The organism is Sporolactobacillus mangiferae, assembly GCF_023336505.1.
Classification (GTDB): Bacteria; Bacillota; Bacilli; order Bacillales; family Sporolactobacillaceae; genus Sporolactobacillus; species Sporolactobacillus mangiferae.
In genome coordinates this window covers 1-57,671 of record NZ_JAMAST010000007.1, presented here as the reverse complement: position 1 = coordinate 57,671, position 57,671 = coordinate 1, and the positions used below count along the sequence as shown (strand labels likewise).

The window sequence follows — 57,671 nt, the reverse complement described above, 5'->3', positions numbered from 1 at the left end:
TTTTGAAAGGCTAAAATAAAGACTACATGGAAGGATTCTAGCTTTTCTCAATATGAATTGCGGAAAATGATCAGAAAAATGATTAACAAAAACAGTTAGAGAATAAAAAAACAATGAAACTGTCCGGCATTCTCATAGGCAGATCATTGCTTTCTCTAATTTGTAAGAATCATTTAGTCAGCTATCGCAGTGTCCAAGGCAATTTTGATCATGTCATTAAATGTTGTCTGCCGTTCTGCTGCTGTTGTGTCCGGTTCATCAGAGAAGATATGGTCGCTGACTGTAAGAATGGTCAGCGCCTGAACACCATATTTGGCAGCTAATGTATAAAGTGCCGATGTTTCCATTTCAACTGCCAGAATACCGTATTCGCCGAGTTTTTTTACAATATCCATGCTGTCACGATAGAACACGTCTGCGGACAGAATCGACCCTGCATGTAAGGGGACCTTTAATTTGCTGCCAATTCGGTAAGCTTCATGTAGCAGCGCAAAATCAGCGGTAGGCGCATAATCAATATTCGGAAAAAGGCTGTGGTTTACAGCAGAATCTGTGGCGGATGACATGGCCAGGATGACGTCACGTACATGGACATCAGCCCGAACTCCGCCGCATGTGCCGACACGGATCAGCTTTTTCACGTCATAACTGCGAATCAGTTCATTGACGTAAATTGAAATAGATGGGATACCCATTCCGGTTCCCTGAACGGAAATTCGCTTTCCTTTGTATGTACCTGTGAATCCGAGCATGCCGCGAACGCTATTGTACTGAAAACTATTGTCCAGATAAGTTTCCGCAATATACCTGGCACGCAGCGGGTCGCCGGGAAGGAGAATTCGATCCGCGATTTCCCCATGCTTTGCTTCAATATGAATACTCACTGCATTTCCTCCTCCATAGAAAATCAATCTATTTTATTTTATCACGGGTATCACTTTCCTGATATATGGAAATCTAACATTCGTAAAGTTCAAGCGGCAGGTCATCCGGATCTCGGAAAAAGGTGAAACGCTTTCCGGTAATGGGGTCCACCCGAACAGGCTCAGTTTCTACGCCTTTATCTTTAAGTTCATTAACCGTGCTGGCAATATCTCTAACTGCGAAGGCAAGATGACGCAAACCGCAAGCTTCTGGCTGTGTCAGGCGCGCCGGAGGATTTGGAAAAGAAAAAAGCTCAATTTGGCCTCCGTCTCCAATGGAAAGATCGAGCTTATATGAGTTGCGTTCCTTACGAAATGTCTCCTGAATGACTGTGCATCCTAATACAGTGACATAAAAATGTCTGGCACGCGCATAGTTGGCTGTGATGATGGCGCAATGATGAATTCCGGAAAGTTTCACATGATACCTCCTCTTCTAATAGACAGGACTGAATCGGTTGTTTTTCATCACAAGCATTGACAGTTCAGATGAAAAAATAGATACTTAACATATGAACGAACGATCATATGTTGTGAAAATCACAATTAGCTTAACCTTAATAAATGAAGCACTGCATACAAACCTTAGCACAAAGCAGCTCATACGTATATAAAGAGGTGGTTCGGAAATGGCGCAGAAATCAAAGCTTAAGCACAATCATGAATCTGGCCTTAGTCATCATGCGGACAATCAAACAGTCATGTTGTTTAGTTTTCTGATTATTACCGGATTTATGATTGTTGAGATGATTGGCGGATTATTAAGCCACAGCCTTGCACTGATCTCAGATGCAGGGCATATGCTTAGCGATGCCGTCTCATTAGGATTTAGTTTGATTGCCATGCTTGTTGGGGCAAAAGTTCCGGTGAATAATCGCAAGACCTTTGGTTACAGACGATTTGAGATACTTGCTGCGCTGTTTAATGGCGTGTTGCTCCTGGTCATTTCATTCTGGATTGTCATTGAAGCCATTTTGAGGATCAGACGTCCGGTATCAGTTGCCGGCGGAGAGATGATGGTCATCGCCTTTTTGGGTATGCTTGTTAATATAGTTGTTGCGGTCATTCTTATGCGGAGCAGGGAAAAGGACAATTTAAATGTGCGAAGCGCCTTTCTTCATGTGATCGGCGATCTTCTTGGCTCCATCGGTGCTATTATTGCTTCAATGCTGATTATTTTTTTTGGATGGAATTTGGCAGATCCGATTGCCAGTATTGTTGTTTCCGTAATCATATTAAAGAGTGGGTGGGGCGTTGCTCGAGATGCGATTAATATATTGATGGAATCCAAGCCGGATCATATTGATATTGAAGATGTACGCCGCGCCATTCAGGCCCTTGAAGGGGTGGACGGTGTGCATGATCTGCATATATGGACGATCACATCCGGATTTTTCTCGCTCAGCTGCCATGTAACAGTTAAGGAAAATGTGAATCGTGATCAATTATTGGAAAAGATTGAGAGTCTGCTTGGTAATTATCACCTTGATCATTCAACCATACAAATTGAAAGCATACATTTTTTAAGCTGTCATTCGGATTGTGCACATCAGAAACATGGATAAAAGTCTGCTGAAAAAATCTGATTTACGGCGCCGGGTGGGTAGCAACGTCATTCATTAGATATGCGAATAATTAATAATGAGCAACTGAGAAGCTTGCGGGCATTCTGTGAAAAAAGTGCAGGATTTGGGGGATCACTATGGACAAAGAGGCACTTCTTATTATTGATATGAGCAATGATTTTGTGGACGATCACGGCAGTCTGACAGCAGGAGCACCTGCCCAGGCAATCGTGCCCTATATTGTGAACCTTGCGGAGCAGTTTCTGAAACACAGAAATCCGATTTTCTTCTGCATGGATGCGCATGAAGCAGATGATCCGCATTTTCAGCTTTGGCCGCCGCATAATGTGAAAGGGACGCACGGAGCGGAACTGTACGGAGCGCTTCACGAGTGGTATAAAAACCATCGGCAAAGTCCCAATGTGCAGTATATTCCTAAACCGGAATATGATGCGTTTGTACGTACAGATCTTGATGAACGTCTGAAAGCATTTGGTGTTCATGTCGTTCATCTGACAGGCGTTTGTACCGACATCTGCGATTTTCTGACAGCATATGGTGCCTATTCCAGAGGCTATCAGACAATTGCCCATCGAAAGGGAATGGCTACGTTTACGGATCAGCATGAACTTTTCTTGAAGCATATGAAGGCGATTTTCCAAACGAAAATTGTTGATTAATAAGCGAAGTGTCAATAACAGATGCAAACGATTTGCCCAAAATATTCTCTAGCTCTAATCAAAATGTCGAATGGCAGGAATGCTTAAACTGAGTGCAATGAACAGCAAGGTAAGCATGCTTAATAGAAGCATTGCGGTGATGCTGCCCACAGCGTCCGCGAACCAGCCGGTGAACATGTAACCGGCTGGAATCAATGCAAACGAACCGAGCATATCGATGCTTGCGACCCTACCGAATGCTTCAGGTTCGACAAGTTCCTGAAGACTTGTTTCCCATATCAGTCCGAAGGTCATGCTTCCATAGCCTTCCACCATCATGAGCAGCATGATCGCTGCTGAACTATGGATCAGCGGCATAATCAGGAATGCGCATCCTCCAGCTGCAATGCCCAGATAGGCAATCCAGCCGCGATGCCTCCAGACTTTGCGCATACCGAAAATAAATGCGGCCAGAGCGGCTCCGACTGCCTGAAAAGACATAACAAGCCCATATATATAAGACGGAAATTGATCATGAACATTCAGCAGCCATGGCAGGATAATCGCGGATATGCCTGTTGTGCAAATATTAATAAGACTGAAGGCTAAGATGGTGACCCACAGCCAGGTGTTTTTTTTAATCACTTCAAAGCCCCCAAAGCAGTCCTGAAGAAAAGAAGTGCTGTTCGTCCGAGCAGTGTCGGTCTGAATTTCCCCTTCTTTTGTCAGATACAGGAGGCAGACAAATGAGATCAGATAGGTTAACCCGTCAATGGCGAATCCGATTGGCGCTGACCAAACAGCAACAATCAGTCCACCAAGCGCCGGTCCGATCAGCCGCATCGATTGAACACTTAACTGATTTAATGCGTTGGCAGAGGTACGTATTTCAGATGTGAAAATGGTCGCTCTCATTGCTGAAAAAGCTGGCTGGAACAGACCATCCATAGTCCCAAGGATTGCTGCAATGAACATCATCATGTGAATGGTCAGCAAATGATTGAAAGCAAGTGTCATAATTGAGAATGCCATTGCGCATCGGATCAGATCGGTCAGGCGCATCAGTTTTGCGCGGTTTATTTTGTCGACGATAATTCCTGCAAACGGTAAAATAATCACATTAGGCAGCATATAGGCAGTCATGACGAAACCCATTGAGACCGTCGATTGTGTCAGTGAGTATACAAGGATGGGAACAATGATCCCGGTAATGGAAGAGCCGAATACGGAGAGTGTGTTTCCAATCCATAATGCGCGAAATGCCTTTGATTGATAAATCGGGCGAAATAAATGCGGTACTTTCTTTTCGGAAATGTGGTGGGCCTTCTCAGTCTGTTCATTCATTATTTTGATCTCCATCATCAGTATCATTGGTGTCAGTCTAATCAGTATACATCAATAAGAAAAACCGGGCATGCCTTTTTGTCACTTGAAAAAAGCAATCAGTTAAGATCAGGGAGAAGCAGTGCGTCATTTACGTGAATGACTCATTCATGTAAGCGAAAGCATGTGATAAAATTATAAGAGGTAGGTACATAGTAATCCCAGTTCCGAAAAACATCAAGTGTAATTTTAAGTAGCTGTCTGAAACTTTATGAATAAGGGAAGTGCAGAAAATGGACGGTTTGACAGAAACAAAGATCAGTTCAAAAGAAATCTTTAACGGACGTATTGTTCACTTGTATGTTGATCAAGTGAAGCTCCCGAATGGAGAAGAATCAACACGCGAAGTGGTCAAACACCCGGGAGCTGTCGCGGTGATTGCCGTAAATGATGAAGGAAAATTACTGCTTGTGCGACAGTATCGATATCCGCTAAACGGAATTATCTATGAAATTCCCGCAGGAAAACTGGAGCCTGGGGAAAATCCTGATGATTCAGCTATGCGTGAACTAGAGGAGGAAACCGGGTATCGATGTGAAAAAATGAAGAAGATTGCGTCCTTTTATTCATCACCGGGATTCTCAGATGAACTGCTCCATATTTATTACACAGACACGCTCATCAAAGGAAAGCAGAACCTGGATCAGGATGAATTTCTTGAAGTCTGTACGGTAAATACTAATGAAGCGGTTGAGATGGTGAAAAAATGCCAGATTTATGATGCAAAATCTGTTTATGCTGTTCAGTTCCTGCAATTACGTGCCCTGCAATAATGAATGTATCGTTCTCTCTCGACTTGATCATAGATTTGAAAATCTATCATAGAATGAAATTATAGATTTCAGTTGATTGACGTGTCGGGGGGCGGCAAAATGATTGCAGAACGATTTAAAAAATTGGCGCAGCAGCATATCCGTGAATACCTATCATTATATACGTTTGTTACCGGACTGCTGCTCATGGGCATCATTTTTGGAGCCATTGTCGTAAACTGTCTTCCTTATGAGGCGAAGAGCGATTTACTTCATTATGTACAGCAGTTCTTCGGTGAACTTGCAAAAAATCAGATCGCAAGTCCCAGATCTTTATTTAAGGAGAGCTTCTTTAATGATCTTCAGTTTCTTATCCTGATTTGGGTCCTTGGTCTTTCGGTGATTGGTCTTCCACTTATATTTCTGCTCATTTTTGTCAGAGGTTTGTTTCTCGGTTTTACTGTCGGTTTTCTTGTTAGCCAGATGGGAATCAATGGGTTAATGGCTGTACTCGTCAGCATTTTCCCACAAAATTTGTTGATGATCCCTAATAATTTGTTTCTGACTGTATTGTCAGTCGCTTTTTCTCTGAAAATGATTCGTCAGCTTTTAATGAGAACGAGAAAACAGCCCATGCTGCCTCAATTTATCAGTTATGCTCTGATTTTAGCAAGTACAAGTTTTATCGCGGCGGCGGCATCAGGATATGAAGCCTATGTATCGCCCGTATTAATCCGACTTTTTATATCATAAAAAATCACAAATGAAAATTACAAAATATAATGATTATAATTTTACAATAATTATATATAATTGACACTGTTATCAATAAGGATTATAATTTAGCTGTTACATGAAGTACCTATCATGTTTCAATTCTACGACACAGCATCATAATAATCGACAATTGATTTTTTTCCGTAAATTGCCGATTTGTTTGTGCCGTTCTCGCTGCAGAGGAGGGGCTTGCATGGAAGGCAGGATCAATCGGATTAAGAAACAGCTTCACGCGCAGAAGTATAAGCTGACGCCTCAGCGAGAAGCGACCGTCAGAGTCTTGCTGGAAAATGAGCAAGATCACCTCAGCGCTGAAGATGTATACCTTCTCGTTAAAGAGAAAGCACCTGAAATCGGTCTCGCTACTGTATATCGCACACTTGAACTGCTGGCCGAATTAAAAATCGTTGATAAAATCAACTTTGGCGATGGTGTTTCGCGCTATGATCTGCGCCGTGAAGGTGCCAGCCACTTCCATCATCACCTCGTATGCATTGAATGTGGATCCGTGGATGAGATACAGGAGGATCTGCTTGGTGAGGTTGAAAAAGTGGTTGAACGCAGATGGCATTTTAAGGTGAAGGACCACCGGCTGACTTTTCATGGTATTTGTCATCAATGTCTGGAAAAACATGAAGAAGAAAATCGTTTAAGCAAAGAAAAAGAATTTGAGCAGGAAACTGAAAAAGTATAGACGTTTTTCTTAGACAGCCTGAGGTTTGATCAGACTGTTTTTTCATTTTGACCATAAAACATCTCTTTTTGTGAAATGGATCGCCTCCATGATTCATATAATGGCAACGAGCCATTTTAATTGGGACAGGCGGGGAATCAATAATGAGATATTTTTATGGCATAATCGATCTAATGAAAATCTGTGCATGGTTTGTTTTGTTCACAGCAATATTCTATCTTGGCATGACATGGATGGATCAGCATCTGGAGAAGACACATCGCTACGATGAACCAGGATCAGGAGCTGTCAAAGTGGATCAGACACAAACGGGAAAAAATCCGGGGGCCTATGAGCGAGAAGAAGACTATGTTTTATCACGTTTTTTTGAATTTCTAAGAGACGGAGAATAAGCGATTGAAAAAAACGATTGACAATTTTTTAGATGCGATGCAGCATGAACGTGACTTGTCGAAAAACACGGTTGAGGCCTATCAAAGCGATCTGTTGCAATATGTCCGTTATCTGAGGGAAATAAAACAGTGCACAGACTGGGAGGATGTTACTGAGGTTCAATTGATGAACTACCTGTATCAGCTCAAAGATTCCGGTTGTGCACCCGCGACCTTGGCAAGAAAAGCTGCGGCGCTTCGAGGATTTCATCGTTTTCTGTTCCGCAGCCATTTAACATCTTCTGATCCTGCGTATGCGTTAAGCGTACCGAAAGCAGCGCATAGCCATTTTCCCGCTTTGCTTACAACAGAACAAATTTATTTGCTGCTCCGCGCGCCCAGTCCGCACACACGAATTGGGAAACGTGATCGGGCGCTGCTTGAAGTGCTTTATGCGACCGGCATGCGAGCTTCTGAATGCATCCGATTGGACCACGGTCATGTCAATTTGAGCTTGGAATTTATTCGATGTGTCGGGAAAAAAGGGACGGAGCGGATTCTTCCTCTGAACATTTCTGCGATTACTGCGTTACGCGAATACATAACTGAATGGGAGCAAAAAAATGCGGCACCGGATATTAATCAGCCGCTTTTTACCAATCGGTCAGGTAAGCGTCTGACAAGGCAGGGCCTCTGGAAAATTCTCAGAAATCATGCGGAATCAGCGGCACTTCCTGTTCCGATTTCGCCGGAAACGTTGCGCCAGTCACTCACTGCGCACCTGCTCCAAAATGGTGCACCGCTTGATTTTGTAGATGAATTAATGGGACGTGCACTTGTATCCTCAGCCTCCCGATATATGCACCTGAATCGTGTTCCGCTGAAGGAGCTTTATAATCGATATCATCCGCTTGCAAAAAGCTAAATGATCACAAAAATTGGAGCGATTGATTATGAAATCTATTGATGATGTAATGGAGCAATTAAGAAAAATGACGGTCAAAAAACCTGAAATTGGTTTAATTCTTGGTTCAGGATTGGGTGACCTTGCAGACGAAATAGAAGGCGGTGACCGAATCCCATATCAGAGCCTGCCCCATTTTCCAGAGCCGACAGTTAAAGGACATAAAGGCCAATTTGTCATTGGCAAGCTAGAAGGGAAAACAGTCGTTGCCATGCAGGGACGCTATCATCATTATGAAGGCTATTCACTTAATCAGGTAGCTTTTCCCGTTTACGTGATGCGTGCGATGGGCATTCATCAACTCATTGTCACAAATGCATGTGGCGGCATCAACACCGCATTTCGCCCCGGTGATTTAATGCTGATCACTGATCATATTAACATGCTCGGATCAAGCCCGCTGATTGGTCCGAATAATGATGAAATGGGACCTCGTTTTCCGGATATGTCCCATGCCTACAGTCAGCAACTGATCCTTCAGGCAAAAAATGCGGCCAAGCGTTTAGGCATACATATTCAAGAAGGCGTTTATCTGGCAACACACGGGCCACAGTATGAAACGCCTGCCGAGATACGCATGATGCGCGTGATCGGTGCAGATGCGGTCGGTATGTCAACAGTCCCGGAAGTGACAGCAGCCAGCCATCTCGGACTGGATGTGCTGGGTATTTCATGTATTACGAATATGGCTTCTGGTATTCTTAATCAGCCATTGTCACATCAGGAAGTCATTGAGACAGCTAACCGTGTCAAGGCAGATTTTACAGATCTGATTAAGTCGGTTATTCGTTCGATTTAATAGATGACATACAGTCAGGCACCTTATGCCTTATGCATAAAGTCGATTTTCAACTTTACTATTGATTTTTTGTCTCACTTTGTGCCGCTTTTAACCGCTTGATCCCTGGGTGCGGCCTTGCCAGTAAAGGAAAAATAAAGTTCATTAACCTAAAATCTCAATCTTCTCACTAGATTTCGTATAAAAGAGTCTTTCATGGACAGAATGATAACGATCATAGTGAGGAGGTTTTTTCATGAAGGCATTTATGGCTTGGCTGGTCTGTGCTACCCTTCTTTTGGCATCCTTGCTTCCGTCAGCATCAGCACTTGCTGAAAAGAAGGAAAATGCAGAAAGTGAGTCTGGCAAACTGAAATCGGCAATCGTTATCGAGCAGGATACAGGGAAAGTTTTATACAAAAAAAATGAAAATAAAAAACTCCCGCCTGCAAGCATGACCAAGGTGATGACGCTTCTGCTGATTTTTAAGGCGATTAAGAGTCATCAGATCTCATTAAACGATAAAGTCGAGGTCAGTGAGCATGCTGCATCGATGGGGGGCTCACAGGTCTTTCTTGAGCCTGGTGAGGCAATGACAGTCGACGAGATGCTTAAAGCAATCTGTATCGCGTCTGCCAATGACGCTTCGGTTGCCATGGCTGAACATCTTGCGGGCTCTGAGAAAGCTTTTGTTGCCAGAATGAATCAGGAAGCCCAAAAACTTGGCATGTCACAAACACATTTTGTCAATCCTACCGGACTGCCAACGAAAAATCATTACACAAGCGCACATGATATGGCAGTGATGGCACGCGCGCTCCTGAATTATCCCCAAGTTCTTCAATATACGTCAAAGTATGAAGACTATCTGAGAGAAAACACGGATAAAAAGTTTTGGCTTGTTAATACAAATAAGCTGATTAAGTCTTATCCCGGTGCAGACGGACTGAAGACCGGATTTACAAATGAAGCAAAATACTGCCTGACCGCGACAGCGAAAAGAAACGGGATGCGTGTCGTTGCCGTCGTGATGGGGGCCCCCACACCAAAAGAACGAAATAAAGAAATTTCCGGATTAATGAATCAGGCGTTCGCCTCGTATGAAACGAAAGCTTTGGTTAAAAAAAATAAAACAGTTGCAATCGCCAAAGTCAGAAAAGGGGATCATGATGAAGTGCCAATTGTGACAGAGAAGCCCGTTGTGGTGCTGCTTAAAAAGGGAGAACGTTCTTCGGGCCTGAAAAAATCCGTGAAATTAAATGGAACTTTGAAGGCGCCGATAAAATCAGGAACAGTGGTCGGCTATTATATCGTCAAAAAGAAAGGAAAGGTTGTTTCAAAAACTCCTTTAATGGTTAAAGAGAATGTTAAACGTGCATCATGGTGGCAACTATTTAAAAGAAGTGCAGGGACAATCCTCACCCATTAATCGATACGGGTGGTTTTTGGCAGTTGTTCACCTGTTTTGCCGAATGGGCACTAGTTCTGTCGCGCAGCAGGAATTGAAAAGAAAAGAGAGAAACTAGTATTAACGAGTATTGGCTTTGGCTAGTTATCCTGACTGAACAATCGGGGGTTTCATGACCAGGTATTATTTTCATTCTGGGAGGGGAGAGACTGCTATGAGTTTGAAAATGAATTTAGAAGTCAAATATGGTGTGCTGTGTATTCGTCTTGAAGGTGAACTCGACCACCACACCGCTGATGAACTTCGAGAAAACGTCAATCGTGTCATGGATGAAGAACCGGTTCACCACATTTTGCTCAATCTTGGCAAACTTACGTTTATGGACAGTTCAGGTCTTGGTGTCATTCTCGGCCGTTATAAAAGAATTTCCGGACTTGGGGGAGAAATGGTGGTCTGCTCAATTTCGCCATCTGTGCGCCGTTTATTTGAATTAAGCGGCATGTTTAAAATTATCCGTCTGGAAACAGATGAAGACTATGCGCTTCATACGCTGGGGGTGGCATGATGAGAAACGATATGACTTTAACATTCACTGCAGTCAGCGAAAATGAATCATTTGCGCGCGTGACGGTAGCAGCATTTGTTGCTCAGCTTGATCCTACTTTGGATGAGCTTACCGAAATTAAAACGGTTGTTTCAGAAGCAGTCACGAACTGTATCATTCATGGATACGAAAACAGTGGGGCTGGAAAAGTGACGATAAAAGCTTCAATTGAAAATGAAATGGTCACTTTGGAGGTCCATGATGACGGTGTGGGTATAAGTGACGTTGAACGCGCGAAACAGCCGCTTTTTACAACAAAGCCTGAACTGGAAAGGTCTGGTATGGGATTTACCATTATGGAGAACTTTATGGATCATGTCGTGATAGAGACGGAGGCAGGTAAAGGGACGACAATCATCATGACCAAAGAAATTGCCCGAAATCGAGCAGTATGCAAGTAGGGAGATATGCAAATGGAGCTTGATCGGAAAATGGTGTCTAAAGAGCCGCTGCTTGACGATAATGAAGTCAAACAATTGATTAAGCAGAGCCAGTCAGGCGATCATGAGGCACGCGACCGTCTTGTTCAGAAAAATATGCGTCTTGTCTGGTCCGTTGTTCAGCGCTTTATGAACAGAGGCTATGAACTGGATGATCTATTTCAGATTGGATGTATTGGGCTGCTTAAATCGGTGGATAAATTTGATCTTTCTTATGATGTTCGATTTTCGACCTATGCGGTCCCCATGATTATCGGAGAAATTCAGCGCTTCATTCGTGATGACGGTGCAGTCAAAGTTAGTCGCTCATTAAAAGAGACAGGCATTAAAGTCAGGAAAAAAAAGGATGAGCTTTCGAAGAAGTTCGGCAGAAATCCAACTGTTGGTGAGCTTGCCGAGGCGCTTGAGCTTTCGCCGGAAGATATCGTTCTTTCTCAGGAAGCGATACGTGCGCCTTCTTCAATTCACGAAACCGTCTTTGAGAACGACGGAGATCCGATCACAATCCTTGATCAGATTTCAGATCATGAAAGTACAAAATGGTTTGATCAAATGGTGGTACGCGAAGCGGTTGAACAGCTGAATGATCGAGAAAAACTGATTGTCTATTTACGATATTTTAAAGATCAGACACAAACAGAAGTCGCAGAGCGGCTGGGCATTTCGCAGGTCCAGGTATCCCGTCTTGAAAAGAAAATACTTGAAGAGATAAAAAGTCAGATGGCCGAATAGGCTGTCTGGCTTTTTGTAATATGAAAATGTAAGCTTTCGCCTTGCTGGTACAGCAAATTAGCCGCAGCCATGATGCAACCCAAGGGCATAAATCAATAAATCATGGTCGGAGATGGAGGACCGGGCGTTTTTGCCCGGTTTTTCTCATAAAGAAAGTATAAGATTTTGACCCATATGAAAACCCATAAACCAGTGTCTTGTCGAGAATCAAAGCGGAGGTGCGCTGGCGCCCGCGGCAAGCGAACAACTGGAGTGTCCGTCAAAACAAGATCGGCTGCAAAAGACTAGGTGTAACCTAGTCTTTCTAATACAATTTATTCATGCAAAAAAGTCTAAGCATAATTAACAGCGCTTGACAAATACTAAAATTCAGCTACAGATCTGAAGGGAGATAACAATCATGCTAAACGATCCCAAAAATTATAAGGAAAATGTCAAGGCATACCAGCCAAAGCTTCCCTATGTCACTAACTGCCTTAACGCTTTCTGGGTGGGTGGAAGCATCTGCTTAATCGGACAGGTCATTCAGACTTTTTATATGAATATCTTTCACTTCTCAAAACAGACGGCGGGAAATCCGACTGTTGCGACGCTTATTCTTATCTCTGCCTTGATGACCGGATTTGGCATCTATGACAAAATTGCAAAATTCGCCGGAGCGGGAACGATTGTTCCGGTGACTGGTTTTGCTAATTCAATCACAAGCAGTGCGCTCGAACATAAAAGTGAGGGGATTGTCCTCGGAATCGCGACAAACCTGTTTCAGCTGGCGGGAGAGGTCATCGTTTTCGGTGTCGTATCTGCGGCGGTTCTTGGCATCGTCCGGTTGTTTATTGAACAGGTCTTTTGAAAGGATGTGAAGTCGTGAGTAAAATTAACAGGCAAACCTGGCGTTTTAATCACTCTATATATTTAGGCGCTACGGGAACCGCAGTCGGGCCTTTAGAAGCACGCGGTCCGCTGTCAGGTAACTTTGATAAGGAATTCGAACATTTGGATTGCGGCGAAAAATCATGGGCTAAGGCTGAGCAGTCGCTGATGCGCCGGGCTATTTCTTTTTGTCTTGCAAAAGCAGGAAAGGCTGAGGGAGATATTGATCTATTTCTTGCAGGTGATCTGATGGACCAAACAGTGACCTCGAATTTTATCGCCCGTGAACATCGTGTTCCTTTTCTTGGCATGTTTGGCGCCTGCTCAACGTCGATGGAAACTCTTGCAGCAAGTGCTCAGCTGGTTGACAGCGGATTTGCCGATAATGTGCTTTGCGCAGTCAGCAGTCACAATGCCACTGCAGAACGGCAGTTTCGGTATCCGACCGAGTATGGAGGACCGACAAAACTGACACAGACCTTTACGGTCACAGGAGCAGGCGCTGCCATCGTTACTAAAGAACCAGGCAAGGTACGTGTCAGCGAGGCCACGATCGGTCGTGTGATTGACTGGGGGATTGATGATGCAAGCAATCTGGGCACGGCGATGGCGCCGGCAGCCGCAGATACAATTTGGACTCATTTTCAGGACACCGGCCGAAAACCGGAAGATTATGATTTAATTGTTACCGGTGATCTTTCAAGTGTTGGTGCGCCGATTCTTGATGAGCTATTGCTTGAGAAGGGTATGGATATAACCAATGTTCATCAGGATTGCGGGACCATGATCTATACACCGGATCAGCCAGTTAATGCAGGAGGAAGCGGCTGCGCATGTTCAGCCGTTGTTACTTATGGATACCTGTACAATCGGTTGGCGGAAAAGTCGCTGAACCGGGTGCTTGTCGTTGCAACAGGTGCACTTCTTAACAGTTCGACGCCCAAGGAGAAAGAAACTATTCCCTGCATCGCTCATGCAGTACTGCTGGAATCAGTAAAGGAGGGGGCGGAATCGTGATTTTTCTTTACGCTTTTCTTGTTGGCGGTGCGATTTGTGTTGTTGGTCAGTTACTGATCGACGTTTTTAAGCTCACGCCGGCTCACGTCGTTGCCTCATTTGTTGTGATTGGCGCCTTCCTGGATGTTTTTGGAATCTATGATCGACTGATTGATTTTGCCGGAGCGGGTGCGACTGTCCCCATTACCAGTTTCGGTCACTCACTGCTGCATGGGGCCATGTCAGAGGGACATGAACATGGATATCTGGGCATTGCCATGGGGATTTTTAAACTGACATCTTCAGGAATAACATCAGCGATCTTATTCGGTTTTTTAGTTGCGTTATTTTTTAAACCGAAAGGCTGAGTAAGCAGTTTTTAAAAGGGGCCGGATTTATGGAAAATCAATTTAAAAAAATACTGCTTAGTCAGGATATTGCAGAAAACGACAAAAAAATGCAGGAAATTCTTGACTTTGGACCTCATAATTTTGATATTGGGGTGCGGCAAATCAGTGTGCTTAGTCGGAAATGCAGTATCTATTATACAAACAGTTTAGTTGATTCAAGCATACTTGTTGTCATGATGCGCGAGTTTATGCGCCTTTCCAATGACCACAGCAAAATCGCCGATGTTTTTCAAGTGATTAAGCAGCATCTTGTTCATGAGCAGGTTGAGGAAATTGATACGATCAATGACACTGTTGACAAAATATTGACTGGGCGAATTGTTTTTCTGATTGACGGTGAGTCTAAAGGCTTATGTATTGATCTTCGCCATTATCCGGGCAGACAACCGCAGGAACCGGATGTGGAAAAAGTGGTTCGCGGTTCTAAGGATGGATTTACTGAAAATATTATTGAAAACTCAGGGTTAATCAGGAGAAGAATCCGCGATCCGCGTTTTCGCTGTGAACTTACGCAAATAGGTGTACGCTCTAAGACGGATGTCTGTCTCTGTTACTTGAAAGATGTTGCCAATCCCGGTCTGGTCAAAACCCTTCGCAAGGAATTAAGTGCAATCAATGTTGATGGCATCCCAATGGCAGATAATGCGATTGAAGAATTTATTTTAAAGCAGGGATGGAACCCCTTCCCGCTGGTTCGCTATACCGGTCGACCAGATGTGGCCGCAGCGCACTTGCTTGAAGGTCACGTGGTGATGATCACAGATACTTCGCCAAGTGTCATGATTATGCCGACCACACTTTTTCATCATGTTCAGCATGCGGAGGAGTATCGCCAAGTGACTGCATCGGGCGCGCTGCTTCGCTGGTTTCGCTTTTTGGCAATACTTTCATCACTATTTCTGGTCCCTCTGTGGCTCTTGCTCGTTCAGGATCACTTATTGCCGGATTATCTGAATTTCATCGGCCCTAATTCCAGAGATTACCATATACCGCTTCTTATACAAATTCTTATTGCAGAAGTAGGAATAGAGACACTTCGTCTGGCTGCCATACATACGCCGACCTCTTTATCAACCGCACTTGGACTCATTGCCGCAGTTTTAATCGGACAAATCGCGATTGAAGCTGGCATATTTGTAACTGAGGTCATTCTTTATACCTCGGTTGCTGCAATTGGCGGTTTTGCTACGCCAAGCTATGAACTGCAACTGGCAAATAAAATGACGCGTATTGTGCTGATTCTTGCTGTCGGGCTGTTTCATGTGCCCGGTTTTATGCTTGCATCCACACTATTCATTATTTATCTTGCACATGTACGCAATTTAAACACACCTTATCTGTGGCCGTTCATCCCGTTTAATCCCACCGGGCTGTATAACATTCTGATTCGCCGTGCATTGCCAACTTCGGTAACACGTCCCAGTATTGTTCGTCCTCTGGAAGAATACCGTCAGCCAAAATCAAAGAAAGCAAAAAGCTGACGCACTGCCTTGCCATTGCATGTAAATCATGATAAACTAGCACTAAAATTTTGCTTGTGACAGGTGCGAAAAAAGCAGCTGGGAATATTGGTATGTACAGGGGTTGTTTACCAAATGTCTGCTTTCGTAAAATCGTTTCTCTGTGCATTGGGGGAGGATTTAATTTGTTCGGCACGCAAATGATTAATGATCGTGGACATCTCAGTATCGGTGGTGTTGATACAACCGATTTAGCGGAAGAATTTGGTACGCCGTTGTACGTTTATGATACAGCGCTGATTAAAAATAAAATAGATGAATTCAAGCATGCCTTTCGCAGGCATGATGGCTTAAACTGGCAGATCGCATACGCCAGTAAGGCATTCTCAACGATTGCCATGATCCAGCTTATTGAAGAACAAGACTTGCTGCTTGATGTTGTCTCTGGCGGGGAACTGTATACAGCTTTAAAAGCGGGCATGGCTCCGAAGCGTATTCATTTTCATGGCAATAATAAATCGGACGCAGAACTTGCCATGGCTTTGGATGCGAAAATCGGTGCAGTGATTGTTGATAACTTTTTCGAACTCGAACGTCTGGAGAGCATGTGTGCAGCGCGCAAACAAACGGTTGCCGTTCTTCTTCGAGTTACGCCTGGAATAGAAGCACATACTCACGAGTTTATTATGACTGGTCAGGATGCATCCAAGTTTGGGTTTAACCTGGGAAACGGTATGGCAGATCGTGCGGTAAAACAGGCACTTCAGGCGCCTCATCTTGACTTGAAAGGAATCCACTCCCATATTGGATCGCAAATCTTCGAAAGAGACGGGTTTGCCGGAGCAATCAGGCTCATGATGGAGCATGCTTATAAGTGGACGCGGGATCTTGCGTTCCATCTGGAAGTTCTTAATGTAGGTGGCGGATTTGGCATTCGTTATACACAGGATGACCAACCGCTTGCCATAGAAGATTATATTGATACTATTGTAAACACGGCAGCGGAAGAATGCACACGCTACCGTTTGAAGATGCCTGCGATTTGGATTGAGCCGGGCAGGTCGCTTGTCGGCGAGGCGGGGACGACTTTATATACAGCAGGTGCTTCTAAAGACATAATCGGCGTTCGCAAATATCTTGCAGTGGATGGAGGTATGTCAGACAACATCAGGCCTTCACTTTATCAGGCGCAATATTGGGCAATTTGCGCAAATAAGGCAGCAGATCCGGCAGACACCCATGTTTCAATTGCGGGGAAATGCTGTGAATCCGGAGATATTTTAATCAAGGACGCTGTTCTGCCTAAAAACTGCGGCGCTGGAGACCTTATCGCCGTTTTTTCAACAGGCGCATATGGGTATTCGATGGCCAGTCACTATAATCGTCTGGTAAATCCCGCTGTCGTTTTTGTTGAATCCGGCAATGCGACGCTGGCTGTCCGAAGAGAAACGTATGAAGATCTGATCCGTCAGGATATACCTTTGAAAAATCTGTCCTGCTATAAATAAAATCAGCTGCATTAACCTTACTTCAGGAGGACACGGTTTTACGAATGGGTGCACAGGCCTGCACTTTTGGTTATAATATAGAAAGTGAACGATCGAAGGTTTCGTTATCTCATAGGTATGAGGGGTTCAAAATGCTGATTCACTATAAAAAGAGTTATGAAAAGATAGCCATGGGCTTGCTGTCTTTTGTCCCATCTTTGAAAGAACTTAAACCGCTTATGGAAACCATCAAGCGTTACGAAGAAGATGAGCGCTGGCAGTTGTTTTTATGGAAAGACGACGAAGATATAGTGGGTGTGATCGGAATTCAAATGACTTCTGATCATGAAGCCATTATTGAACATATCAGTGTCACCCCTTCTTATCGTGCTGAAGGAGTCGGGAAAAAAATGATCTTGGCACTGGGGGAAATAGTCGGGAAAAAAATCCGGGTACTTCCTTCTCAGACCATCAAACCTTACTTTGACAAGTGTTTTAATGAGGATCAGGAAAAGGAAACCAACGCTTAACGGTTTTCTTTTTTTTGACATGCAACGCATGCTTCCGTAAATTCCGCACGCAATGCAGAAATTCCGCTCTCGCAAAGGGGCCTTGTAAAACCAAGATACCCTAAAGGCGGATTCACTGATTTTCTGATCTATGCCTGATCGATCATGATTAAGTTTGAAATCCGGAGGATAAAGCATGGAATATAAAGTGAAGATCGATGCTTTTGAGGGTCCTCTTGATTTACTTCTGCATCTGATTAAGAAATTTGAGATTGATATTTATGATATTCCGGTTGCAGAGATTACGGACCAGTATCTTGATTTTATTCATCATATGCAAAAATTAGAATTAAATATTGCAAGCGAATATTTATTAATGGCTGCAACGCTGATTGCCATGAAAAGCAGAATGCTGCTTCCGAGACCTGAATTGTCGACCGGCGAGGAGAACGATACTTATGAAGATCCTGAGCAGGCGCGGGAAGCGTTAATGCAGCAGCTGATCGATTACCGTAAATTTAAAGATGCCGCTGCAACGTTAAAAAACAATGAGCAGGCGCGCCTGCAGCTGTTTGCCAAGCCAGCATCGGATCTCACTGCCTATGAACATAATGACCTGAAAAATATGCCGTTGTCAGGCCGTGCGACCGTTGGTGATATGGTAAGAGCATTTCAACGTTTACTTTTAAGAGTGAAACTGGAAAAACCGCTGAATACGAAAATTGATCGCCAGATATTGCCGATCGGTCAGCAGATGACGTCAGTTATGCAAAAGTTAAAAACCGCTGATCATGCTTTATCGTTCAAGAATATATGTCCTTATCCTGACCGAACACATCTGATCGTCACTTTTCTGGCACTGCTGGAGTTAATGAAAATGAATGCGATTGTCTGCCTGCAAAAGGATAATTTTGATGATATCCTGATCAATTTAGGGGAAGGAGCCGATCATTTTGAAGCCGGAGAAAATTCGTTCAATTATTGAAGGACTTCTTTATTTGACAGGTGAAGAAGGAGTACTGATTGAGCAGATTAATAAGGTACTCCCCGAATGTACACCTCAGGAAATCATCCATTCTGTTACACGCATGAAACAAGAATATGAAGCAAACGAATCAAGTGGGTTAATGATTGCCGATTTTCCCAACGGATATCGACTGACAACGAAACCATTCATCGCTAAGTATGCGGAACGGTTTGCTGTGATTCCGAAGGCAGCACCGCTTTCACAGGCGGCACTTGAAACAGTGGCTATCATTGCATATAAGCAGCCGGTGTCACGCATTGCTATCGAAGAAATACGCGGCGTTAAATCGGAACGTGCGCTTCAGACGTTAGTTGTCAAAGGACTGATTAAAGAGGTCGGAAGAGCTGAGGGCAGCGGCAGAGCAATTCTTTATGGTATAACGCCTGTTTTTTTTGACTACTTTGGTCTCCATGATCTAAGTGAACTTCCACCTCTTTCAGAAATAATGAGGGATCAGAACGAGCAGATCGATGCCTATGATCTGTTTTACGATCAATACAAAGAGACAATTAAAGACCTGTAAAATACCACTCAGTTAATCTGTAAATATCGGCATAGCGTGCAATAGTGGCCGATGAAACCCAGAAAGAGAGACGGATTGAGTTTATTATTCCACCGATTCCTGATCTAAATTCATATTCTGCTTGTCCCGGCATAACTTGTTATCAAGGGTGTCCAAAAATCCGGGAACTTGCAGCATGACTTATACATGAAAAAGCACCAACGCTCTTTGCCTGATTTCTTCCCGGCTCTTTTACCCCTTGCTAAATTCATCCGATTGGAGCAGAACAGGGGATGGAATTGTTGAAGAATAAGATGAAGGGTGTTTTCTTTTGCCTCTTATGCTCTGTACTGATTTTCACGTTTTATCCGTATAGGTCGCAAGCGGCGGCACCTAAAGTGTCTGCACAGGCTGCTGTGCTTATGGATCAAGCTTCAGGACGGGTGCTTTTTCGCCACAATGATAAAGAAAAATTATCGATCGCAAGTATTACAAAAGTGATGACAGCAATTCTGGCTATTGAGTCAGGAAAAATGGATCGAACGGTGACGGTTAGTCAAGAAGCCATTCAGACGGAAGGTTCATCCATTTACCTGAAAACCGGAGAAAAAATCAAGCTTCGCGATCTTGTCTACGGTCTGATGCTGCGATCGGGGAATGATGCATCACGGGCGATTGCCGAGGCTGTGGGTGGAAGTGTTTCAGGATTTGTCTTGTTGATGAATCAGCGTGCAAAAACGCTCGGTATGTCACGTACACATTTTGCGAATCCCAACGGACTGGAAGATCCGAATCATTACTCTACGGCATACGATATGGCGCTTCTCACACGCTATGCAATGGACAATGCTCAATTCAGAAAAATCGCGGGAACTAAATTGTACCGCGCACCTGCAACGAACAAAGAAAATGTGCGCGTCTGGAAAAATAAAAACAAAATGCTGCGCTTATATAAATACGCAACGGGCGGGAAAACCGGATTTACGAAAAAAGCAAGACGTACTCTGATTTCGACTGCTTCAAAAAATCATTTAAATCTTGTTGCTGTAACGTTAAATGACGGCGATGACTGGAAAGACCATCAGGATCTGTTCGAATGGGCATTTGCACGTTTCAGGCCGGTTCAAGTGGTGAAAAAAGGAAAATTAAAAGCACATGTTCATTCATTTTACCAGAACAGGCTTTATGTGCACCGATCCGTTGTATTGCCATTGACGGGTAAAGAACAGAAGAAATTAAAGAAAAATCTCTACCTGCTTAAACCAGAAAAAGCAAAAAATTGGCAGCCTGGATCACCGGCCGGTCGTATGAATGTGGTTATCGGCAAACAGACATTGACAGCATTACCAGTCTATTTTCAACCGAAAAAAAATCAGAAAGCACATCATTTCTGGTCTCGCTTCAGTATTTTCCTTCAGGCGATCATTTCCGGAGGAGGCAGTTAATCAATGATCAATATCATCTGGGTTGCGCTGTTTCTTATCGGAATGGGCTACGCTGCTCTAAATGGTACGATGGACGCAGTCAATAAAACGCTTTTTGTCTCAGCAAAGGATGCGGTAGAAATTTGCTTTGGTTTAATCAGCGTTTTGATTTTCTGGCTTGGATTAATGAAAATCGCCGAACAGGCGGGACTGCTTGGCAAACTGAGCGGCTTGATGCGACCGATTATGCGCAAAATATTTCCCGAGGTACCGCCTGATCATCCGGCGATGGGCTATATATTGTCCAATACGATCGCAAATATTTTTGGCCTCGGTAACGCAGCGACACCTATGGGCATTAAAGCCATGAAAGAGCTGAAACGTCTGAACGGTGGAAAAAAGACACCCAGCCGTTCAATGATCACCTTGCTTGCGCTGAACACTTCCGGACTCACCCTGATTCCGACGACGGTCATTGCCATTCGAATGCAATACGGTTCGCAGTCGCCGACAGATATTGTCGCGCCGACCTTAATTGCGACATGTTGCACCACTGTGGCGGCGCTGATCATTGACCGCTATTTTTATTACCGACGAAAGAGAAGAGGGAAAAAATAATGAGTCTGATCACAGCGCTTTCAAACTGGATCGTCCCGTGTTTAATCGTCATTATTCTGTTGTATGGCACCTTAAAAAAGGTGCCCGCTTACGATGCTTTTGTTGAAGGTGGCAAGGAGGGCTTTTCTCTCGCAGTCTCAGTAATGCCTTTTTTAGTAGGTATGCTCGTTGCTATCAGTGTCTTTCGTGCATCCGGCGCGATGAATGCACTCACCGATCTCCTCCGCCCACTATTAGCAGCAATCGGTATGCCTCCACAAGTGCTCCCTTTGGCACTTATGCGTCCACTGTCCGGAACGGGGGCATTAGGCTTGCTTGCCGACCTCCTTGGAAATTATCATCCAGATTCGTTTATTGGCCGACTTGCCTCAGTGATGCAGGGGAGTACAGATACGACATTTTATGTGATCACTGTATATTTTGGAGCGGTTGGCATTCATCACATTGGTGATGCTCTCAAAGTCGGCCTGCTTGCCGATCTGGTCGGCATTTTCTGTGCACTGTGGATTGTAACCATTGCATTTGGCTGATCCCGGCAAAATTTTTAAGGTCGAATAATGAATGGGAACTATGAATATATAATGAAACTTGAGAAAACAAATGCAGCGCGTTATGATATTTCCTGAGGTGAAAGGATGCAACGATTACAGAAAGTCATTGCTCAGGCAGGCATCGCTTCTCGTCGGAAAGCGGAGCAATTGATTATGGAAGGAAAAGTACAGGTTAACGGGAAAACGATTACAAGACTTGGCACTCAGGTCTCTGCAAATGATCAGGTTACGGTAAACGGTGTCCCCGTTGACAAGGAAAAACCCGTTTACTATCTTTTTTATAAACCGACCGGCGTCATTACGAGCGTGAAGGACGATCGTAATCGAACGACTGTTATCGATTTTTTTAAACATGTTCCCGAACGTATTTTTCCTGTCGGACGATTGGATTATGACACATCTGGCGCATTGCTGATGACTAATGATGGAGAACTGGCCAATCGGCTAATGCACCCAAGCTTCGCGTTTGATAAGACATACATAGCAACAGTCCATCCAATTCCTACTCATGATCAGCTGCGCAGGCTTGCAGCAGGGATTCATTTAGATGATGGATTGACTGCGCAGGCACGGGTCCAACTGCTTGCCTCGGATAAAGAAAAGGGAACGGCATCGGTACAGTTGGTGATACATGAGGGGAGGAATCGGCAAATTCGCCGAATGTTTTCCGCATTGCATCTTCATGTGCGAAAATTGAAACGAGAACGGTATGGGTTTCTGGGACTAAGCGGCTTACATCCAGGAGAAAGCCGTGCATTAAAACCGCACGAAATTAAAACACTGATGCACGAGATTCGTCATTCATAAATATTACTACTGTATTTTTTAAAGAAATTGTTTAAAATAAGACATAGGTTTGACACATATACAAATGTTGTCGACTTTTGTAAAGGCTTGATAGAAAGATACAAAGGTAATCGCACGGTTTATGTAATCCGGAACAGCCGAGTTGCATGAATGGTCAACGATCATTATTGATAAGGCTCTGTTAACGAATTCGGTGTTTCTCATTGCAGACTGGCACCAGCGTGAAAAGCGCAGACTGCTCTGCTTGCTGAGCAATGAAACAGTTGCCGAATTCAGGTGTGAAAACGAGTATTCACTTTGCATTTCTGCTTAAAGAGCGACAGTGATGTTTCACAGTGCCATTGATAAAGTGCGTGACGGATTTGTCGGAAAAGGGAGGATCTGGATGGAAGAGAAGAAAGCGGCGATACTGGTTGTGGATGATGAAGAGAGAATTCGCAACCTGCTGAAAATGTATTTAGAACGTGAGAATTATATCATCCACGAGGCCGGAGACGGTGAAAAGGCGCTTCAGATGGCACTTGATAAAGATTATGACTTAATTCTTCTTGATCTGATGTTGCCGGGGATGAGCGGTGAAGAAGTCTGCGCGAAACTGCGCGAAACGAAAGCAACGCCGGTGATAATGCTCACGGCGAAGGGAGAAGAGTCAAACAGAGTGCAGGGGTTTGAAGTCGGCACGGATGATTACATCGTGAAACCGTTCAGTCCCCGTGAAGTAGTGTTGCGTGTCAAAGCACTTTTGCGCCGCTCGTCAACCACCAAATTTCTGGAGACGGAAACTACGGCGAAAAATGTCATTGTGTTTCCCCATCTGATGATCGACCATGATGCGCACCGTGTCCGTGTTGATCAGCAGGAAGTGAATTTGACACCAAAGGAATATGAACTGCTTTATTATCTGGCGCAAAACCCGGATAAGGTTTTTTCAAGAGAGCAGCTGCTGAAAGACGTTTGGAACTATGAATTTTTCGGGGATCTGCGCACGGTCGACACACACGTGAAACGTCTGCGAGAAAAGCTAAATAAGGTTTCAGAAGCTGCGGCGGAGATGATTGTCACGGTTTGGGGTGTCGGTTATAAAATTGAGGTAGATTCTGCGCAATGATCTGGCGAAGTATTATTGGAAAACTCTGGGCAACAATCATTGGTATTGTTACGGTTGTTCTGCTGTTTCTGACCCTTTTTTTAATGCAATTTTTTGAGAATAGCAATATTCAGCAGGCCGAACGACAAATGATGCGCATCGGTGTAAAGTCGGCTGCAATGCTTGAACATGAAGACGGACAAACGTTTACTGCGAAACTCAGGTCAATCAGCGATATCACAGATGTATATAATGCCAGTTATACCGTAATTTTAAATAATCAGGTGCTAAGCGGCCCAAAGGGAAGTTCAGCACCCGATCTGTCACGACATTTTTTTGAACAGGACACTGAGTTAAAAGATGCCCTCAGCCAGCAGCGGAAAGTGAGTAGAATCAGCTTACTGCAAAACAAGAGATTCATTATTGTTGGGATACCTGTCCATGGTGTTAATGATTCGAGCGGTGCGGTATACATTATTCAACCTGTGCAAATCGCTCAGAATGCAATTGATCAGTCAAAAAAACTGATTCTTGTATGTGCCAGCTTTTCTATTTTACTGACAACTTTTTTCGCCTTTTTTTTATCGACGAGAATCAGTGCACCGCTGCGTAAAATGAGAACAGCAGCACTTCAGGTAGCGCTTGGCAATTTTGATATGACCGTTCCCGTAATTACGCATGATGAGATGGGCGACCTCGCGAATGCGTTTAATGATATGAGACAAAAGCTGAAGCAAAACATGAATGCACTGAACCAGGAAAAAGAGCAGTTAGCTGGGATTTTGCAAAATATGGCTGATGGTGTACTCATGATCGATAATCATGGGCGGATCGTGGCCAGCAATCCACCCGCGGATCACTTTATTTATTCATGGCGTTTTGAATATGACGCGCCTACGCAAGAGCGGCTGACTCCGGAACCGCTAAAGCAGCTGTTTGCAGAAGTTGCAGATATGCGTGTTCAAACCGTTCGCGAGATGAGTGTCCAGGGACGTATATGGGTTGTGATCATGAAGCCTCTCTATGACAAGGAAAAGATTAGAGGAGCGGTTGCCGTTTTACGTGATATGACTGAAGAACGTCATAATGATCAAATGATTAAAAGTTTTGTTGCCAATGTCAGCCACGAACTGAGGACACCAATTGCAATGATGCAAGGATACAGCGAAGCCATCATTGACGATGTTGCGGAAAATACACAGGAAAAGAAGGAAATGGCACAGATCATTCTGGATGAATCCAAACGGATGGGGCGTCTGGTCAATGAACTGCTGGATCTGGCGAAAATGGAGACGGGACACTTTCAGCTGGATCGAAAAAATGTTGCTTTAGACGCGTTTTTCCAACGTATTCTTGTGAAATTCAGCAAAGTAGCGAATGACGCAGGCATTCAAATACAACCTGATTTTCAGGCTATTGAGAAGAAAAGTTTTTTTATGGATCCTGATCGCGTGGAACAGGTGATGACGAATCTGATTGACAATGCCATTCGTCATACAAAGAAAAATGGTTTTGTCGCCATTACTGCACGTCTTGAAAATGAACAGCTCCATGTTTCCGTTCATGATTCAGGTGTCGGGATCGCAAAAGAAGACATTCCATTTGTATTTGAACGCTTTTATAAAGCAGATAAAGCGCGAACAAGGGGAAAAGCGGGTACGGGACTTGGTCTTGCGATTGCCAAGCACATTGTTGAAGCACATGGTGGCGAAATCAGTGCCAACAGTATAAAAGGGGAAGGAACTGCTTTTCAATTCGTGTTAAATCAGGATCCGGCAGGAAAATAAAAAAGGGAAGGATTCATTTTCCCTTCCTCATTAGCGTGATAAAGTTGCTTTATATTATTATTATTATTGATCGACTCACATGCCGACAGCGTGATCCGCTTTTCCATTAAAAGGCGTATCAGAAACGCAAATCGATTCGGATGGGCACCCTTCATATGCATCTGCAAGGTCTTCAATAAGCTCGTCCGGAATGGCGGTATTTCCTTTATTGCCATCGATTAATGCAAAAGCAATGCCTTCATCATCATAGTCAAATAGATCCGGAGCCGTAGCTGCACAGGCTCCACAAGCAATACATGTCTCTTTATCGACGATCGTAAACTTTGCCATTACTTTTCAATCCCCCTCATTAAAAAATGGTTTCTGACTGTGTTCTCTTTCTAATCAGGTCATGTTAAACGTTACTGTTGACTTTGCGGCGAGTGGCCCATTTGCTGTAAAGCACAACAGAATCTTTAACATAGCCTTATAACTAATAATATTTTAATGAAGCAGGCCGGTCATTTCAATAGAATGCTTTCCGGCGGTAGGGAATAATTGTCGAAAGTGTCTTTAAAAAAGGAAATATGGATACACAACAGAACGATATGAACGCCCGTCCTTATTAAGGAGGCAAGCTGCGATGTACAGCGAACGGCTCTTTTTATTTATCATATGGCAATTTGATGGAGAACGCACTGTATCCGGAATTTACCATCTGCTGAAGGGTAAAAAAACGTCGCAAAGCATTCAGGACAGTTATTTATATCATTTACATATGCTCTATCACTCCTGTGAAGATGTGGATCGGCAAGAAATATGGACGTTGATCAGACAAATCCATGCTAATGGATGGATACGGCCGATCGATGCGAACGGGACACGGTTTGTACTTTCCACAAGCGGAAATGAAAAGCTTCAGCAGATGAATGCACAGCTGCTTTTACCGGATGCGCTCTATATGACCAATGATCTCATGCACGAGGGGCAATTCTGGCTCAGATTGCAGTTGCTGATCCAAACCGTTTCTGCACTTAATGATCAGCAATCTTCGTTTTTACCAATCACCAAACAATCTTCAGTGACTGAATACGTTCGCCATGTCCTGTTAAGCAGCCATCTCAATCGTGCGCAACTAAAGAAGCGGCTGTATCAGGAGATGTACTGTTTATTGGCGGGCATACCGGTTGCAGAGGCCAATTGTCTCGCAGCTCAGCTTTCTGGTGCGCGTATGTCCGGGTTAACGTTGAAACAGATTGCAAATGAGACGGAGAAAGATCTTTTTGAATGCAGAATACTGTTTAAATCCGCATTGAGACGAATGATGAACAGGGTTTCAGAGCATGAACAGGATTTTCCAATCATTCGCAGCTTGTGGACGAGTTCGGAAAATGGACTGTCTTCCACTGCCCATGAAACACTTGAACTACTTCGCTCGGGACTAAGTATTCAGGAGGCCGCTGTTCATCGAAAGCTTGCGCCAGGCACAATTGAAGATCATCTGGTAGAAATTGTCTTGAAAAATCAAACATTCGATTTGTCTGATTTTATGGACCATGCATTGGAGCAGAGCATTTTAGATTGCGCAAGAGAGGCCAACACGAAAAAGCTTAAAGAAATTAAGCGAAGGCTTCATGACAAGGCTTCTTATTTGCAAATCCGATTAGTGCTTGCCAAGCATGCAGGCGAGGTGGTGGTACTTTGAAACAGAAAAAGACGGCCGCTGTAAATGATCAATGGATTCGCGCAAAGAAAGTGCTCCAGAAAAAATTTGGTTTTCGCTCCTTCAGAAACGGGCAGGAAGAGATCATCCGTAATGTTCTGGCAGGGAAAGATGTATTTGCAATGATGCCGACGGGTAGCGGGAAATCGCTTTGCTATCAGTTGCCCGGATATGTGTTGGGCGGCATTGTTTTAATCGTTTCGCCACTTCTGGCGCTCATGGATGATCAGATTCATGCTCTGCGCGCAATCGGAGAAGTGCACGTTCGAGCATTGAACAGCATGATGCATAGAGAGGAACGCGCGCGTGTTCTATCGCATTTAAGTGACTTACGCTTTCTTTATATTTCGCCGGAGATGCTGAATCAACCCTATATTTGCAGAAAATTGGCGCAACAGAATATTTCTCTTTTTGTTGTTGACGAAGCACATTGTGTGTCGCAATGGGGACATGAGTTCCGTCCTGATTATCTTCATCTTGCTGAAATTCGCGCGAAACTTGGCAATCCGTCCTGCCTTGCCGTTACAGCTACCGCAGATCATCGTGTTCGGCAGGATATTATAGAGTTGTTGGGACTTAGAGAGGCGCGACAGACGATTATGAGTGTTGATCGCAGTAATATCGCACTTGCTGTGCGGCATGCGGCAAATGATGAGGAGAAGATGACCCGTCTGGTGCATTTAATTAAAAAAGTTCGTTTACCTGGTATTATTTACTGTGCCAGCCGCGAGTGGACCGAGCGACTGGCGGACTATATCAGGGGCATGACAGGGAAGCGTATTGCCTTCTATCATGGAGGAATGGATACGGAAGACCGAAGAAAAATCCAAGGTCAATTTTTAAATCAGGAGCTTGAACTGTTATGCTGTACAAGCGCGTTCGGAATGGGACTTAATAAATCTGATATACGCCTGGTTGTGCATTTTCATTTTCCAGGATCAATGAATGCCTATCTTCAAGAAATTGGGCGGGCTGCAAGAGACGGCAATCCAGGACTTGCTGTTCTTTATTATACAAATGAAGATCATCATTATCCGGAAGGTTTTATTGACAGTAACTTTCCAGATGATCGGTTTCTTCAACTGGTTATGAATGAACTGGATCGGGGCCATTTAAAAGTTAAAAGCAAGGAGCAATTTATAAATGATTTAAAAGAACGCGGCGCAGGAGACACGGCAGCGCGATTTATCTTTGAACAGATTCAATCCCGGTTGCCTGCGAATACGTATCTGTCAATGACTAACAATCTTCGTGTCCTGGTCCGTAAACGCCGTTCCGTTTTGCTGCAGGAACTTGCTGTAATGGAAAAATACTTAAAGACCCACGAATGCAGGAGGGCCTTTTGCTTATCCACTTATCAGGAACAGCTCAGAACAAAGCCTGAACAATGCTGTGACCAATGCGGCATTGATCTGTCCGTGTTTGGCTCTGATCCTGAAACAAGTGAACATAAGTATTTTCCTGTACTGAACTGGAAAAAAAGACTGGCATGGATTTTCGATGAAGAGCCGCAATGATTGTCCTAATGTCATCTCCGCATTCATATGCATAAATCAGGAAGGTGATGGACACATGCTGCTTCAAAACTATCGTGATGATGGAATCATTTCAGGCACTGCATTGATTATCTTATCTGAACTGCTTGAAAGAAAGAAAAAAAGGGAGAAGTGGAGAAAAAGGGAAGCTTTATCAGCAAGCGGCCTGATTTTTTTCACCGGAACGACACTGATTTATATCTTTTTTCTTCATACCGAAAGTCTGGGCTCAATGCACCAGCTACGTTCATTAATTGGCAGTCCGGTTGTCTGGATGCTCCTGTCGCTCAGTATGGCAGGTTTGTTATTTTTTTCATATTGCCACAATGAACGTGAGGATGCCGAAGACGACTATGACGAGCTGCGGGAAGAAATTATCGAGCGTTCCGATGAATTGTGGCCGGCAGAACAACCGGATGCGAACGGCGATACCAAGCATTATCGTATTTTGCATCAATTAAAGAAGGAATTTGATATTAATTTATTTTATAAATAGTCATGTCGTCAGTGGTGAGAAAAAACGGCTGTTGAAGAGCAGCCGCAAATTTATTCTTTGTGAAACTGGTGATGTTAAACTTTTTCTGCTGATTGTCCATGAATAAACTGATCTGCGGTCAAGCACAAAGTGACGCTTTAACAAACCTGAATTAAAAGACTCTTTTTTGACCTTGCTCTTCTTTAAGCAGCTCGACTGCTTCGCGGAATCTTTGAGAATGGACATTTTCACGTTCACGGAGAAAGCCGAGCGCGTCATTAATTTGCGGATCATCTGAAAGATTAATGATCCATTGATAAGTTGAACGGGCTTTTTCCTCTGCAGCAATGTCTTCATATAAATCGGCAATAGGATCGCCTTTTGATTGGAGACCCATGTCAAACTTTTGACCGGCAGCATTGTGATAGTAAACTGATTTTCCATGATCGACGTAGTGGTCGCCCAGGCCGGCTTCCTTTAACTGCTCTGGTGTCGCGTCCTTGGTCAACTTATACACCATTGTGGCGATCATTTCCAAATGAGCAAATTCTTCAGTCCCGATGTCGTTTAATAAACCAATGACACGGCTTGGAATTGTATAACGTTGATTCAGATACCGAAGAGCAGCAGCAAGTTCACCATCAGTACCACCGTATTGTTCAATCAGAAATTTCGCCAGTTTCGGGCTACAGATGCCAACACGTACCGGATACTGCAATTTTTTTTCATAGTACCACACAAAGGTCCGCCTCCTTAGTCATTATGATCATACCTGCCATGGCCATGGCACATCTTTCCACTGCCACGGATAAGCGGAAAGGCTGTATCCAAATTGTCTGAGCGGGCCGTATCGTGCTTCAAAACCTTCACGAAGCTCGGCACTTTTTTTCGCTGTCGAATTGAATTGCTTCAGAGCCTCTAAATCTGTTGGATGTGTATCAAGATACAGAGTCAGTTCAACCAGTGTAAAATCGACGGCCTGCAACGCTTTTAAATCCGAATAATAACTGTCAGGAACTTGAGCTGGCGCATCCATGATTAAAATTCGCCTCTTTTCTTGGATTGGTACGGATTGGTGTACGGCGTGAACAGCGCCGGCCACAAGGTACCGTGAACAAGTGCATCAAACGGCGAGAACTGCTCCAGGCCCTGTGGTTGAAAACCAAGGTAGAGCTGTGCCGGTGTTTCATAAGCGATCGGGCTGAGCGGTGGACATGGATCCAGTGGGCTGATGTAGGGAGCGTACCATTTCCTTGATGTTGACACGGTGAATCCTCCTTTCGCATCTGTCGAACACATCATCTTTTTATATGCGTTGAATGCCTGTACATAGACCAGCCGGAAGAAGACTTTTCACGGACATTTCGTGATTACAGTATTTCAGATGAGCCTCAGGGTCATTCAGTGTTCACGCGGGATTAAAAAAACATCCGTTTGGGACACTAATATTGGGCGGGAATCGATGCTTCGCCCGCAAACCTGATCACGCCGGTGCTCTTATCAGCAAGACAGGACGTTAGAATAATCTCACTTTTTATCTGCAATAAAATGTAAAGTTCAAAACATACGGTAAAAGGGCGCTGAGAAGGCCTGTGATCATTTGTTTCTTGCTGTAATCTTTAAAAAGAGCAACTAACAAGTATAAGGCTTGTACATTTGATGGTAAGCGTTGTATACTACACTCAAGTCTCTGGTTTAAAATGGGTGAATGACTGCCTGATTGATCCTGGTCTGTTTGCCAGCCCTGTCATTCAGAGGCACCGAAATACACGGGTAACATATAAATAAAGTAAAAAGCTTGCGGCGGTACTGCAGAGATCAGACTGGACGGCAAGGAGGACATTTACAATGCGACTGGAACGTTTAAACGGCGACAGGATTAAAATATTCCTGACTTTTGACGATCTTAAAGAACGAGGCATAACAAAAGAAGACATGTGGCATGACTTGCCGAGAGTTGAAAAGCTGTTCCGGGATATGATGCTTGAAGCGGATGATGAGCTTGGATTTGAAGCATCCGGACCCATTGATGTTGAGGTATTTTCACTTCCAGCGCAGGGAATGGTTGTGATCGTGTCGAAGGGCAGGACAGCTCAGGAGAGCGATTCTGAAGAAGATCTCGGAGATGAAGATGACTTCATTCAGATGCAGGTCACGCTTGATGAGAGTCAGGATGTTCTCTATCAATTTGAACAGCTTGACGATGTTGTCGCTTTAACTGAAACGCTCTATCATTTAGGTGTTCGCACAGGCAGCTTATATCTATTTGAAAAAAAATATTATCTGCGATTTGATGAAGACCATTTAAACAGTACCATCGATTTAGATACACTCATAGCGATTCTTGCCGAATATGGAAATACGTCGACCATAACCATATACCGTCTGGAAGAATACGGCAAATGCCTGATGAAAAACAATGCAATCTCTGATCTTTATCAATATTTTATTGAAGCTCCGCATACTTAAATGACGCGGGGTTTTTCCTTGTTTTGCGTCTGTTCGTTTAATTAATATTTATGTCAGTGCGTAAAAGTTCATGACAAAAAGGAAACGGGTTCAGTTAAATCTTATTTTTGACGGATTTGAAAGGAAGATTCAGGTGTCAGTTTATCACCAGGATTATATCTTAAAGCAAGAGCAATTCCTGACTTCAGTTCATGGAATGATAAAAGAGGCATTAAATGAACTTGGTTATTCAGATGATGTTTTTGAACTTTTATTAGGCCCTAAGCAAATGCTGACCGTACGAATTCCTGTAAAAATGGATAACGGACAAGTGCGTGTTTTTACCGGCTACCGTGTTCAGCACAGCTTTTCAATCGGACCAACGAAGGGAGGCGTGCTGTTTCATCCCGAAGTTTCCGTTCCGCTGATGCAGGGACTCTCGATAATGAACAGTTTAAAAAACGGACTTCTCAATATTCCGTTTGGAGGAGCGAAAGGCGGAGTGATTTGTGAGCCGCGCGGACTCTCTTTTCATGAACTCGAACGCCTAAGCAGAGGGTACATACAGGCCATTCGCCCGGTGATCGGTCCCTATCAGGATATTCCGGCTCCTGATCTGTTCACGAATTCGCAGGTCATGGCGTGGATGATGGATGAATACAGTAAGCTTTGTCCGGATCAGTCTGCAGGATTTATAACCGGAAAGCCTGTGGTGCTCGGCGGACTAAAAAGCAGAGAAAATTCCGCAGGAAGAGGTATTGTTCTTTTTATATCTGAAGCTGCCAAAAAAAAGGGCATCGATTTAAACCAGGCGACTGCCATTATTCAAGGTTTTGGTTCGCTCGGCAGTTACGTCGCGAAATCATTAATGGAAGCTGGGGTGAACATTACCGGAATATCGGATGCATACGGAGCTATTTATCATTCGTCTGGTCTGGATATGGACATGCTGATTAAATGCAGGGACAGCTTCGGTACGATTACAAAACTGTATCAGCACACATTGACCAGCCAGGAATTATGGGAAAAGCCCTGTGACATCATGGTGCTTGCCGCAGTTTCCAATCCGATCAGCAAGAAAAATGTAACCAGCCTGCAGAGCAGACTGGTTATCGAGGCGGCTGACGGTGCGGTGACGGATGAAGCTGCAGAACAAATGAGTCAGAATGGAATATTGTTCATACCTGAGATTCTGACGAGTTCGGGAGATATGACTTCATCTTATATTGAATGGGCACAAAACAGGCAGGGACTTATTTGGAGCAAAGAAGAAGGCGAACAGAGAGTCAGGCATATTTTAGCTGATGCATTTACTCGTGTGCACCACATTGCCGAAGAGTACAATGTATCGATGAAAAAGGCTGCATGCTTTGCGGGCGTCTACAACCTGGCAGAATCCGCACGCATCAGAGGTTGGTTTTAAAAACAGGACATTATTGAACGGAGCAAACGTTTGCCATTGGCTGAACTGAATACTTTTGTGAAGCATGGCTGTGGTCTTAACCACAGCTTTTTTTATACTAACTATAAGAAAGTATATAAATTTTAAGGAAAATAGTATAAGTGCGACGGCGGCTTCGCCCGTGTCAAAGGCTTGGCAAAGCCAAGTTTTCTAACATGAGTAAAGAAAGGCTCAGACTTTGCTTAAATCAGATCAACAAAACAATGCCTTGGCTGTACATCAAGGCGGGGGAGCAAGATGCCTGCGGGATTTGGTGCCACGAGATTCTGCAGATTCCAGCTTTCGGAGGAGGCTTGGGGCACGCAGCCGCAGCGCCGGCAAGCATAAATCAATAAATTGTGGTCGGAAATTAAGGGCCGGCCGCTTTTTGCATAGTTTCTTAACTCTGATCAACGATACTAAGCAAGGCCCGTCCAAGTAATCCGAACCATAATTAAGTTCTCATTTCTCCCTGATTCTTTATTCTATTTAAAATGAATAAATTCTCTTTTTCTTGGAACGATAAACTTGATTTTAAGTTCATTTCAAGTTCCATTAAAATCACTTGAATTATTGAGCAGATTTATATGGGCTCCAGGGAGGATTACATCATTGGGTAAACGACTGATTCGAGGCATATGTGCCATTCTGATCGCAGCGATCATGTCAGCGCATACCGGTGAAGCAAATGCTTTTTCAAATCGGGTCATTATGCGCGGAGATACAGGAGACGATGTTGTCGAACTTCAGGCGCGCCTTCAGTACATTAGTTACTACAAAGGGAAAATTGACGGATCTTTTGGCTATGGAACCTATTGGGCATTGCGTAATTTTCAGTCTCAATACGGACTCACCATTGACGGCATGGCCGGAAACGATACGAAACAAAAACTGATCAAAGCGACGCATTATGATCAAGCCTTTGTTATGCGCAATATCAATGAAGGTAACGAGTTTACATATTATGGAGGTGTTCCGCTCGATCAGCAAGTGAAAAAGAAAACGCAGGGAAGCAGTGGAACGGAAAAGAATGCGAGTCAGTCGAAACCGGCACAGGGAAAATATACGATTGACAATTTACCCCAGGGATACTCCAGATCCGATGTCAATCTTATGGCAAATGCCGTGTACGGTGAGTCTCGTGGGGAGCCATACATCGGCCAGGTTGCCGTGTCGGCAGTGATCATTAATCGTGTTGCTGATCCGCGTTTTCCAAACAATATTTCTGACGTTATTTTTCAGCCAGGCGCATTTACTGCCGTTTCAGACGGACAAATCTGGCTTACGCCGAATGATACAGCCAAAAAGGCGGTCTTGGACGCGATCAATGGCTGGGATCCGACAAATGGCGCACTTTATTATTTTAATCCAGATACGGCAACTTCGGCATGGATTTGGTCGAGACCACAGGTCGGGAAAATAGGCAAACACATTTTTTGTAAATAGGAGGGCAATTTATGAAACGCCGTGATTGGATTGCGTTATTATCGGTTGCAGTAGCGGTACTGTTGATCGGAATAGGAACATGGGGCTATCGGGAATATCAATTAAGAAAAACGGTGATGATCGATGCGGAAAATCATTACCAGCAAGCTTATCATGAATTAACATACTATGTCGATTCACTGGAAGAATCGCTTGGTATGGCGCTTGCCATGCAGTCCCGTGAATCAATGCGTCCACAGCTTGTTGAAACCTGGCGGCTGAGTACACTTGCGCATGCGGCTGCAAATGAACTTCCACTTACGCTGCTCCCATTTAACCGAACCAATGAATTTCTTGCTCACGTTGGTGAATTTACTTATAACTCAGGAGTAAAAGCGATTAAAGATCGTTCACTGACAAATAATGAATATAAAAATCTTCGAGAGCTTTATTCAGAATCCCAAAAAATAAGAGACGAACTAAGAAGCGTTCAATCAAAAGTCATGGCCGAACACCTTCGCTGGATGGATGTTGAAACTGCACTGAAAAGTCAGAATGAGAACCGGGACAATCAAGTGATCGATGGGATGAAGCGGATTAACATGCAGGCAACTGACTATACAGATAGCTTCAGTCCGGAAAATCCACGCAATGCGGTTTTAGAAAAAAAACGTATCAATCCGATTACAGGAGAGCAAATCAGCCGCAATCAGGCAATCAGTCAATTGAGAAAGTGGATAGATCGCCCGGATGCAAAGCTGAAAAAAATAAGTGAGACTGGCAAGGGTTCCTACATTCCCGCCTATGAAATCACGTTAAGTGAGCATGGAAGATCGTTAAATGCCGCTGTGACTAGAAAAGGCGGCCATGTCGTATGGTTTCTTCGCGAAAGGTCGATTCAAAAAGAAAAGTTTAATTTGTATGAGGCATCGCAAAAGTCCATCGCTTTTTTGAAAAAGCATCAGTTTAAAGATTTAGAGCTGACCAAACGAAACAAGTACAATAATATTGCGGCTTTTACCTACGTGCTCCGCAAAAAAAATATTCGTTTTTACCCGGCTTCGATTAAAGTAAAGATTGCACTTGATAATGGCGAGATTCTCGGTTTTGATCAGTCCGATTATCTCTACAATAAACGCGATTACATTCCTATGAAACCCGCTATCTCTGAGGATGAAGCACGTAAACAGCTGAATCACGATCTTAAGGTTCAGGAAACTGGTCTTGCTGTGATTCAAAATCAGAGCTTGAATAATGTACTTTGCTATGAATTTTATGCAACAAGGGATAATGATACTTATCGCGTGCTTTTAAACGCTAAAAGCGGTGATCAGGAAAAGATCGAACTTCTGAAAGAATAAACTGTGGAGGTGAGCTTAATAAAGGCTTGGCTGAAAATGGAATTCTAAGGTATAATGTTTCTGAGTTATGCGTTTCTGTTAAAAAATCAGTCTGATTATGTACAGATTCGATTGGGGGAAGCATCATGATGCTGAAAGTCGGTGCAACTTTAATTCTTGAAGCAACTGATGATGAGAAAAAAGTTGTGCATTATCGTTGCAAACTCGCTGAATGTAAGGAAAACGCGCTATTAATTGATTATCCGATTGAAGAAGAAACAGGAAAGACACCTGTCTTCCTTAACGGTTCTTCTTTTACTGCCATTTATGTTTATGAAGGTCAGGTTTTTCGCTTCCCCACGACTTTTGTACAAAGAATATCAGGACAGGTACCGCTTATGCTGATGAGTTTCGCTGGTGAGGAGAGCATGGAAGGCATTCAGCGCAGAAACTATGTTCGTGTAGAAACGATTGTCGATGCAGCAATACATTCCATGGATGACGCTTTCCAACCATTTACGACGGTTACACAGGATATTGGCGGCGGCGGAGCGTTAATTGTCGTCCCGGAAGATTCGAAAATAAAACCAGAAGATCACATTATGATTTGGCTGTCGCTTCCGATGGCCAGTGGACAATGTGTTTACGTTAAATTGCAGGCTCAGGTCATTCGTTTGTTCACTGATCGGAATACCAATGGAAACAGAGCAACGATTAAATTTTTGCCGCAATCTGAACGGGATCGGCAACCAATTATACGCTTCTGTTTTGAAAAGCAGCTTGAATCGAGAAAGAAGTTGCTTGATATGGAGTCACGCAGACATAATGTCTGAACGTATAACGCGTCAAAAAAGTGTGAGATAAGGCAGATGGGAGCAAGCAGGCAAGATGGAGAAATTATTTCAAGTTGCGATCGATGGTCCGGCCGCAGCAGGGAAAAGTACTGTTGCCAAAATTACGGCAAAATCACTAGGTTATGTTTATATCGATACGGGAGCGATGTACCGATCACTTACATATAAGGCGCTCAAAGAAAAAGTTGATCTTAATGACGGTGATGCCTTAAAGAAACTTTTGGATCACACTGAAATCAGGCTCGTTCAGGAGTACACGGGACAAAAGGTATATGTGGATGGTGAAAACGTTACCGAACGCATTCGTTATCCTGAAGTCTCCGAACATGTTTCACTTGTATCTTCACATGAACCGGTAAGAAAGGTTATGGTTGACCGCCAGAGGCAGCTGGCGAAATCCTGCAATGTCGTTATGGACGGACGTGATATCGGTACTCATGTGCTCCCTGGAGCACAGGTGAAAGTTTTTCTTAATGCATCCGTTGAGGAGCGTGCTGTGCGGCGATACCGTGAAGAAGAGAAAAAAGGGCGTCATTCAGATATGGACGCGTTGAGAAAAGCCATTGCACTGAGAGATAAAAAGGACATGGAGCGTGAAGTATCTCCATTGATCAAAGCAGAAGATGCCGTTGTGGTTGATACAACATCCCTGAGTGTTGACGAAGTCGTTGAAAAGATCTTGACATTAGTTAAGGAGAAGCAGTTATCTTGAATCTTTATTCAATTGGAAAACCCGTCGTGAGCTGGTTTTATCATCTTAATTTCAAAATTCAGGTGATCGGTCAGGAGCATATCCCACTGCATGGTGGCACACTGATCTGCAGCAACCACATTTCAAATTTTGATCCGCCCTTTGTTGGTATCAATGTGCCGCGTGAATTAAGTTTTGTTGCTAAATCCGAACTTTTTAAAATTCCAGGATTCAATTGGCTGCTCAGCCGTTTGAATGCTTTTCCGATAAAACGTGGATCCGGTGATCGGGGAGCGCTTAGATTGGCCATGAAACTGCTCAATGAAGGGCATGCTTTGCTTATGTTTCCAGAGGGGCATCGTAACTTGAATGATGCATCGCTGCAAAAAGGGCTTTCCGGTGCAGGATTTTTTTCATTAAAAACGAACGCCACTGTGGTTCCGTGTGCGATAATTGGGCATTATAAGTTCAGAAGCCAAATGAAAGTGATTTTCGGCAAGCCGATTGATACGGATCGGATGAAAAAAAATGAGTTGAAATCTTCTGAGGCAAGTGCAATCATCATGAAACACATTCAGGCTCTGATCGATCAGTACACAGAACCAACTGCTTGACAAATAGGCGTATTTGTAAGAAGTTAAGAGTAGAATATTTTTCTCGTTGGTTAACTAAAGGAGGTCCCGGAGAATGGTTGAAGAAGTGAACAATGAAATGACGTCTTTTGACGCTCTTGGTGTTGGAGATGTAGTAAACGGTAAAGTAACAAAAGTTGAAGAAAAACACGCATTAGTCGATGTTGGATATAAAGTTGACGGTATTTTACCAATTAGCGAACTCTCAAGCCTTCATGTTGAAAAGGTTGATGATGTGCTTCATGAAGGCGATGAAATTAGTGTTAAAGTAACGAAACTTGAAGATGATGAGCTTGTTTTATCCAAGCGTGAAGTGGACGCGGATCGAGCCTGGGGAGATCTTGAGGCAAAATATAATGAAAAAACAACTTTTTCAGTAAAAATTGCCGATGTCGTTAAAGGCGGCCTGGTTGTTGATCTGGGTGTGCGCGGATTTATTCCCGCCTCCCTTGTAGAACGTCATTTCGTCGAGGATTTCAGTGACTATAAGGGAAAACCGCTTGATGTGAAAATCGTCGAACTCGATCGTGAAAAGAGAAAAGTCATTCTTTCGCATCGTGCTGTTTTGGATGAGGAGATCGACAAAAAGAAAGAAGAAACCTTGAAAGGAATAAAGGAAGGGTCCGTTATTGAAGGCACCGTTCAACGCCTCACTGATTTTGGTGCGTTTGTTGATATCGGCGGTGTAGACGGGCTGATTCATATTTCTCAACTCGCTCATTATCATGTTGAGACGCCTTCTGAAGTTGTCTCTGAGGGTGAGAAAATTAAAGTCAAGGTATTGTCCGTTGATCCTGAAAATGAAAGAATCTCACTCTCACTGAAAGCAACTCAGCCGGGACCATGGGAAACAGCAAAATCAAAGATCAAAGCAGGTGATGTTCTTGATGGAACAGTGAAAAGACTGGTTCCGTTCGGCGCATTTGTTGAACTTCTCCCTGGCGTTGAAGGCTTGGTACACATTTCGGAGATTTCTCATGAACATATTGGAACACCTCAGGAAGTGCTGTCAGAAGACCAGAAAATTAAAGTTAAGGTTCTGGACGTAAACTTTGATGAACAACGTGTATCCCTGAGTATCAAAGCAATTGAGGAACCGAAGAAAGAAGAAACATCTGTGCAGCAAAACGAAACGCCTGAAATCGATGAAACTGCATCCGGTTTCTCTCTTGGCGATATTCTCGGTGACCAGTTAAAAAAATATAAATAATTAAATGATCGAGATGCAGAAATGCCGGGAGTTTTCCAAACACTTCTGTCCTTTTCTGTTTTTAAGTCTGTTTGGCTGTTCGTTTGTTTTATATTTGCATAGTTTTCGACAAAATGGCAATGATTGAGTTAGGTCAGGCTGCCGAAAATTTATTTTAAACCTCTCCTGGTTCGGGAAAGGTTTCTTTTATGCGGTAATAAGCAGCCATTGGATTGGGACGGACTGAAAACGATTCAAAATAAGGGAGGCCAATTATGTCTAAACCAACTATCGCGATCGTCGGTCGCCCCAATGTCGGTAAGTCTACGCTTTTCAACCGTATTGTAGGTGGACGCATGGCCATTGTTGAAGACAAACCTGGTGTTACGAGAGATCGGCTATATGGCAATGGATCTTGGCTGACACATGATTTTCATGTTATTGATACGGGAGGAATCGAAATCGGTGATGAACCCCTGCTGGAGAAGATGCGTGCACAGGCTGAAATTGCTGTCGATGAAGCAGATGTCATTCTCTTTCTTGTCGATGGAAGAACGGGTTTAACCGATGCGGATGAAACCGTTGCAGACCTTTTGCGGAAATCAAAAAAACCCGTTGTTGTTGCCGTTAATAAGCTGGATAATTATCAGCAAAGAGAATTGATGTATGAATTTTACGCGCTTGGACTTGGCGATCCATATGCCATTTCCTGTGCGCATGGGCAGGGCATTGGAGATCTCCTTGATGCAGTCGTTGCACAGTTTTCAGATAATGAGCCCATTAATGAAGCGGACGATGCCATCCGCTTTGCTTTGATCGGTCGCCCCAATGTCGGAAAGTCTTCACTGGTTAACACCATTCTTGGGAAAGAGCGTGTCATCGTCAGTGACCTTGCCGGAACAACACGAGATGCAATTGATACACCTTTTTCACGTGATGGTCAGGAATACGTGATTGTGGATACGGCCGGTATAAGAAGGCGCGGACGTGTTTATGAGAAAACAGAAAAGTACAGCGTATTGCGTGCGCAGCGTTCGATTGAAGAATCCGACGTTGTTCTTGTCTTAATTAATGGCGAAGAAGGAATTATTGAGCAGGATAAAAAAATTGCAGGGTATGCGCACGAAGCCGGACGTGCGATTGTTCTCGTTGTTAATAAATGGGATGCGGTTGAAAAAGACGACAAAACGATGGAAAAATTCAGGCGGAAAATTCGTGAACAGTTTCAATTTATTGATTATGCACCCATTGTTTTCTTATCTGCTCTGACTGGCAGCCGTGTTGATCAGGTACTTCCAGTGATTCGTCAGGTTGCTGAAAATCATAGTTTGCGTGTACAGACAAGCTTGCTTAATGACTGCATTATGGATACGATAGCTATGACACCGCCGCCTTCAGATAAAGGAAAACGGCTCAAGATTTTCTATGCAACCCAGGTTGCTGTCCGGCCTCCGATGTTTGTTCTATTTGTTAATGATCCTGAGCTTCTGCACTTTTCCTATGTCCGTCATATTGAAAATCGACTTAGGGAAACATTTGGCTTTATTGGAACACCGATTAAAATAGTCTCACGCAAGAAAAACGAGAAGTAAGAAAGGGTGTCTGCGGCCGTGTTGATGATCGTATTGTCCATCATTATCTCCTATTTGATTGGTTCGATCAGTTTCAGCTATTTAATTACAAAAAAAATTAAGAAAATAGATATTCGAAAAACAGGAAGCGGAAATGCGGGAGCTACAAATACAATGCGTGTGCTCGGTACCGGACCCGCGATCGGTGTTCTTTTGCTTGATGTTTTAAAGGGGGTTGTATGCATTATTATTGCACGTGCTCTTGGCCTCACAGATTGGATGGTTGCGCTTTCAGGACTTGCGGCGATAGCAGGCCACGATTTTCCGATTTATTATGGCTTTAAAGGGGGGAAGGGCGTCGCAACGACGATCGGCGTGTTTTTTATGATTATGCCACTGTATGCGCTGATTGCCGGCGTGATTACCCTGCTCATTATTGCTCTGACCCGTTTTGTTTCTCTCGGTTCTTTATTCTTCCTTCTGTTTACTCCTGTATTCGGCTGGATTTTGCGCGGATATTCGGCGGGTCTGCTGATTGTCACTTTTTTAATCACAATTCTAGCATACTATCAGCACCGATCGAACATTAATCGCTTACTTCATGGCAAGGAAAATAAACTCGGCCATAAAAAAGCACAAGCATAGTGACATCTTTCAGGTACACCTGACTTAAGGGAGGAAAAGCGATGAAAAAAATAGCTGTACTTGGTGCCGGAAGCTGGGGAACGGCTCTTTCAATGGTTCTTGCGGATAATGGATATACAGTTTCGCTATGGAGTCACAGAAAAGAGCAGGTATCCGAGCTGTTAGAGAACCACACAAACAACAAATATCTCCCCGGCGTTATTCTTTCGAAGAAGATCATTGGAACAAATGATTTAAGTCAGGCACTTGATCAAACGGATGCGCTTCTGCTTGTTGTTCCGGCCAAGGCAATGCGAGAGGTACTCAGACAAATACATGGCATAATGAGACAGCCTATGCTGTTTATTCATGGGGTTAAGGGCATCGAACCTGGCACTTTTAAACGGATGTCTGAAGTCATCGAAGAGGAGATTCCCGCACAGCTCCGACAAGCGATTGTGGCTCTTTCAGGACCCAGTCATGCAGAAGAAGTGTCACTGCGACATCCAACTACCGTGGCGGTAGCCTCCAATGATCTGAGTGCAGCAAAGAAGGCGCAGGATTTATTTTTTAATCACTATTTTCGCGTCTATACGAATGGGGACACAATTGGAGTCGAAATTGGCGGCGCGTTAAAGAATATTATTGCGCTTGGTGCTGGTATGCTCGACGGCCTGGGGTATGGAGATAATGCTAAGGCCGCACTTATTACGCGCGGTCTTGCTGAAATTACCAGACTTGGAACGAAGCTGGGTGCGCATCCATTGACTTTTATTGGATTGACAGGAATGGGCGATTTAATTGTTACTTGCACGAGTGTCCACAGCCGAAACTGGAAGGCCGGCAACATGCTTGGAAAAGGTGAGAAACTGGATTCAGTTCTTGAGAAAATGGGAATGGTTGTCGAAGGTGTACGGACAACAAGGGCTGCTCATGCTCTGGCAAAAACAATGAATGTCGAAATGCCGATAACATCTGCTATATATCAGGTCCTTTTTGATGGGAAACATCCTAAAAAAGCAGTTGATGAACTGATGGACCGAGATAAAAAGGATGAAATTGCACCGCTGACACGCAGTTTAGCAGAGAACAATACAAAAAATCAATAAGTATCACAATGAAGACTCCGTGCATACCATGTAAAGAATGCAGGGTAAAGGAGGACGTTCATTGGATTCTAATAATCCTTTTTTTGATAATATTGAAAAGAAGACGAACGTGAAGAAAGAGGATATCTTAAAGATAGCCAATTCTGTTTCGAATGCCGATTTCAGTGATCCGAAAGTTGTAAAAGACTTAATTGCGCGCATTGGGAATACTGCGGGTGTCCCGGTTTCAAAGGAGAAGGAAGAAGCACTTGTTAAAGCCATTACGGCAGGCAATATTCCTGGGAACTTCGCATCTTTATCAAAAATTTTCGGTTCAAAGAAGTAACTGGGCCGTCGTCAGCGGCAAACAAAGTAGGATTCGCATAATGTATTGTTGCGTCAATCATTTTGCAAGAGCGCAAAAGGCGTGGAAGGATTTAGTCATATGGAGAGAAAACGTTCAACGTTTTCTCTCCATTTTTTTAAGCTATTAGCGGATTATAGCATAAGTGCGACGACCTCTTTGCCTTCGCCAGAGGCCTGGAAAAGCCAAGTTTTCTAATCCAGGATGGCATAAAAAAGAAATCGGACAATATTTTAGTAGAGATAGGCAGTTTATTATGCTGCAGGTCCAGCTTCATGATTCGCTTCGGATGATCTCATTTTATTGGCATAATCAATGGACAAATTCATATGTTTAGAACGATCACCGAGGTAGTTTAATGCAGAAGGAGGAGCGGGAGGGTGCCAACTTTGGAAAAACTTGAACGAGTCGATATTTTCAAAGACATTGCTGAACGAACCGGAGGAGATATTTATCTAGGGGTTGTCGGTGCAGTACGTACAGGTAAGTCGACATTTATTAAAAAGTTTATGGAACTTGTGGTATTGCCGAATATTGAAGATGAGGCCGATCGCGTCCGCGCGAAAGATGAACTGCCCCAAAGCGCGGCAGGAAAGCAGATCATGACGACAGAGCCTAAATTTATCCCCAATCACGCAGTCAAAGTTGCCGTTGAGGAAGGACTGGAAGTCAATATTCGCGTTGTTGACTGTGTCGGTTACGCCATTAAGGGGGCAAAAGGTTTTGAAGATGAAAACGGCCCGCGCATGGTGCATACGCCATGGTATGATGAGCCAATTCCGTTTCAGGAAGCTGCTGAGATCGGGACACGTAAAGTTATTCAGGAGCATTCCACACTTGGCGTTGTCATTACCACTGATGGATCAATCGGTGAGATTGATCGCGAAGATTATGTGGAAGCAGAAGAACGGATCGTTGATGAATTAAAAGAGGTCGGAAAACCTTTTATACTGATTGTCAACTCAACCCATCCGTACCATCCGGATACGGAGGCCCTTCGCAAGGAGCTTTCCGAAAAATATGATATTCCGGTTCTTGCGCAAAGCGTCGAAAATATGACGGAACACGATATCAATAATATATTACGTGAAGCTTTATTCGAATTCCCTGTCCTTGAAGTGAATGTCAATCTGCCAAGCTGGGTAATGGTACTAAAAGATGAGCATTGGCTGCGGAAGAGCTATGAAGATGCAGTGAAAGAAACCGTTAAGGATATTAAACGCCTTCGCGACGTTGATCGTGTGGTCGGCACATTCGGTCAATATGATTTTATTGAGAACGCACAGCTTTCCGGCATCGAGATGGGGAAAGGCACAGCTGAAATCGATTTGTTTGCACCCGACAACTTGTATGATCAAGTATTGAAGGAAGTTGTCGGTGTTGAAATACGCGGTAAGGATCACTTGCTTCAATTGATGCAGGAATTTGCTCACGCCAAACGAGAGTATGATCAGGTTGCCGATGCTTTGAAAATGGTAAAACAAACCGGATATGGTATCGCGGCGCCTTCAATCAGTGATATGAGCCTTGATGAACCTGAGATTATTAAACAGGGATCACGGTTTGGGGTACGACTGAAGGCGGTAGCGCCATCCATTCATATGATTAAAGTGGACGTCGAATCTGAATTTGCGCCGATCATTGGTACCGAGAAGCAAAGTGAAGAACTTGTCCGCTATCTCATGCAGGACTTTGAAGATGATCCGCTTTCTATCTGGAATTCCGATATATTTGGAAGATCGCTGAATTCCATTGTTCGAGAAGGCATTTCGGCGAAGCTGGCATTGATGCCGGAAAATGCCAGATACAAACTAAAAGAAACACTGGAACGCATTATCAACGAAGGTTCCGGAGGCCTGATCGCGATTATCTTGTAAATGGAAGAACATGAGAACTTGAGATCCCAGCGGGGGTCTTTTTCTTTTGTTACAGGTTCATGGAGAGGTGCGTCGTTCCATCGTTCAAGGGGCCTATTTTCTTAAAATTAGGGTTAAAATGCCACGAATATGGCAATATTTTTATAAAAGCTGTTGAATTCTTCCATCACATCGTATATGATAAGCGTTGTTGATGTTTCATCCAGCGCAAAAAGGGAGTTATTCCTTTTTAAGGAGGTGAATGAGTTGAATAAGACTGAATTGATTGCCGCCGTTGCAGAATCTGCTGATCTGTCGAAAAAGGATGCTACAAAAGCGGTTGATTCTGTCCTGTCAACGATTGCCGATGCTTTGAAAAGCGGAAGCAAGGTTCAATTAATCGGATTCGGCAATTTTGAAGTTCGTGAACGTTCTGCCCGCAAAGGACGCAATCCGCAAACGGGAGAAGAAATCGAAATCAGCGCTAGCAAAGTTCCAGCTTTTAAACCAGGTAAAGCATTGAAAGAAGCCGTCCAATGATCTGATGGATACATAGGACGTATGTTCGAAGGAGCCATCCGTTGCGGATGGCTCTTTTTGGTGCAAAACGATTTTTCGGCTGATCCCGTGACTTTTCTTACAAATAGCAGAAAGTTGAAACATAAGTAAAGGAACTTTTCTTTATTTTTATTTATCCCTATGCTAAAATTTTTTATTAGAGTAAGTTATTTTGCCTCACTTTTTAAAATCAGGTTGTACATTTACATAAATGTGCACTTTGCACTACTTTTTAAATTGAAAAGGGAACACACATATTTTGAACACTTGGCGGTTGAATGATCTTGCAGTGTTTTTAGCGCAAGGTCTGTTAGGAGGATAAATTCAGTGGCGGTGGATCAGGAAAAAATTAAAAAGGCCGTTCGAATGATTCTTGAAGCGATTGGGGAAGATCCGGAACGCAGCGGTCTGCTGGAAACGCCTCAGCGTGTTGCGCGCATGTATGAAGAGATTTTTAAAGGAATGAAGCAGGACCCAAAAGAATACTTATCGAAAACATTCGATGAAGCGCATGAGGAACTGGTATTGGTTAAAGATATCCCTTTCTATTCCATGTGTGAACACCATCTCGTTCCTTTTTTTGGAAAGGCACATGTAGGATACATACCGAGAGAAGGTCGAGTAACCGGTCTGAGCAAACTTGCCCGCGCGGTTGAGGCGGTTGCGAAACGGCCACAGCTTCAGGAACGGCTGACAACAGAAGTTGCGGACAGTATTGTCGAGACGCTTCGCCCATATGGTGTGATTGTTGTCATCGAAGCAGAGCATATGTGCATGACGATGCGTGGTGTGAAAAAACCTGGAGCAAAAACGATCACATCTGCAGTTCGCGGTATCTTCCAGAAAGATTCGACCGCACGTGCAGAGGCAATGTCATTAATCAATCATTGAGTCAATAACTCAAGCTTCTGCTCAGCTATAGTAACTGGATTGTACGGCTAAATGAATACAGATTGAGACGGATGTCATGGAAAGAGGTGTCGAATATGGAACTGAACAATGAAGAAGTACTGGGCGATTATTTTGTCATCAAGGCTGAAGAGGACGGAGTAAATGTCATTGGCTTGACTCGTGGGGCGGAGACTCGTTTTTTTCATACGGAAAAGTTAGATAAAGGCGAAGTGATGATTGCACAGTTTACCGAGCATACATCAGCAATCAAAGTGCATGGCAAGGCGACGATACAAACAAAACATGGGACGATCGTATCTGAGTGACATTTTATCATCATGAGAAGCACAGATTATTTTCTGCTGTGACTTACTTGCATAGGAGGCGCTGTATTGTCACTAAATGACGAATTGAAATTGGTGCACGATCAGCTTTGTGAAGAACTTGAGCACCCTTATGTCAGGTCCATTTTGCCAGAACCCGTTATCGATCGTGACAAGCTGCTGATTTATTATGTTTTATTCCGCTTAAGCCGATTTGGGACGAGTGCGGCAGAATGTACAAAAAGCGTACTGGTGGCAGAGATTGGCCTGAACACGCACAGAAATGTTTCTAATATTTCCATGGAAGGAATTACAGGCAGTGAAGCAACCAAGCAAAGGCAGCTAACTGTACTATCCGGCGATTTTTACAGTGCCCTCTATTACTTTTGGCTGGCGCGACAGCCAAACATGGAAGTAATTAAGTGGGTGGCTCAGGCCATTCAGAAATTTAATGTGCAGCAATGTACTTTTTTTTATCCTGCCTCTCATCCAAATTGGATTGAGATGATTGCAGCCATCAAAGAGATTGAGAGTGCGCTTGTAAAAAAAATTGCAGAGCAACTTGGATTTACTCAGATGATTTCATATCTGACCGACTTTTTATTAGTTAAAAAACTGATCTTCGAACAGAGTGCGCATGGGCATGAAAGTGGCCTGTTTTATCGAGTGCTTCATGATACATTTGATCATTGTCCGGAACGGCTGGATAAGACAATCAGAGAAAAGAAGACGCAATTAATAAAAGCGCTTAATCGCCCTGAAGATGAGAGACAGCAGTGGCGTCCGCTTTTAAATTATTTACGCAACCGAATGGAGCGGTTGACAGAAAGTGCTGAGGAAGGGATTTATTAAGATGTCGAATCAGGAAGAAAAAAGGGAAAAAGTACACCAGGTCTTTCAAAGCATTTATAAAAAATATGATTCGATGAATTCGCTGATAAGTTTTAATCGGCATAAAGCATGGCGGAGAAAAGCTGATGCACTTGTTGCAGCACGCAAAGGCGAACAGGTAATTGACGTCTGCTGCGGAACAGGAGATTGGTCACTTTCCCTGGCAGCAGCAGTGGGACCCGGTGGAAAAGTCGTAGGCCTTGATTTCAGCGATAATATGCTCAAGATTGCAGAGATGAAAAAAAAGGTGCGGCAGTATGATAATATAAAGCTGGTTAATGGGGATGCCATGGCCATTCCATATGAGGATGCCTCATTTGATCGGGCAACAATTGGGTTCGGTCTGCGTAATGTCCCAGACTATCTAACTGTACTGAAAGAGATCTATCGAGTGCTTCGCCCGGGGGGAGTGCTTGTCTGTCTTGAAACTTCTCAGACAAAAATACCCGTGTATCGGCAGTTATATTTCTTTTATTTTCGGTTTATAATGCCGCTTCTGGGCAAAATCTTTGCAAACAGCTATCATGAGTATGCATGGCTCAACGAATCGGCATCCAAGTTTCCCGATCAAGAGACATTAACTGGTTTGTTTCGACAGGCAGGTTTTAAAAATATATCGGTCTGTTCATTAATGGGCGGGATTGCCGCAATACATAAAGGAATAAAGCCGTTGCGTTGAGAAAACGCACATACCGGACGGACAACGGCTTATGCAGCAAAGAAAAGGTGAAAAGACATGACGCTGACGAGCATTTATCTGGAACAAAAAAAAAATCTGAATAAGATCGAAAAACAATTAGAATCTGCATTGAAGGCGACACATCCTGTCATCCATGAAGCTGCTCTTGATCTGCTTCGGGCAGGTGGTAAGCGTATTCGTCCATTACTGGTACTGCTTTGCGCACAATATGGAGATGCATCACGAAAAGCAGTCTATGATTCGGCGGTTACCTTGGAACTGATTCATATGGCGTCACTTGTCCATGACGATGTGGTCGATGACTCTGACCTGAGACGCGGGAAGCCAACGGTTAAAGCACAATGGGATAATCGCGTCGCCATGTTTACCGGAGACTTTATATTTGCGAAAGCCGTTGAATTGATCGCGGCTTTTGACCACAAAGAGGCGCACCTGCACATTTCCCGAATTATTCGCGATCTAAGCCTTGGAGAAATTGATCAGATTAAGGAATTGTATCATGTAGAACAAAATCTTCGTGTCTATCTTAGACGCATCAAAAGAAAAACGGCCTTGCTTTTAGCGCTTAGCTGTCAATTGGGCGCTCTATCTTCCGGATGCTCATCAGATATTGGATTAAAGCTCTATTATTTTGGTTATTACTTAGGAATGAGTTATCAGATGACTGATGATATTCTTGATTTTGTCGGAACAGAAGAACAATTGGGTAAGCCAGCAGGTGATGACCTGAGGCATGGAAATATAACATTACCTACGTACTTCGCAATCCACAATCATGGGCTAAGCAGTGTGATTCGCGGGGTACTGGCATTGAAAGATACAAAAGCTACGCAATGGAATGCCGTCATACAGTCGATCCGTGATTGTGGCGCCATCCAGGATTCAGAACGTTTAAGTGGAGCATACTTACGTAAAGCAATTGAAACACTTGATCGACTGCCAAAGATTCGAGCAACGCGATCTCTTAAAGAAATTGCTGATTACATTGGGAAAAGAAAATATTAATATGAGTGTACAAAGCTGCAATGATCTCCGATAATTAAAAAAGAAACTCCATTTTTTATGGACAGGCCAGTGTAAAGAATAAAAATTAAAGAATACAAGATTTTGTGAGGAGCCTGATAATCTTGGAACGAACTTTCTTAATGATTAAACCGGATGGCGTGAGGCGTGGCCTGATCGGGAGTATTGTCGCAAGATTTGAAGCAAAGGGTTTTAAAATGATCGCCGGAAAACTGATGATCATTTCGGATGAATTGGTCAGGAAGCATTATTATGAACATGAAGGACGTCCGTATTATCAGGATTTGACAACGTTTATGACTTCCGGACCCGTATTTGCTATGATATGGGAAGGTGAAGACATTATCAAACTTGCCCGTTTCATGATGGGTTCAACAGATCCTGAGAAAGCCGCTCCGGGTACAATCCGTGGCGACTACGCGACACGCATGAATCGCAATGTGATTCATGGTTCGGATTCTCCTGAAAATGCAACACGTGAAATCAATCTTTTTTTTGATAAAAGTGAACTGATCAGTAATGAGTAATGAAAAAGAAAGTTCAGCAGTGTTTCAATGAGGAGATCGATCTATGAACGAAGCGGTCAATGAAGAATATGATCAGTTCAAAAAATCTTTTTTCCAGCTTACAGGAATAGATCTGTCTCTGTACAAAGAAGAGCAGATGAAGCGTCGATTGCGTGCATTTGGTATTCGCCGCGGAATTATGTCCTTTGCTGATTATGCAGAAATATTGAAGCAAAATCGAAAATTGCTTGATGAAGTGCTTAACCGAATGACAATCAATGTGACCGAATTCTTTCGCAATCGTCCAAGGTGGGCGGTACTTGAGAAGAAAATCCGTGCGCGTTCTTCAATAAAGCGGTCATTAAATATTTGGAGTGCTGCGTGCTCAACGGGAGAAGAGGCCTATTCTCTTGCTATATTATGCATGAACTGTCTGCCGGAAATGAATTTTTCAATCATTGCTACTGATATTGATCAAAAAGCACTGGAATCTGCGCGTCAGGGAAAATATTTGGAAAAGGCGATTGAATCGCTGGCGCCAGATGAACGAAAACACTTTGTGAAAAAAGGGTACCTATTTGAAGCAAATCAACAATTGAAAAACAAAATCCGCTTTATGCAGCATGATTTGCTTCGAGATCCGGTGCCGGGAAAGTTTGACATCATTGTCTGTCGCAATGTACTGATCTACTTTACTGATGAAGGGAAAAAAGTGATTTATCATAAATTTGGTGAAGCCTTGGAAGCGCAGGGTATACTGTTTGTCGGCAGTACCGAGCAGATTTTCAATCCTTCATCATACCGGCTGCACGCTGCTGAGACCTTTTTTTATGAAAGAATATAATGAGCCATAATTGATTTCATTGGTCTCATACAAGGCTTGTATGCAGTGATGCACGGTCGAGCTATCTGACAGTTGCTTTTTTGAAGAGATACAATTTCCATGAATGATCATATAATCACAGCCATCCTTTGAAGGGCGGATGTGATTTTTATGTATGCAAAATGGATCTTTCTTGAAGTTGTCTCGCAGGTTGATTATGATGACGTAAGTAGACTATTGTCCGGATTTTTAAAGGAGATGAGCATGATACGTACTTTAGAAACAGCAAATGCACTGATGGGAAGCGGGCAGACTGAAGAAGGAATTAAACTTCTCAGAGATCTGGCCGTCAGTGGTGATGATCAGACTCAGTTTGGCGCAGCATCTATCTTCCAGCAATACGGTTTTTTAGATGATGCTCGAAAAGTATATGAACGACTATTGACACGTTTTCCAGATGACAGTGAATTGATTTTACAGTTATCGGAATTATTAATTGATAAAAATGAAGAATCGCTGGCCATTCACTATTTGGAGAAAGTTCCCCCGCTCGATGAAAATTATTTGAGTGCACAGGTCATGCTGGCTGATCTGTTTCAGCTTGAAGGCCTTGTTGAAGTCGCTGAACATAAACTTCTTGGGGCACTGAAACGCGCCCCTCATCAGCCGATATTAATTTTAGCACTGGGTGAGCTCTATTTATCTGCCGGCGAAGCAGGGAAGGCCGTTGACTGTTTCATGGAAGTGAAAGATAATCCGGAGCTCAGCAAGCAGAATGTTCCTTTGAAACTTGCCGAGGCACTCAGCTTAAGTGGTAATTTTGAGGCTTCTATTGATGAATATGAAAAAGGACTGAAAAACGAAAAAACGCTTGACGGATTATTTGGTTATGCGGTCACCGCGATGCGTGTTCACAAACATCGAAAAGCGATCAAAGCGTTGGAAACATTAAAATCCATGGATCCAGGATATAGTACACTTTATAATGTCCTGGCAGAAGCATATGAACATGAGGGTAATCTAAAAAAAGCTCTGGCAACCGTACAGGCAGGTCTTGAACAAGATGAATATAATGAAAGGCTCTATGTATCTGGCGGCATTTTATCTGCTAAACTGCATCAAAATGACCAGGCGGTACATTATTTCAGAAAATGCCTGGCACTGAATCCGGAAAATATGGACGCACTGCTTCATTTAACTGAATTGATGGCACAAGAAGAGGATTATGAAGGTGTTATTCGGCTGCTTGGAAACACTGAAATCGAAGATCCTATGTTAATCTGGTTTCTGGCTACTGCATATAATCAGACAGATGAGCTTAAGAAAGCTGAGGCACATTACCGAAGATGCGCCTCGGTGTTCTCGGCCAATCCTGATTTTCTTCAGGAATATGGTGAGTTCTTAAGAGAAATAGGGCAGATGAATGAAGGCTTGAATCTACTTGAAAAAGCGGCGCTCCTGAGTCCGGAAAATCAGGATCTGGCTGTATTTGTCGAACGAATCAAGCAGGATGATCAAAAGTAAGCGACGAATAATTAAATACAGGACGATGTTGGAAAACCATGCTGCCTTTTAACAAACCAGTGAAAGGGTCCAAAAAATCAGTAGCAGGTGAATGAATACAAAAGTTCCTTAAAAAACCTGGCTTTGCCAAGCCTCTGACGTAGGCAAAGCCGCCGTTGCACTTATACTATTTTCCTTAAAATTTATATACTTTCTTATAGTACAAAAAAGATTTACAGGAGGGACGGCATAATGGAGCAGATGGTATCGAATATGCAGAAGAAAACATTTCTTCGCTGGATTTTAGATCGTCGTTTGCTGACGAATCGAGAGATCATTTGGCTGTTACATTATCTGATGAGTAATGATCAGTTGCTTGCCCGTATTCATATTGTTGATGATGTTTCGGAATTGAACCGATCAATGACAATCTCCGATTTCAGGGAAAATGACCGGATATTTCGGTATGTTAAAGAAACGGTAGAAACTAATGATCCTGAGAAAGCTTTTCATGATTTGCGCATGAATCAGGATGAAGCCGTTTATCTTCAACTGAATATCGATTCTGTACGCCGTTCGCCTATTTATTTTTCAGTTCTAGAAGAAAACCCGCATAGTTCTGCAGATGTTCATGAAAAATACGGACAATTTGCGGAACATGCCGCAGACGAAGCTGAACTGGCTTTCACCATTAATCGTCTGAATCTGGCAATCAATGAAGCACTTGACAACGGCGATAAGGAGTTATTCTATCTATTATCGAAACAGTTGAAAGAGGTGCGTAAGCACAGTTAAAAAGACACAGAACGAGCAGCAAAAACGGCATACTTCTCTTCCCATCCTCATAGAGTAAGATCAAGGCGTGAAGGGGAGGACAAGCGATGAAAGCGAAGCTGCTGGCTTTATTGATCTGCTCCATACTTTTCATTGGATTTCCAAATCAAGGACAGGCTGCAAGCGACGATAAAGTACTCGATCATCAAAAAAATTCAATTGAATTGGCTGATCGCGTTTTTCAATACACGGAGGCCAATCAGTTAGCTGCCGCTTCCAGTTTATTGAATGAATTGGCCCAACATTGGAAAAGGGATTCTCGTCAATTTTCCGATCAGAATCGAGAAGTGATCACAGCTTCGATCATAAAGCTGAAAATTCTTCTGAATAAATCTGGAAATACGCAAGGCGAACGTGTCGATGCTGCTGTATCTTTAAGACTGGCTTTTGATGCCTTAGATCCAAACGGCCAGCATTTATGGAAAACAATGCAACCCGAAGTCCTGAATTCGCTTTCACATGTGGAAAAAGCACTTAAAAAAGAGGATCTGGCACAATTTCAGTATCAACTGAATCATTTTCTTGATAAATATTCTGTGATATATCCGGCTCTGGTTATTGATAAACAATCTGATGTTGTCCAACTGGTGGATAAACAGATCGCTGCTTTCTCAGGCAATCGTCTGCAAGATGTTCATTCTCGTACACGGATACGGCAGTTAAATGATATAGAACGTGAACTGAAATTGGTATTCAGCCAGAATGCAAACAATGGAGCATTAAGTGATATTGGGTTGTCAGCATCTCTTGGAGCGATCATAGTCACTGTACTGTCCTATGCATCATTAAGACGTTTTGTTGGAGAACGGGCACGCAGGCAGCGTATCCATTAGAACAACCCGGATGCGTACGCTCCTGCTTTCGCATGTGTTTCTCGTCTCAGCTTTAATGCTCAGCCAAGCCATTTTTTATTGATTGGATACGGTGCGAAATCATATACTGTATCTGTTAAAAAAGAAAATTTTTTGACAATCGGAGAAAGTTTGACTAAAATTGACTATAATGAAGTTGTTCAATGATGGAATTTTTCAGGATGAATGGATGTGCTTGAGGTTGGCAATGCGCAGCATTTGTACCCGGTTCCTTCGATTTTGAACAATCTTTAAAGATCAGTATATGGAGGAATGAGCATGATTCAATACCTGATTTATTTGGGCGTATTAATGCTGATCCCTATTTGGGCGCAAATGCGCGTCCGATCGACGTATTCCCGTTATTCTGAAGTCCGCAATTCAACCGGAATGACGGGTGCTGAGACTGCCAGACGTATTTTGGACGCAAATGGGTTATATGATGTTACCATCAGAGAGGTGCCCGGATCATTAACCGATCATTATGATCCGCGCGATAAATCGGTGAATTTGTCCAGTGATATTTATCATGGCGCCTCAATAGCCGGAACGGCGGTTGCGGCCCATGAAGTAGGGCACGCCATTCAGGATGCAAAAGATTATACGTTTATGCGCGTACGAAGTGCGCTTGTTCCCGTTGCCAATCTCGGTTCAAACCTGTCCTATATTCTTATTCTGGCAGGTGTGTTTCTTGGGATGATGCAGCTGGCAGCGCTTGGTGTCATTTTTTTCGCTGCTGCCGTACTTTTCCAGTTAGTAACGCTTCCCGTTGAATTCGATGCTTCCGGCCGCGCGCTAAAGCAAATCGTTTCGCTGGGCATTGTTCAGAACAGCGAGAAAAAACAGGCGAAAAAGGTTCTTTCGGCTGCAGCAATGACTTATGTGGCAGCGGCACTTGTATCCATGATGGAATTGGTGAGATTTATCCTGATGATTACGATGTCAAACAGAGAAGAGTAATAAATTTTTTAAATAGAGCAGGGAGCAGAGCATTTCAAAGTCATTAATTTGACGATGGGGTGTCCTGCTTGTTTTTTTATGATTGGCAAGTTTAATAAAAATTGACAATCCATGCTTTTAGATTAAAATAAAGTAGTTTGAGAATAAGTGCACACGTGGTTCGAAACCATCCCACGTTTATCAAAAAACTAAGGAGGATTGTTTATTCTATTATGAAAACCGTAAGAATGCTGGCGATCAACGCAATCCTGGCGGCACTGTACATTGTGCTTACTTTCTTTTTGCAGCCGATCAGTTTTGCAGCGTTTCAATTCAGGATTTCTGAGCTGCTGAATCATTTTGTCGTTTTTAACAAAAAATATTTTTGGGGAATTGTCTGCGGCGTGTTTATAGGCAATTTGTTTTTCTCGCCAATGCTTCCTTATGATCTGATTTTTGGAACCGGTCAGTCGGCAATTGCATTGCTGATCACGATCTTTCTGTCAAAATTTGTAAAAACATTATGGAAACGCATGCTGATCAACACAGGCATTTTCACAATTACGATGTGCTTTATTGCATGGGAACTCGCGATTGTCTATAAATTGCCGTTCTTTTTGACCTGGATTACTGTGGGGATTGGCGAATGTACCGTCATGCTGGTCGGCATGCCGATCATGTATGCTTTAAGCAGGCGTATTCCATTTGAAAAGCTGATCTGAGGGAACACCTGATCCGTTTCATACGTGATATAGAAATAAATTAAAAGCACCTAAGCAGGTGCTTTTAATTTTTCGGATGAATTTTCCACAAGAAATCGGCGATTATTCGATCGACCTGAGGATTTTCATGAAGCATACTATGCTGTGCCTTTGCCCCATAAACAATTTTTTCTTTGTAATGGTCGCGGTTAAAGAAATACCTGCCAAAAAAAGCCCCCTGAAGAGAGACGACTCCGTCACCTTCATGAACATTACGCATGACGCCTGCAATCGCCAGTACATCGAGATCCTGTGGCAGCCGGTCGTGATGTTGAACGAGATAGCTTTCCCGCTTTAATTGTTCCAAAGTGTAGAGGCGATCATTCTGCGGACCACTGATCCAGTCAAAAGGTGCGGCTATGGCGACATATTTTTTTACAACAGGATAATGGGTTTGATTCTCGATTTTTTCCAGATAATATGTGAATGCTTTGCCACCCATTGAATGGCTGACGACGTTGACTTCATTCAAATGATAAGTATTTTTAAGAATAAAAAATACATTTTTCAGCCAGACCGCCTGCTGCTGCATGGATTCGTGATTGCTCGAGAAGATGACCTGAATCAACGGAATCTTTTGATCTGTAATTTGACCGGACGACTTCACCGCTCCATTTGGTTCAACGGTCATGATAATAGCGCGCTCCGGTCCGTTATAATTTTTTTTAAAGCGCCTGAGCATTGTTTTAAAGGATCGTTCTGTACCCTTCCAGCCGTGGATGAAGACAGTAGGAATCTGTCTTTTCACCATCCGAACGGCAGAAGTGTTCGAACTTTCTGTTTTGATATGCGTTGGTTCAGCATTTTCACTACGGATCACTGCTGAAAAACCGAAAGCAATGAGCGTTAACGCTAAAAAAATGAATAAAGGTACTCTGAATTTCATAAAAACACTCCATTACTGTTAACCCAATGCTATTTTTAGCTTAACGCAAATTGAAAAAATTTAAAACCATTTCTCTATACCGACCCGAAAGTGACATGGGTGTTATAATAAAGAAAATTTGACGAGCTCACAAGCAGTTAGATCAATGGGCGCTCTTGTGAAGATATGAATGTTCACAGCAGGACAAACAGGTAAAAAATAAAGTCTAAATCGTGTTATATAAAAATGTATATGTGAAAAGAGGAGTTTCATTGGCAAATCAACAGCAATTATTACTGGTGGACGGAATGGCTTTGTTGTTTCGCGCCTTTTACGCGACCGCGCCAAGCAGACAATTTATGTTTAATAAAGAAGGGGAGCCGACAAACGGTGTACAAGGTTTTCTGCGCCATCTCATGCTTGCTATCGAAAACAGAAAACCGACACATATTGCCGTATGCTGGGATATGGGAAGCAAGACTTTCCGCCATCAATTATTTGCCAGATATAAAGCGAACCGAACCGCACCCCCTGTTGAGATGGTACCTCAATTTGATCTCGCTAAAGAAATGATTGAAGCTTTTGGCATTCCCAATATTGGCGTTCCCGGATTTGAAGCCGATGATTGCATCGGCACATTGGCGAAGCGTGCACACGAGGGAACGGCTGTATCCATTGTTACCGGGGATCGCGACTTGTTGCAGCTCCTGGATCAGCGGATACAAATTGATCTTCTCCAAAAGGGATATGGCAATTACCGGAGCTTCAATGAACAAACTTTTTCTGAGCACTATGGTGTGACTCCTCAGCAATTCGTTGAAGTTAAGGCGCTTATGGGGGATACAAGTGACGGGTATCCGGGCGTTCGTGGAATCGGAGAAAAAACAGCTCTGAAATTGATCCGGCAATTTGGCTCGATTGATCGCCTTCTCGATCATTTGGACATGCTTCCCAAAAGTCAGCAAACAAAAATCAGCATGGATCTGGATATGTTACGCTTGTCGCGAAGCCTTGCCGAAATTCAGTGCCAGGTTCCCGTTGCTTTGGATATGTCGAAAGCTGTCTATAGGGGGATTACGGATTCTTTTATAGAAAAAACAGAGAATAAAGGACTGCGCCTGGTTAAATATGAATTAGTAAAGAATCGGTGGGAACGGCATGCGGCACAGGCCTCAGAGCATTGAAGCAACGGCAATGCCTTTCTTGCACCATATAAGCAATATTCATGGCGCTTTTGGAACGCGAGCCTCCGCAGATTCCCATCTTTGCCTGCGGAGGCTCGCGGTGCGTCCACGGCAAGTGAGTAGTTGCAGCGACGATTCAAGCCAAAGAAATAGATCAACGACTCATGACCCATGAGGACCGGGCGCATTTTTGCCCGGT

General features: G+C 43.4%; 65 protein-coding genes and 1 riboswitch (1 of these 66 running past the window's edge). Of the genes, 57 read left to right on the top strand and 8 right to left on the bottom strand.

Going from position 1 to position 57,671, the window contains the following annotated elements; genetic code table 11:
- On the top strand, window positions 1-19 hold the final stretch of the coding sequence (locus tag M3N64_RS07965) for an NUDIX hydrolase (protein ID WP_249100752.1). 437 nt of this gene lie to the left of the window's left edge; the window shows 19 of its 456 coding nt (coding positions 438-456); its start codon lies off the left edge, out of view; the stop codon is at window positions 17-19.
- A gap of 154 nt (window positions 20-173) precedes the next feature.
- Here the strand turns inward: M3N64_RS07965 and deoD are convergent, their stop codons facing one another.
- Both deoD and gloA2 read right to left on the bottom strand, forming a co-directional pair.
- Complete coding sequence (deoD, locus tag M3N64_RS07960; protein ID WP_249100749.1) at window positions 174-884, bottom strand: purine-nucleoside phosphorylase; 711 nt, start codon at window positions 882-884, stop codon at window positions 174-176.
- A 73-nt stretch (window positions 885-957) separates the two neighbouring features.
- The gene (gene gloA2, locus M3N64_RS07955; protein ID WP_249100745.1) at window positions 958-1,344 is read right to left on the bottom strand and encodes an SMU1112c/YaeR family gloxylase I-like metalloprotein; all 387 of its coding nucleotides are present in this window, start codon (window positions 1,342-1,344) and stop codon (window positions 958-960) included.
- A gap of 208 nt (window positions 1,345-1,552) precedes the next feature.
- On the opposite strand from gloA2, the gene M3N64_RS07950 reads away from it, so the two are divergent.
- Window positions 1,553-2,488 (top strand): cation diffusion facilitator family transporter, encoded by a 936-nt coding sequence (locus tag M3N64_RS07950; RefSeq protein ID WP_249100741.1) that lies wholly within the window; start codon window positions 1,553-1,555, stop codon window positions 2,486-2,488.
- A 137-nt stretch (window positions 2,489-2,625) separates the two neighbouring features.
- Window positions 2,626-3,168 carry a cysteine hydrolase family protein gene (locus M3N64_RS07945; protein WP_249100737.1) on the top strand — a complete coding sequence of 181 codons (543 nt, stop codon included), beginning with the start codon at window positions 2,626-2,628 and terminating at the stop codon, window positions 3,166-3,168.
- A 54-nt stretch (window positions 3,169-3,222) separates the two neighbouring features.
- On the opposite strand, the gene M3N64_RS07940 is transcribed toward M3N64_RS07945, so the two are convergent.
- The gene (locus M3N64_RS07940) at window positions 3,223-4,491 is read right to left on the bottom strand and encodes an MFS transporter (protein WP_249100733.1); all 1,269 of its coding nucleotides are present in this window, start codon (window positions 4,489-4,491) and stop codon (window positions 3,223-3,225) included.
- Window positions 4,492-4,763: 272 nt separating this feature from the next.
- Here M3N64_RS07940 and M3N64_RS07935 point away from each other — a divergent pair, with 272 nt between their 5' ends.
- From M3N64_RS07935 to M3N64_RS07820, 24 genes are all read left to right on the top strand, one after another.
- Complete coding sequence (locus tag M3N64_RS07935; protein ID WP_249100730.1) at window positions 4,764-5,303, top strand: NUDIX domain-containing protein; 540 nt, start codon at window positions 4,764-4,766, stop codon at window positions 5,301-5,303.
- A gap of 99 nt (window positions 5,304-5,402) precedes the next feature.
- Window positions 5,403-6,035, top strand: coding sequence for a stage II sporulation protein M (spoIIM, locus tag M3N64_RS07930; protein ID WP_249100727.1), 633 nt, complete (start codon window positions 5,403-5,405; stop codon window positions 6,033-6,035).
- Window positions 6,036-6,252: 217 nt separating this feature from the next.
- Complete coding sequence (gene fur, locus M3N64_RS07925) at window positions 6,253-6,753, top strand: ferric iron uptake transcriptional regulator (RefSeq protein WP_249100723.1); 501 nt, start codon at window positions 6,253-6,255, stop codon at window positions 6,751-6,753.
- A 143-nt stretch (window positions 6,754-6,896) separates the two neighbouring features.
- Window positions 6,897-7,145: a DUF4227 family protein gene (locus M3N64_RS07920; RefSeq protein WP_249100720.1), complete on the top strand. Its 249-nt coding sequence runs from the start codon at window positions 6,897-6,899 to the stop codon at window positions 7,143-7,145.
- A gap of 4 nt (window positions 7,146-7,149) precedes the next feature.
- Window positions 7,150-8,049, top strand: a complete 900-nt coding sequence (locus tag M3N64_RS07915; protein ID WP_249100717.1) for a tyrosine-type recombinase/integrase — start codon at window positions 7,150-7,152, stop codon at window positions 8,047-8,049.
- A 28-nt stretch (window positions 8,050-8,077) separates the two neighbouring features.
- Entirely contained in the window at window positions 8,078-8,887 is an 810-nt protein-coding gene (locus M3N64_RS07910) for a purine-nucleoside phosphorylase (RefSeq protein WP_249100714.1), read from the top strand.
- Between the two features lie 235 nt (window positions 8,888-9,122).
- A complete protein-coding gene (locus M3N64_RS07905; RefSeq protein ID WP_249100711.1) occupies window positions 9,123-10,295 on the top strand; it encodes a D-alanyl-D-alanine carboxypeptidase family protein in 1,173 nt (390 codons plus the stop codon).
- Window positions 10,296-10,488: 193 nt separating this feature from the next.
- Window positions 10,489-10,839 carry an anti-sigma F factor antagonist gene (gene spoIIAA / locus M3N64_RS07900; protein ID WP_249100708.1) on the top strand — a complete coding sequence of 117 codons (351 nt, stop codon included), beginning with the start codon at window positions 10,489-10,491 and terminating at the stop codon, window positions 10,837-10,839.
- On the top strand, window positions 10,839-11,279 hold the full coding sequence (spoIIAB, locus tag M3N64_RS07895) for an anti-sigma F factor (RefSeq protein WP_249100705.1): 441 nt from the start codon (window positions 10,839-10,841) through the stop codon (window positions 11,277-11,279). Before spoIIAA ends, spoIIAB begins: the two co-directional genes overlap by 1 nt.
- A gap of 12 nt (window positions 11,280-11,291) precedes the next feature.
- Window positions 11,292-12,050: an RNA polymerase sporulation sigma factor SigF gene (sigF, locus tag M3N64_RS07890; RefSeq protein ID WP_249100701.1), complete on the top strand. Its 759-nt coding sequence runs from the start codon at window positions 11,292-11,294 to the stop codon at window positions 12,048-12,050.
- 400 nt (window positions 12,051-12,450) lie between these two features.
- Window positions 12,451-12,900: a stage V sporulation protein AC gene (spoVAC, locus tag M3N64_RS07885; RefSeq protein ID WP_249100698.1), complete on the top strand. Its 450-nt coding sequence runs from the start codon at window positions 12,451-12,453 to the stop codon at window positions 12,898-12,900.
- A gap of 14 nt (window positions 12,901-12,914) precedes the next feature.
- Window positions 12,915-13,937 (top strand): stage V sporulation protein AD, encoded by a 1,023-nt coding sequence (spoVAD, locus tag M3N64_RS07880; protein WP_249100695.1) that lies wholly within the window; start codon window positions 12,915-12,917, stop codon window positions 13,935-13,937.
- On the top strand, window positions 13,934-14,284 hold the full coding sequence (gene spoVAE / locus M3N64_RS07875) for a stage V sporulation protein AE (RefSeq protein WP_249100692.1): 351 nt from the start codon (window positions 13,934-13,936) through the stop codon (window positions 14,282-14,284). The genes spoVAD and spoVAE overlap by 4 nt, the downstream gene beginning before the upstream one ends.
- A gap of 29 nt (window positions 14,285-14,313) precedes the next feature.
- Entirely contained in the window at window positions 14,314-15,807 is a 1,494-nt protein-coding gene (locus tag M3N64_RS07870; RefSeq protein WP_249100690.1) for a spore germination protein, read from the top strand.
- A gap of 164 nt (window positions 15,808-15,971) precedes the next feature.
- Window positions 15,972-17,294 carry a diaminopimelate decarboxylase gene (gene lysA / locus M3N64_RS07865; RefSeq protein WP_249100687.1) on the top strand — a complete coding sequence of 441 codons (1,323 nt, stop codon included), beginning with the start codon at window positions 15,972-15,974 and terminating at the stop codon, window positions 17,292-17,294.
- Window positions 17,295-17,425: 131 nt separating this feature from the next.
- Entirely contained in the window at window positions 17,426-17,803 is a 378-nt protein-coding gene (locus tag M3N64_RS07860) for a GNAT family N-acetyltransferase (protein WP_249100683.1), read from the top strand.
- A 175-nt stretch (window positions 17,804-17,978) separates the two neighbouring features.
- Window positions 17,979-18,767 carry a segregation/condensation protein A gene (locus M3N64_RS07855; protein ID WP_249100681.1) on the top strand — a complete coding sequence of 263 codons (789 nt, stop codon included), beginning with the start codon at window positions 17,979-17,981 and terminating at the stop codon, window positions 18,765-18,767.
- Window positions 18,736-19,332, top strand: coding sequence for an SMC-Scp complex subunit ScpB (gene scpB / locus M3N64_RS07850; protein WP_249100679.1), 597 nt, complete (start codon window positions 18,736-18,738; stop codon window positions 19,330-19,332). Before M3N64_RS07855 ends, scpB begins: the two co-directional genes overlap by 32 nt.
- A gap of 272 nt (window positions 19,333-19,604) precedes the next feature.
- Window positions 19,605-20,756 (top strand): D-alanyl-D-alanine carboxypeptidase family protein, encoded by a 1,152-nt coding sequence (locus M3N64_RS07845; RefSeq protein ID WP_249100677.1) that lies wholly within the window; start codon window positions 19,605-19,607, stop codon window positions 20,754-20,756.
- Between the two features lie 3 nt (window positions 20,757-20,759).
- Window positions 20,760-21,353, top strand: coding sequence for a nucleoside recognition domain-containing protein (locus M3N64_RS07840; RefSeq protein WP_249100675.1), 594 nt, complete (start codon window positions 20,760-20,762; stop codon window positions 21,351-21,353).
- Window positions 21,353-21,883, top strand: a complete 531-nt coding sequence (locus M3N64_RS07835) for a spore maturation protein (protein ID WP_249100673.1) — start codon at window positions 21,353-21,355, stop codon at window positions 21,881-21,883. The genes M3N64_RS07840 and M3N64_RS07835 overlap by 1 nt, the downstream gene beginning before the upstream one ends.
- A 105-nt stretch (window positions 21,884-21,988) precedes the next feature.
- Window positions 21,989-22,711, top strand: coding sequence for a pseudouridine synthase (locus M3N64_RS07830; RefSeq protein WP_249100669.1), 723 nt, complete (start codon window positions 21,989-21,991; stop codon window positions 22,709-22,711).
- A 385-nt stretch (window positions 22,712-23,096) separates the two neighbouring features.
- Window positions 23,097-23,819, top strand: coding sequence for a response regulator transcription factor (locus M3N64_RS07825; RefSeq protein WP_249100870.1), 723 nt, complete (start codon window positions 23,097-23,099; stop codon window positions 23,817-23,819).
- Window positions 23,816-25,585: an ATP-binding protein gene (locus M3N64_RS07820; RefSeq protein WP_249100668.1), complete on the top strand. Its 1,770-nt coding sequence runs from the start codon at window positions 23,816-23,818 to the stop codon at window positions 25,583-25,585. Before M3N64_RS07825 ends, M3N64_RS07820 begins: the two co-directional genes overlap by 4 nt.
- Window positions 25,586-25,660: 75 nt before the next feature.
- Here M3N64_RS07820 and M3N64_RS07815 read toward each other — a convergent pair whose 3' ends face one another.
- Window positions 25,661-25,915: a ferredoxin gene (locus M3N64_RS07815; protein WP_249100664.1), complete on the bottom strand. Its 255-nt coding sequence runs from the start codon at window positions 25,913-25,915 to the stop codon at window positions 25,661-25,663.
- Window positions 25,916-26,207: 292 nt separating this feature from the next.
- Between M3N64_RS07815 and M3N64_RS07810 the strand changes: the two genes are divergently transcribed.
- Genes M3N64_RS07810 through M3N64_RS07800 form a run of 3 tightly spaced genes read left to right on the top strand, consistent with a single transcriptional unit; the run spans window position 26,208 to window position 29,318 of the window.
- On the top strand, window positions 26,208-27,269 hold the full coding sequence (locus M3N64_RS07810; RefSeq protein ID WP_249100662.1) for a YpbB family protein: 1,062 nt from the start codon (window positions 26,208-26,210) through the stop codon (window positions 27,267-27,269).
- The gene (locus M3N64_RS07805; RefSeq protein ID WP_249100657.1) at window positions 27,266-28,804 is read left to right on the top strand and encodes a RecQ family ATP-dependent DNA helicase; all 1,539 of its coding nucleotides are present in this window, start codon (window positions 27,266-27,268) and stop codon (window positions 28,802-28,804) included. The genes M3N64_RS07810 and M3N64_RS07805 overlap by 4 nt, the downstream gene beginning before the upstream one ends.
- A gap of 55 nt (window positions 28,805-28,859) precedes the next feature.
- A complete protein-coding gene (locus tag M3N64_RS07800; protein WP_249100654.1) occupies window positions 28,860-29,318 on the top strand; it encodes a DUF2663 family protein in 459 nt (152 codons plus the stop codon).
- Window positions 29,319-29,469: 151 nt separating this feature from the next.
- Here the strand turns inward: M3N64_RS07800 and M3N64_RS07795 are convergent, their stop codons facing one another.
- The 3 genes from M3N64_RS07795 to M3N64_RS07785 are packed head-to-tail and all read right to left on the bottom strand — an operon-like array spanning window position 29,470 to window position 30,563.
- Window positions 29,470-30,036 carry a manganese catalase family protein gene (locus M3N64_RS07795; protein WP_249100651.1) on the bottom strand — a complete coding sequence of 189 codons (567 nt, stop codon included), beginning with the start codon at window positions 30,034-30,036 and terminating at the stop codon, window positions 29,470-29,472.
- A gap of 27 nt (window positions 30,037-30,063) precedes the next feature.
- Window positions 30,064-30,333, bottom strand: a complete 270-nt coding sequence (locus M3N64_RS07790; protein WP_249100649.1) for a spore coat protein CotJB — start codon at window positions 30,331-30,333, stop codon at window positions 30,064-30,066.
- A 2-nt stretch (window positions 30,334-30,335) separates the two neighbouring features.
- Window positions 30,336-30,563, bottom strand: a complete 228-nt coding sequence (locus M3N64_RS07785) for a spore coat associated protein CotJA (protein WP_249100645.1) — start codon at window positions 30,561-30,563, stop codon at window positions 30,336-30,338.
- Between the two features lie 582 nt (window positions 30,564-31,145).
- Here M3N64_RS07785 and M3N64_RS07780 point away from each other — a divergent pair.
- The 26 genes from M3N64_RS07780 (at window position 31,146) to M3N64_RS07655 (ending at window position 55,384) form a co-directional block, all read left to right on the top strand.
- The gene (locus M3N64_RS07780; protein WP_249100642.1) at window positions 31,146-31,766 is read left to right on the top strand and encodes a genetic competence negative regulator; all 621 of its coding nucleotides are present in this window, start codon (window positions 31,146-31,148) and stop codon (window positions 31,764-31,766) included.
- Between the two features lie 133 nt (window positions 31,767-31,899).
- Window positions 31,900-33,168: a Glu/Leu/Phe/Val family dehydrogenase gene (locus tag M3N64_RS07775; protein WP_249100640.1), complete on the top strand. Its 1,269-nt coding sequence runs from the start codon at window positions 31,900-31,902 to the stop codon at window positions 33,166-33,168.
- 681 nt (window positions 33,169-33,849) lie between these two features.
- Complete coding sequence (gene sleB / locus M3N64_RS07770) at window positions 33,850-34,632, top strand: spore cortex-lytic enzyme (RefSeq protein WP_249100867.1); 783 nt, start codon at window positions 33,850-33,852, stop codon at window positions 34,630-34,632.
- A gap of 11 nt (window positions 34,633-34,643) precedes the next feature.
- The gene (gene ypeB, locus M3N64_RS07765; RefSeq protein WP_249100637.1) at window positions 34,644-35,972 is read left to right on the top strand and encodes a germination protein YpeB; all 1,329 of its coding nucleotides are present in this window, start codon (window positions 34,644-34,646) and stop codon (window positions 35,970-35,972) included.
- Between the two features lie 125 nt (window positions 35,973-36,097).
- Entirely contained in the window at window positions 36,098-36,784 is a 687-nt protein-coding gene (locus tag M3N64_RS07760) for a flagellar brake protein (protein ID WP_249100634.1), read from the top strand.
- A 55-nt stretch (window positions 36,785-36,839) separates the two neighbouring features.
- Entirely contained in the window at window positions 36,840-37,517 is a 678-nt protein-coding gene (gene cmk / locus M3N64_RS07755; protein ID WP_249100631.1) for a (d)CMP kinase, read from the top strand.
- Window positions 37,514-38,110, top strand: a complete 597-nt coding sequence (locus M3N64_RS07750) for a lysophospholipid acyltransferase family protein (RefSeq protein WP_249100629.1) — start codon at window positions 37,514-37,516, stop codon at window positions 38,108-38,110. The genes cmk and M3N64_RS07750 overlap by 4 nt, the downstream gene beginning before the upstream one ends.
- 73 nt (window positions 38,111-38,183) lie before the next feature.
- Window positions 38,184-39,338 carry a 30S ribosomal protein S1 gene (gene rpsA, locus M3N64_RS07745; protein WP_249100624.1) on the top strand — a complete coding sequence of 385 codons (1,155 nt, stop codon included), beginning with the start codon at window positions 38,184-38,186 and terminating at the stop codon, window positions 39,336-39,338.
- Window positions 39,339-39,592: 254 nt separating this feature from the next.
- The gene (gene der, locus M3N64_RS07740; RefSeq protein ID WP_249100621.1) at window positions 39,593-40,909 is read left to right on the top strand and encodes a ribosome biogenesis GTPase Der; all 1,317 of its coding nucleotides are present in this window, start codon (window positions 39,593-39,595) and stop codon (window positions 40,907-40,909) included.
- A 24-nt stretch (window positions 40,910-40,933) separates the two neighbouring features.
- Window positions 40,934-41,533 (top strand): glycerol-3-phosphate 1-O-acyltransferase PlsY, encoded by a 600-nt coding sequence (gene plsY / locus M3N64_RS07735; protein WP_249100864.1) that lies wholly within the window; start codon window positions 40,934-40,936, stop codon window positions 41,531-41,533.
- A 41-nt stretch (window positions 41,534-41,574) separates the two neighbouring features.
- Complete coding sequence (locus tag M3N64_RS07730) at window positions 41,575-42,621, top strand: NAD(P)H-dependent glycerol-3-phosphate dehydrogenase (protein ID WP_249100619.1); 1,047 nt, start codon at window positions 41,575-41,577, stop codon at window positions 42,619-42,621.
- A 61-nt stretch (window positions 42,622-42,682) separates the two neighbouring features.
- Entirely contained in the window at window positions 42,683-42,946 is a 264-nt protein-coding gene (locus M3N64_RS07725; protein WP_249100615.1) for a stage VI sporulation protein F, read from the top strand.
- Window positions 42,947-43,353: 407 nt separating this feature from the next.
- Entirely contained in the window at window positions 43,354-44,841 is a 1,488-nt protein-coding gene (gene spoIVA, locus M3N64_RS07720) for a stage IV sporulation protein A (RefSeq protein ID WP_249100612.1), read from the top strand.
- Between the two features lie 246 nt (window positions 44,842-45,087).
- Window positions 45,088-45,360 (top strand): HU family DNA-binding protein, encoded by a 273-nt coding sequence (locus M3N64_RS07715; RefSeq protein ID WP_249100609.1) that lies wholly within the window; start codon window positions 45,088-45,090, stop codon window positions 45,358-45,360.
- A 345-nt stretch (window positions 45,361-45,705) separates the two neighbouring features.
- On the top strand, window positions 45,706-46,269 hold the full coding sequence (folE, locus tag M3N64_RS07710; RefSeq protein WP_368389906.1) for a GTP cyclohydrolase I FolE: 564 nt from the start codon (window positions 45,706-45,708) through the stop codon (window positions 46,267-46,269).
- Between the two features lie 95 nt (window positions 46,270-46,364).
- Complete coding sequence (gene mtrB / locus M3N64_RS07705; protein ID WP_249100606.1) at window positions 46,365-46,595, top strand: trp RNA-binding attenuation protein MtrB; 231 nt, start codon at window positions 46,365-46,367, stop codon at window positions 46,593-46,595.
- A 66-nt stretch (window positions 46,596-46,661) separates the two neighbouring features.
- Entirely contained in the window at window positions 46,662-47,444 is a 783-nt protein-coding gene (locus M3N64_RS07700) for a heptaprenyl diphosphate synthase component 1 (RefSeq protein ID WP_249100603.1), read from the top strand.
- Between the two features lies 1 nt (window position 47,445).
- On the top strand, window positions 47,446-48,162 hold the full coding sequence (locus M3N64_RS07695; RefSeq protein WP_249100600.1) for a demethylmenaquinone methyltransferase: 717 nt from the start codon (window positions 47,446-47,448) through the stop codon (window positions 48,160-48,162).
- 57 nt (window positions 48,163-48,219) lie between these two features.
- Window positions 48,220-49,188 carry a polyprenyl synthetase family protein gene (locus M3N64_RS07690; protein WP_249100597.1) on the top strand — a complete coding sequence of 323 codons (969 nt, stop codon included), beginning with the start codon at window positions 48,220-48,222 and terminating at the stop codon, window positions 49,186-49,188.
- Between the two features lie 122 nt (window positions 49,189-49,310).
- Entirely contained in the window at window positions 49,311-49,733 is a 423-nt protein-coding gene (ndk, locus tag M3N64_RS07685; protein ID WP_249100594.1) for a nucleoside-diphosphate kinase, read from the top strand.
- Window positions 49,734-49,776: 43 nt separating this feature from the next.
- A complete protein-coding gene (locus tag M3N64_RS07680) occupies window positions 49,777-50,556 on the top strand; it encodes a CheR family methyltransferase (protein ID WP_249100591.1) in 780 nt (259 codons plus the stop codon).
- A gap of 150 nt (window positions 50,557-50,706) precedes the next feature.
- Window positions 50,707-52,059 carry a tetratricopeptide repeat protein gene (locus M3N64_RS07675; RefSeq protein ID WP_249100589.1) on the top strand — a complete coding sequence of 451 codons (1,353 nt, stop codon included), beginning with the start codon at window positions 50,707-50,709 and terminating at the stop codon, window positions 52,057-52,059.
- 231 nt (window positions 52,060-52,290) lie between these two features.
- Window positions 52,291-52,833, top strand: coding sequence for a YpiB family protein (locus M3N64_RS07670; RefSeq protein WP_249100586.1), 543 nt, complete (start codon window positions 52,291-52,293; stop codon window positions 52,831-52,833).
- Window positions 52,834-52,919: 86 nt separating this feature from the next.
- The gene (locus M3N64_RS07665; RefSeq protein WP_249100582.1) at window positions 52,920-53,705 is read left to right on the top strand and encodes a sporulation protein YpjB; all 786 of its coding nucleotides are present in this window, start codon (window positions 52,920-52,922) and stop codon (window positions 53,703-53,705) included.
- 297 nt (window positions 53,706-54,002) lie between these two features.
- Window positions 54,003-54,683 carry a zinc metallopeptidase gene (locus M3N64_RS07660; RefSeq protein ID WP_249100579.1) on the top strand — a complete coding sequence of 227 codons (681 nt, stop codon included), beginning with the start codon at window positions 54,003-54,005 and terminating at the stop codon, window positions 54,681-54,683.
- A gap of 149 nt (window positions 54,684-54,832) precedes the next feature.
- Window positions 54,833-54,881: riboswitch (PreQ1 riboswitch) on the top strand.
- A 14-nt stretch (window positions 54,882-54,895) separates the two neighbouring features.
- Entirely contained in the window at window positions 54,896-55,384 is a 489-nt protein-coding gene (locus M3N64_RS07655; protein WP_249100576.1) for a QueT transporter family protein, read from the top strand.
- 64 nt (window positions 55,385-55,448) lie between these two features.
- On the opposite strand, the gene M3N64_RS07650 is transcribed toward M3N64_RS07655, so the two are convergent.
- The gene (locus M3N64_RS07650) at window positions 55,449-56,309 is read right to left on the bottom strand and encodes an alpha/beta hydrolase (protein ID WP_249100573.1); all 861 of its coding nucleotides are present in this window, start codon (window positions 56,307-56,309) and stop codon (window positions 55,449-55,451) included.
- Between the two features lie 287 nt (window positions 56,310-56,596).
- Between M3N64_RS07650 and M3N64_RS07645 the strand changes: the two genes are divergently transcribed.
- Entirely contained in the window at window positions 56,597-57,472 is an 876-nt protein-coding gene (locus tag M3N64_RS07645; protein ID WP_249100857.1) for a 5'-3' exonuclease, read from the top strand.
- Window positions 57,473-57,671: the final 199 nt, after the last annotated feature.

Coding starts and splice junctions, on each gene's coding strand:
- M3N64_RS07950 (WP_249100741.1), top strand. CDS start 1,553: ATGGCGCAGAAATCAAAGCTTAAGCACAATCATGAATCTGGCCTTAGT.
- M3N64_RS07945 (WP_249100737.1), top strand. CDS start 2,626: ATGGACAAAGAGGCACTTCTTATTATTGATATGAGCAATGATTTTGTG.
- M3N64_RS07940 (WP_249100733.1), bottom strand. CDS start 4,491: ATGAATGAACAGACTGAGAAGGCCCACCACATTTCCGAAAAGAAAGTA.
- M3N64_RS07935 (WP_249100730.1), top strand. CDS start 4,764: ATGGACGGTTTGACAGAAACAAAGATCAGTTCAAAAGAAATCTTTAAC.
- spoIIM (WP_249100727.1), top strand. CDS start 5,403: ATGATTGCAGAACGATTTAAAAAATTGGCGCAGCAGCATATCCGTGAA.
- fur (WP_249100723.1), top strand. CDS start 6,253: ATGGAAGGCAGGATCAATCGGATTAAGAAACAGCTTCACGCGCAGAAG.
- M3N64_RS07920 (WP_249100720.1), top strand. CDS start 6,897: ATGAGATATTTTTATGGCATAATCGATCTAATGAAAATCTGTGCATGG.
- M3N64_RS07910 (WP_249100714.1), top strand. CDS start 8,078: ATGAAATCTATTGATGATGTAATGGAGCAATTAAGAAAAATGACGGTC.
- M3N64_RS07905 (WP_249100711.1), top strand. CDS start 9,123: ATGAAGGCATTTATGGCTTGGCTGGTCTGTGCTACCCTTCTTTTGGCA.
- spoIIAA (WP_249100708.1), top strand. CDS start 10,489: ATGAGTTTGAAAATGAATTTAGAAGTCAAATATGGTGTGCTGTGTATT.
- spoIIAB (WP_249100705.1), top strand. CDS start 10,839: ATGAGAAACGATATGACTTTAACATTCACTGCAGTCAGCGAAAATGAA.
- sigF (WP_249100701.1), top strand. CDS start 11,292: ATGGAGCTTGATCGGAAAATGGTGTCTAAAGAGCCGCTGCTTGACGAT.
- spoVAC (WP_249100698.1), top strand. CDS start 12,451: ATGCTAAACGATCCCAAAAATTATAAGGAAAATGTCAAGGCATACCAG.
- M3N64_RS07870 (WP_249100690.1), top strand. CDS start 14,314: ATGGAAAATCAATTTAAAAAAATACTGCTTAGTCAGGATATTGCAGAA.
- M3N64_RS07860 (WP_249100683.1), top strand. CDS start 17,426: ATGCTGATTCACTATAAAAAGAGTTATGAAAAGATAGCCATGGGCTTG.
- M3N64_RS07855 (WP_249100681.1), top strand. CDS start 17,979: ATGGAATATAAAGTGAAGATCGATGCTTTTGAGGGTCCTCTTGATTTA.
- M3N64_RS07845 (WP_249100677.1), top strand. CDS start 19,605: ATGGAATTGTTGAAGAATAAGATGAAGGGTGTTTTCTTTTGCCTCTTA.
- M3N64_RS07840 (WP_249100675.1), top strand. CDS start 20,760: ATGATCAATATCATCTGGGTTGCGCTGTTTCTTATCGGAATGGGCTAC.
- M3N64_RS07835 (WP_249100673.1), top strand. CDS start 21,353: ATGAGTCTGATCACAGCGCTTTCAAACTGGATCGTCCCGTGTTTAATC.
- M3N64_RS07830 (WP_249100669.1), top strand. CDS start 21,989: ATGCAACGATTACAGAAAGTCATTGCTCAGGCAGGCATCGCTTCTCGT.
- M3N64_RS07825 (WP_249100870.1), top strand. CDS start 23,097: ATGGAAGAGAAGAAAGCGGCGATACTGGTTGTGGATGATGAAGAGAGA.
- M3N64_RS07820 (WP_249100668.1), top strand. CDS start 23,816: ATGATCTGGCGAAGTATTATTGGAAAACTCTGGGCAACAATCATTGGT.
- M3N64_RS07815 (WP_249100664.1), bottom strand. CDS start 25,915: ATGGCAAAGTTTACGATCGTCGATAAAGAGACATGTATTGCTTGTGGA.
- M3N64_RS07810 (WP_249100662.1), top strand. CDS start 26,208: ATGTACAGCGAACGGCTCTTTTTATTTATCATATGGCAATTTGATGGA.
- M3N64_RS07800 (WP_249100654.1), top strand. CDS start 28,860: ATGCTGCTTCAAAACTATCGTGATGATGGAATCATTTCAGGCACTGCA.
- M3N64_RS07790 (WP_249100649.1), bottom strand. CDS start 30,333: ATGGATGCGCCAGCTCAAGTTCCTGACAGTTATTATTCGGATTTAAAA.
- M3N64_RS07780 (WP_249100642.1), top strand. CDS start 31,146: ATGCGACTGGAACGTTTAAACGGCGACAGGATTAAAATATTCCTGACT.
- sleB (WP_249100867.1), top strand. CDS start 33,850: ATGTCAGCGCATACCGGTGAAGCAAATGCTTTTTCAAATCGGGTCATT.
- ypeB (WP_249100637.1), top strand. CDS start 34,644: ATGAAACGCCGTGATTGGATTGCGTTATTATCGGTTGCAGTAGCGGTA.
- M3N64_RS07760 (WP_249100634.1), top strand. CDS start 36,098: ATGATGCTGAAAGTCGGTGCAACTTTAATTCTTGAAGCAACTGATGAT.
- cmk (WP_249100631.1), top strand. CDS start 36,840: ATGGAGAAATTATTTCAAGTTGCGATCGATGGTCCGGCCGCAGCAGGG.
- rpsA (WP_249100624.1), top strand. CDS start 38,184: ATGGTTGAAGAAGTGAACAATGAAATGACGTCTTTTGACGCTCTTGGT.
- der (WP_249100621.1), top strand. CDS start 39,593: ATGTCTAAACCAACTATCGCGATCGTCGGTCGCCCCAATGTCGGTAAG.
- plsY (WP_249100864.1), top strand. CDS start 40,934: ATGATCGTATTGTCCATCATTATCTCCTATTTGATTGGTTCGATCAGT.
- M3N64_RS07730 (WP_249100619.1), top strand. CDS start 41,575: ATGAAAAAAATAGCTGTACTTGGTGCCGGAAGCTGGGGAACGGCTCTT.
- mtrB (WP_249100606.1), top strand. CDS start 46,365: ATGGAACTGAACAATGAAGAAGTACTGGGCGATTATTTTGTCATCAAG.
- M3N64_RS07695 (WP_249100600.1), top strand. CDS start 47,446: ATGTCGAATCAGGAAGAAAAAAGGGAAAAAGTACACCAGGTCTTTCAA.
- M3N64_RS07690 (WP_249100597.1), top strand. CDS start 48,220: ATGACGCTGACGAGCATTTATCTGGAACAAAAAAAAAATCTGAATAAG.
- M3N64_RS07680 (WP_249100591.1), top strand. CDS start 49,777: ATGAACGAAGCGGTCAATGAAGAATATGATCAGTTCAAAAAATCTTTT.
- M3N64_RS07675 (WP_249100589.1), top strand. CDS start 50,707: ATGTATGCAAAATGGATCTTTCTTGAAGTTGTCTCGCAGGTTGATTAT.
- M3N64_RS07670 (WP_249100586.1), top strand. CDS start 52,291: ATGGAGCAGATGGTATCGAATATGCAGAAGAAAACATTTCTTCGCTGG.
- M3N64_RS07665 (WP_249100582.1), top strand. CDS start 52,920: ATGAAAGCGAAGCTGCTGGCTTTATTGATCTGCTCCATACTTTTCATT.
- M3N64_RS07660 (WP_249100579.1), top strand. CDS start 54,003: ATGATTCAATACCTGATTTATTTGGGCGTATTAATGCTGATCCCTATT.
- M3N64_RS07655 (WP_249100576.1), top strand. CDS start 54,896: ATGAAAACCGTAAGAATGCTGGCGATCAACGCAATCCTGGCGGCACTG.
- M3N64_RS07650 (WP_249100573.1), bottom strand. CDS start 56,309: ATGAAATTCAGAGTACCTTTATTCATTTTTTTAGCGTTAACGCTCATT.
- M3N64_RS07645 (WP_249100857.1), top strand. CDS start 56,597: ATGGCTTTGTTGTTTCGCGCCTTTTACGCGACCGCGCCAAGCAGACAA.